Origin of the sequence: Oxalobacter formigenes (assembly GCF_002127965.1) — a bacterium.
In the GTDB taxonomy this organism is placed as follows: domain Bacteria; phylum Pseudomonadota; class Gammaproteobacteria; order Burkholderiales; family Burkholderiaceae_D; genus Oxalobacter; species Oxalobacter formigenes.
Genome location: NZ_CP018787.1, coordinates 979368 through 1037038 on the forward strand (window position 1 = coordinate 979368; position 57671 = coordinate 1037038).

Sequence of the window (57671 nt, forward strand, 5' to 3'; positions counted from 1 at the left end):
CTGGAGAAGATTGAATTCTTTTTCAACCAGTTCAACCTTGCCGCTTTCGATTCTGGCCATATCGAGGATGTCGTTGATCAAGGCCAGCAAAAACTGGGAAGACATGTCGAGTTTGTTCAGGCTGTCCTCGAGTTTTTCACGGTTTTCCAGCGACATTCTGGCAATTTTCGTCATGCCGATGATGCCGTTCATCGGAGTGCGGATTTCATGAGACATTTTTGAGAGAAATTCACTTTTTTCCTTGCTGGCGTTTTCGGCATATTGCAAATCCTGGCTCAGTTTTTTTTGCCTTGAAGACAGAAGGTAAACCAGCAGTACAAGAATGGCAAAAGCAATATTCAGTCCGATGAGCCAGCCCCATGTCCTGTATACGATTTTTTCCGAGTATTCTTCTGAAGCGGTTACGGCCTGATTGGCTACGTCAAAGAGCTTTTCACTCAGATCGTAAAGTTTTTGTGTGTCGCCGCCTTTGCGGACATGGTAGATTTCTGACTTGATGGTTTTCCAGTGGTTTTGCAACTCTTGCAAGTGGCTTTGATAAACAGGGTCGTCCAGAAAAACAAGATTGTTTTTTCCTGTTCCACCCGTCAGTTCGTTAATGATGCAGTCAAGCCGGTCAATGAGAGGATCGTCAGGAATATGCCGGAGTTCCTGTTTGACAAGTTGCTGGGTGGCGCCACGGACGATGCCGGTGTAATTGATGACCCGGGCGTGTCCCTGCAGCTTGTTGATGTAATAAAGAGATACACCGCTCAAAAAGGTAAACGCGACAATCAATAGCGCAGGCACTATTTTCCGGTACGTTTTGCGTGACAATGAAGTCATGAAATATTCTTCCTGTCCAATTGCGGTTTTACACTAAATTACAGGAGATTAAATATTTGTCAGTTTTTATGAGACTGAAGCCGGTATTGGAAATGTGATCCTGCCATCACAAAACACGATCCAATGATTCAAGTATGCCATAGAATCAATTCTTTATTATTTCTTTATGGAAATATCTGATTTTAACCTTGATCACACTATATCAATGTGTTGTTTTAATGACATGTCTTCAGTTGAATATCGTAAAATGAAATTGCAGGGATGAAAAAAGCCCGGAAACCGGGCTTTTTTACAGATATAAAGTGAAATCAATCACTTTTTTTCCCGACTGAATCGAGAAGCATGTTGTTCATCAGCTTGACGAAGGCAGCCGGATCGGCAAGTGCACCACCTTCGGCCAGAACGGCCTGATCGAACAGGAGATTTGTCCAGTCGTCGAAATGTTTGTCTTCGTATTTGAGACTTTGAACGATTGGATGATTCGGATTGATTTCCAGAATCGGTTTCATGTTCGGTACCTTCTGGCCTGCGGCTTTCAGCATTCTCTGGAGATTGCCGGAAAGGTCTTTTTCATCCGCGATCAGGCACGTTGGCGAATCGGTCAGTCTGACAGTAACCCTGACGTCTTTGACTTTTTTCCCAAGAACCGTTTTCATTTTTTCAATCGTATCCTTGAAATCGGTCTGGTTTTCCTCGTTCTGTTTCTTTTCTTCCTCATCGGCCAGTTTCAGAAGATCAAGGTCGCCCTGCGCGACGGACGCCAGATTTTTTTCATTGTATTCCGTCAGGAAAGAAAGCATCCATTCATCCACACGGTCGGTCAGGATGAGCACTTCGATGCCTTTCTTGCGGAAGATTTCCATATGAGGACTGTTTTTCGCGGCTGTGTAATTTTCTGCGGTGATGTAGAAAATACGGACCTGGCTGTCTTTCATCCTCGAAATGTAATCGTCCAGCGAAACGTTTTGTACGTCCGAATCATTGTGCGTGGAAGCGAAGCGCAGCAGTTTTGCGATGCGTTCCTTGTTGCCCGGGTCTTCCCCGACGCCTTCTTTCAGGACCTGTCCGAACTGGTTCCAGAAAGTGGTGTAGAGTTCTTTCTTTGCCGGATCGTCAGATTGGGCCAGTTCTTCCAGCATGGTCAAAACGCGACGGGTCGAACCCTCGCGGATCATTTTGACGTCCCGGGATTCCTGCAGGATTTCACGGGAAACGTTCAGGGGCAGGTCGTTTGAATCGATCACGCCACGGACGAAACGCAGGTAAACCGGCATCAGCTGTTCCGCGTCATCCATGATGAAAACACGTTTGACGTAGAGCTTGATGCCGCCCCGCTTGTTACGGTCCCACAAGTCGAAAGGCGCTTCTTTCGGGATATAGAGCAGTTGATTGTATTCCGTGCGGCCTTCGACCTTGTTGTGCGTCCAGCTCAAAGGATCGTTAAGGTCGTGAGTGATGTGTTTGTAAAATTCGCGGTACTGTTCGTCGGTAATGTCGGCCTTGTTTCTTGCCCAGAGTGCATTGGCCTGATTGACGGTTTCCAGTTCCGTTCCGGTTTTCATCGTTTTCGATTCATTGTCCCATTCTTCCTTCAGCATCTGGATGGGAAGGGAAACATGGTCGGAATATTTGCGGATGATGGCTTTCAGGCGCCAGTTGGTCAGGAAATCGTCTTCGCCTTCACGCAAGTGAAGTGTGATGTCCGTTCCGCGTTGGGCCCTGTCGATTTTTTCTACCGTAAAGTCGCCTTCACCAGTCGATTCCCATCGGATGCCTTCGCTGGCTGGCAGCCCTGCGCGCCGGGATTCAACGGTAATTTTATCTGCAACGATAAAGCCTGAATAAAAACCGACGCCGAATTGTCCGATCAGAGCGTCGTTTTTCTTCTGGTCGCTCGACAGGCGCGCCAGAAATTCTTTCGTCCCGGATTTGGCGATCGTACCCAAATGGGCAATTGCCTCATCCCGGCTCATCCCGATACCGTTATCGGATATGGTGATGGTTCTGTTTTCCGGAGAAAATGAGATCCGGATTTTCAGATCAGGATCGTGTTCCTGCAGTTCAGGCTTGTCCAATGCTTCGTAACGGAGCCGGTCGATGGCGTCCGATGCGTTGGAAATGAGTTCGCGCAGGAAAATTTCCTTGTTGGAATAAAGAGAGTGGATCATCAATTGCAGAAGCTGTTTCACTTCTGCCTGAAAGCCCATGGTTTGTTTTTCCGATTCAGCCATTTTTACCTCGTATTTACCTCGTGGAAAGCGATATTAAATGAATGAAACCCATATAGGGGTTTATACCGTATATTTCAAGGGGTATCCAGTGCACAGGGCTATATTGCGCATTTTCAATGTCCAACATTTGTCAGGATGTTTTGTATTTGCCATAAGAAAATGCCGCAATCGGCAGGCGAATGTTATTTCCTGAACCCTTTTTTCAGTATCGCTCCGGTATGAGTGGCGCTATAATCGGATAAAACAATTACGATACTATTTACATGAAGTACTCTGACCGAATCCTCAATACCCCTTCCTCGTTTATCCGCGATATCCTGAAAGTGACCGATGCACCGGACGTCATTTCTTTTGCGGGAGGCCTGCCCAATCCGGTTTCTTTTCCGATCGGCGATTTGCAGGAATCGATTGAAGGGGCCATCAAAAAAAACGGAAGCAAACTGTTCCAGTATTCCACGACGGAAGGTTATCTGCCCTTGCGGGAAATGATCGCAGCCAAATATCGCCGGAAGTTCAATCTGGACGTTAATCCTGAGGATGTACTGATCACGAACGGTTCGCAGCAGGCGCTGGAACTGCTCGGCAAGGTCATTCTGAACAAGGGTGATCAGGTATTGATGGAAGAACCGGGTTATCTGGGCGCCATTCAGGCTTTTTCCCTGTGCGAACCTCAATTTTTGTCCGTGACTCTGGAAGAAGACGGCCTCGATCTGGTGAAACTGGAAGAAATGCTGAAAACGAATCCGGTCAAGCTGATTTACTGCGTACCGAATTTCCAGAATCCGACCGGTTTGACGTATTCGCTGGAAAAAAGAAAAGCCATGCGTGACATTGTTTCGAAATATGATGTTGCGTTCATTGAAGACGATCCATACGGCGAATTGCGTTTCCGGGGGGAATCACTGCCCTATATCGGCGCAGGCCATATGGAAAACAGCATTTTGCTGGGAACGTTTTCCAAAACGGTCACGCCGGGTATGCGTCTGGGTTTTCTGATCACGAAAAATACCGAGTTGATGCGCCATCTGGTGACCGCCAAACAGGGCAGTGACCTGCATACGAACATTTTCACGCAGTATGTCATTCATGAATATCTCATGAATAATCCCTATGCAGAGCATGTCAAAAAGATTATCGCCCTGTATGAGGAGCAGGCCACCGCCATGCTGGATGCGATGGAAGCGTATTTCCCGAAAACGGTTTCATGGACGAAGCCTGAAGGGGGGATGTTCATTTGGGTAACGTTGCCGGAGGGATTGTCGGCACTGGATGTTTTCCAGAAAGCGATGGAAAAGAAAGTGGCTTTCGTGCCGGGCGATCCGTTTTATACCCACAAGCGGGGCGTCAATACATTCCGCCTGAATTATACGAATGCAACACCGGACGTGATCCGGGAAGGTATCAAACGGCTGGGCAGTATTTTGTAAAAGAAGTCATTGAAATAAAAAAGCGCAAATGAAAATTTGCGCTTTTTTTTTAACTGACAATCGAATCAGACCGGACTCAGCCAATGGGCATATTTCGGCGCTTTTCCGGCAACGACGTCGAAAAAGAGGGACTGGATTTTTTCGGTGATCGGGCCACGGGAACCGCTCCCGATTCTCCGGTTATCGAGTTCACGTATCGGGGTGATTTCTGCTGCGGTGCCAGAAAAGAAGGCTTCGTCGGCACAATAGACTTCGTCGCGCGTAATGCGTTTCTGAATGACTTCAAAGCCGAGATCGTTGGCCAGAGTGATAACCGTATCGCGAGTGATACCGTCGAGGCAGCTTGCCAGATCCGGAGTATAGAGTTTCCCGTTTTTGACGATGAACACATTTTCACCGGAACCTTCGGAAACAAAGCCTTCCGTGTCGAGTAACAGGGCTTCGTCGTAACCGTCGGCAGTGGCTTCCTGATTGGCGAGGATCGAGTTGATGTAATAACCGGATGCCTTGGCGCGAACCAGCGACACGTTGACGTGGTGACGGTTGTATGAAGAGACCTTGACACGGATGCCCTTGTTGATGCCGTCGTCTCCGAGATAGGCGCCCCAGGGCCATGCGGCGATGGCGGTATGGATGGTGTTCTTTTTCGCGGATACGCCGAGCATTTCGGAGCCGACCCAGATGATCGGGCGGATGTAGCCTGATTCCAGATGGTTGGCTCGAATGACTTCTTTTTGCGCTTCCATCAGTGTGTCCATATCGTAAGGGACGTTCATCTGGAAGATTTTCGCCGAATTCAACAGGCGTTTTGTGTGTTCCGGCAGGCGGAAGATGGCGGTTCCGTTTTGTGTCTTGTATGCGCGCACGCCTTCGAACACCGACATGCCGTAATGTAAAGAGTGAGTCAATACGTGGATGGTGGCGCTTCGCCAGTCAACGAGTTGTCCATCCTGCCAGATTTTTCCATCACGGTCATGCATTGGTGACATGAGAATTTCTCCTGAATTTCAAGTCAAAAATTCAATTCTAATCGAAGAGATGTCTTGTTCAAAAGAATTATGTTTACAAGCTCATATTGTGTGACTTTTTTGCTTATGAGATATGACAATCAGTGGCCCTTAAAATGGCTATACAGGGTTGGTGTACGGTAAAATAAAGAATTCTTTCACTTTCCATGGTCATTACCTATGCAAACTGAACCTTCTTTCAAACGTCTTTCCGATCTGGTGGATAAAGGCGAGCTGCAGGGAAAACGTGTTTTTATCCGTTCAGACCTGAATGTTCCGCGCGACGCTGACGGCAATATTACTGAAGATACCCGTATCCGCGCTTCAATGCCTGCCATCGAAGAGGCATTGAAAGGCGGTGCTGCGGTTATGGTGACGTCGCATCTGGGTCGTCCTAAGGAAGGCGTTTTTTCCGAATCGGAGTCGCTCGCGCCTGTTGCCAAACGCATGTCGGAATTGCTGGGCAAGCCGGTTGAATTGAAACGTGACTGGATCGATGGGGTGGACGTGAAACCGGGGCAGGTCGTTCTGTTGGAAAATGCCCGTTTCAACAAGGGTGAAAAGAAAAACGACGATGATCTCGCCAAAAAGATGGCAGCCTTGTGTGACGTATACGTCAATGACGCTTTCGGAACAGCCCATCGCGCCGAAGCGACGACTTACGGTATTGCCAGATATGCGCCTGTTGCCGTTGCTGGCCCTTTGCTTGCCGCTGAACTGGATGCGCTGGAAAAGGCTCTGAAAAGTCCACTGCGCCCCATGATGGCGATCGTCGGGGGTTCCAAGGTTTCCGGGAAACTCGAAGTGCTGAAAACGCTGGCTGACAAGGTCGACAGTCTGATTGTCGGAGGTGGTATTGCCAATACATTTTTGCTGGCTGCCGGTTATCCGGTCGGGCGTTCGCTGATCGAGGAAGATCTCATCGATGAAGCCAAATCGATCATGGCGAAAATGAAATACCGCAAGGCAACGGTACCATTGCCGGTTGATGTGGTGACGGCCAAGGAATTTGCCGCCAGCGCACCAGCTGTCGTCAAAAAGGTCGCTGATGTCGAGCCGGATGACATGATTCTGGATATCGGCCCTGAAACGGCGAAACTCTATGCCGACCGCATTGCCAAATCCGGAACGATTGTCTGGAATGGTCCGGTTGGTGTTTTTGAATTCGATCAGTTTGCAGGCGGTACGAAGACCGTTGCCGAGGCGATTGCCAATTCACGGGCTTTTTCGATTGCAGGTGGCGGGGACACGCTGGCTGCTATCGCCAAATACAATATTGCCGACAAAATGGGGTATATCTCGACTGGCGGTGGCGCTTTTCTGGAATTCCTGGAAGGGAAAACCTTGCCTGCTGTCGAAATCCTGATGCAGCGCGCACAATAAATATAATCAAGGAGAAAAACGGATGCCTATCGTATCAATGCGTCAATTACTGGATCATGCCGCTGAAAACGGCTATGGTCTGCCTGCGTTCAACGTCAATAACCTTGAACAGGTTCAGGCGATTATGGAAGCGGCTGCCGAAGTCGATTCACCTGTCATCATGCAGGCTTCCGCAGGTGCCCGACGCTATGCCGGTGAAGCTTTTCTGCGCCATCTGATTGAAGCGGCTGTCGAGGCTTATCCTGATATTCCGATTGTGATGCATCAGGATCATGGCCAGTCGCCTGCCGTTTGCATGTCGGCCATCCGTTCGGGTTTCAGTTCGGTCATGATGGACGGTTCCCTGTTGCCGGACGGCAAAACGGCGGCGGATTATGATTACAATGTTGAAGTGACGAAAGAAGTCGTCAAGTTTTCCCATGCCGTCGGTGTGACCGTTGAGGCGGAACTGGGGGTTCTGGGTTCGCTGGAAACCATGAAGGCTGACAAGGAAGACGGTATCGGCGCTGAAGGCACGATGACACGGGAACAGCTGTTGACCAATCCGGATCAGGCCGTCGATTTCGTTGCCCAGACCCAGTGCGATGCACTGGCGATTGCGATTGGTACGTCACATGGCGCATACAAATTCACCCGCAAGCCGACAGGCGACATTCTGGCGATCGATCGCCTGAAAGAGATTCATGCCCGTTTGCCGAATACGCATCTGGTCATGCACGGTTCGTCTTCCGTACCTCAGGAATTGCTGGCATTGATTCGTGAATACGGTGGCGACATTCGTGAAACCTATGGCGTTCCGGTTGAAGAGTTGCAGGAAAGTATCAAATTCGGGGTCCGCAAAATCAATATCGATACCGATATCCGTCTGGCCATGACAGCCGCGATCCGCCGTTATCTGATGCAGAATCCATCGCATTTCGACCCGCGTGAATATCTGAAGGCCGCAAAGGAAGAAGCGAAGAAAATGTGTATTTCACGCTACGTCGCTTTCGGTTCGGCTGGACAGGCATCGAAGATCAAGCCGATTCCTCTGGAAAAGATGGCGGAAAAATATAAAAAAGGCGAACTCGCCCAAATCGTGAAATAATATCGTTTTTCCAGAAAAAGTAGCACAATACGCAGGTGCGTTCGATGTCGGACGCACCTGCCTTGTTTTCAGCGCAAGTTTTTGATTGATTGAGTATAAAAATGGTAGATACAAATAAAGAAGACGAAAAATTGGTCGGTATCGTCATGGGTTCCACTTCCGATTGGGACATCATGAAAGAAGCGGCAAAAATGTGTAAGGACTTTGGCGTTTCTTTCGAAGCACGTGCCTTGTCGGCTCACCGCACTCCGGAAGAACTGGCCGAATGGATGACCAGCATGGAAAAACGCGGTTGCCGTGCATTTATTGCCGGTGCAGGCGGTGCAGCCCATCTGGCCGGTGTTGTCGCTTCCCATACCATTCTGCCGATTTTCGGCGTACCTATCCCGTCCAAATACATGAAGGGACTCGATTCCCTGCTGGCAACGGTCCAGATGCCAAAGGGCATTCCCGTTTCCACTCTGGCGATCGGGGAAGGTGGCGCTGCCAATGCCGCGCTGGCTGTTATTTCCGTTCTGGCCTTAAATGACGACAGCCTGAAAGACAAACTGAAGGCTTTCCGTGTCAAACAGTCGGAAAAAGTCCGTCAGGCCACTCTGCCTGAACTCGACTGAGAAAGAGGTGCAATATGCCAGGATTAATGAAAACGCAAATCAAATCCCTGCCTTTTCTGCATCGCGGAAAAGTCAGGGATATTTACGCTGTCGGTGACGATAAACTCCTTGTTGTCCAGACCGATCGTCTGTCCGCTTTCGACGTCATTATGGAAGATCCGATTCCGAACAAGGGCCGTATTCTGACAGCGATGTCGAATTTCTGGTTCAAAAAATTCGGTCATCTGATGCCCAATCACATGACGGATATCGATCCTGAATCGCTTGTCGCTCCTCATGAGCGCGATCAGGTCAGAGGACGCGCAATTGTCGTCAAAAAATACAAGGCTATTCCGATAGAAGCGATCGTTCGCGGCTATATCATCGGTACTGGCTGGAAAGATTACCAGCAGACCGGAGCCATTTGCGGCATTAAATTGCCGGCTGGACTGAAAGAAGCCCAGAAATTGCCGGAAGTGATCTTCACTCCTTCGACCAAAGCTGATGTCGGTGAACATGACCAGAATATCTCATTTGAAAAAATGAAGGAAATCGTCGGTGCCGAAGTCGCTGAAAAAGTCCGGGAAATGGCCATTACCCTGTACAGGGAAGCGGCTGAATTTGCGGCGACGAAAGGCATTCTGATCGCCGATACCAAATTCGAGTTCGGTATGGACGATGACGGAAAAATTTATCTGATCGATGAAATCCTGACGCCCGATTCTTCCCGTTTCTGGCCTCTCTCCAGTTATGAAGTCGGCATGTCACCCCCGTCGTTCGACAAACAGTACGTTCGTGACTGGCTGTCCGCCCAACCGTGGGATAAAACAGCGCCTGCTCCACGTCTGCCGCTTGAAGTCGCAGAAAAAACGACTGAAAAATACAATGAGGCATTGCGTCTTTTGACGGCTTGATATGGCTAATGATGTTTCTGACGATGTAAGGGCAGCTGCCCGGATGCTTGAATCCGGGCAGCTGGTCGCTTTTCCTACCGAAACGGTGTACGGTCTGGGAGCCGATGCCGAAAATGCTGTGGCGACAGCCGCGATTTTCGCGCTTAAAAACAGACCGGCCAATCATCCACTGATCGTTCATGTCGCCCCTGACGCCGATATCGGATACTGGTCTTCTTATATACCGGATGAGGCGAAAAAGCTGATAGATGCTTTCTGGCCCGGTCCGTTGACCCTGATCCTGAAAAAGGCTGCACATATCCCTGCTGCTGTCGCAGGCGGTCAGGATTCCATCGGTTTGCGTTGTCCTTCCCATCCGGTTGCACAGGCTCTTTTGAGAGCTTTCAAGGGTGGAAAGGGCGGGATTGCCGGCCCTTCGGCCAACCGTTTCGGGCACGTCAGTCCAACCAGGGCAGAGCATGTCAGGGAAGAATTCGGTGACGACCCCCGTTTGGCAGCCATTCTGGAAGGTGGCCAAAGTGAGGTTGGAATCGAATCGACGATTCTGGATTTATCACGCATTGAAACTGCTGGCCCTGTACTGCTTCGTCCCGGAAAAATCCATTCCCTGCAGATCGCTGAAGTCATCGGGAGAATGCCGGAAATGCCTGATGCCGCCGCGCCGCGGGCTTCCGGTACGCTGGCTTCCCATTATGCACCCTTGACACCGGTGGTTATCGTACCCGAAAAGGACCTTACTTCCGTTCTGAAGCAGCTTGAAAAGAAAAACATTCGGGTCGCATTGCTGCATTATTCGTCACTGTCTTCCGACAGAAAACAGCCGCTGGTCAAACAGACAGGCCTGTTTTGTTCGCCCGACGTGTATTCCCATCAGTTGTATGCTTCTTTACGCGAACTGGATCGCCATCGGGCCGATGTCATTCTGGTCGAGGCAACTCCGGATACGGAGGCATGGAAGGGGGTTAACGACAGACTGCGCCGTGCGGCATATAACGGACAGGGCATTCTTGAAAAATGGCTTCTTCCCTGAGCCATTCGCAATGCAAGGGACTAAAAAAACTTCACCGGTAATATAACCGGTGAAGTTTTTTTTATCAGATTCTTGGACTGATATAGGTTTTCGCTTTTTTAGGCACCTGTTCTTTTTTGACCTTGTAAACCAGAACCGGAATCTGGCTTGCTGCAAGGACCTTGGAAGCTACGCCGCCCATGAAAAAGTTTTCCCAACCGGTATAACCTCTTGAAGCCATGTAAATCAGATCGCATCCATTCTTCTCGGCTGCGTAAACGATATAACCGGCAGTCGTGTTGGAAATAAAGGTTTCAGACGTAAACTTGACGTTACCGGCTTCGGCTGATTCACGAAGTGGCTGCATGAATTGTTCGGCAGCATGGTTTACGGCTTCTTCATATTCTTTTGCGGTCGGCCAGGATTGAGGCTTGCCGTCGGAAAATTCAAATTCCGAGTTCTGGTTTTCTTTCGCCACATAAACACAAACCACTTCGGCGCCGATTTTCTTCGCCAGTTCAATCCCTTCCATTGCTGCCTGGGTGGCAAGAGGTGATCCGTCAGTTGGGACTAGTATTTTTTTGAACATAATTATTTCCCTTTGAAAAAACTGCGTTAATGGAACAGGATTGTAATAACAGCATTTCAATATCAAAAAATGAACGGTTTAATCATTTTTTGCCTTATTAAAATCCACCGACTACATTTTTATTCTTATGCATTTTTATAAGGCCGTCAATATTCCTTTTGTCTATTTTGAATATGGATCATTATGAAATTTGTCTATATCAAAACGTATTGTTGAAAACGGTTTACTATTCCTGAAAAGATTCATTCTTTAAAACACATATTTATTTGGGGAAATGTATGGCACTCGAAAAAGCGACGTTGGGAGGTGGGTGCTTCTGGTGTCTGGAAGCGATATTCCAGCAGATGAAGGGCGTGACCGATGTAGCTTCCGGATATGCCGGAGGTGAAGTGGATAATCCGACTTATAATCAGGTTTGCAAGGGCTTGACCGGTCATGCCGAAGTGGTTCAGGTCACCTTTGATTCCGATATCATCAGTTACCGGGATTTGCTCACGATTTTCTTTACCATTCACGATCCGACGACGTTGAACCAGCAGGGAAACGATGTCGGGCCACAATACCGGTCTGTTGTTTTTTATCACAACCCGGAACAGAAAAAGATTGCAGAAGAAGTGATCGTGAAGATGGGAGGCATCTGGTCGTCACCTATCGTGACCGAGCTGCTTCCGTTTTCAGGGTTCTTCCCTGCCGAGGACTACCACAAGGATTTCTACAAACAGAATCCGGAACAGGGTTATTGCATTTACGTCATTGAGCCTAAAGTGGCCATGTTCAGGAAATACTTTGCCAATCGCCTGAAAGACCAGTAGGCCAGCCGATATGAAATTGCCCGGTTTGAAACCGGGCAATTCGTAATGACAAGACAGGTCAAACCTGATCAGTCTTTCTTTTCGTACATATAGTTCCGTGACATCGGCAAAAGCGGGGATGTACGTCCGGACTTGATACAGACGACCTGGAAAATGGCGATACGGTCGAGCGCGAATGCATAAGCGCATCCGGCCAGATAGACACGCCAGATCCGGTAGCGTTTTTCATCGGTCAGCTGTTTGATGGCCGGTGTCTTTTCCTCGAAGTTTTCAGCCCAGATGGCACAGGTCTTCGCGTAATGATGGCGAAGGTTTTCGATATCCATCGGTTCCAGTCCGGCTTCCTGCATGTCTTTCAACACGAGGCCGATGTGAGGCAATTCGCCGTGCGGGAAGACATATTTCTCAATGAATTCGCCGCCGCCGAAAGGTGTTTCGCCACTCTCGGGATCGCAACTCGTGATACCGTGGTTCATGCAGATGCCATCGTCGTCGAGCAGATTGTGAATGATTTTGAAGTAATCGACCAGATGTTTCAGACCGACATGTTCGAACATGCCGACACTGGTGATACGGTCGAATTTGCCCGTGACGTCGCGATAATCCTGAATGCGGATATCGATCTTGTCTTCCAGTCCTTTTTCTTTCACGCGCTGGCGTGCCATTTCATACTGATTTTTGGAAAGCGTGATGCCGACGACGTTGGCGCCGAATTTTTCCGCTGCGCGGATGGCAAGCGCTCCCCAGCCACAACCTATGTCCAGCAGCCTGTCACCGGGACGCACGTTAATCTTGGTCAGGATGTGGTCGATTTTCTTGATTTGTGCGGTGGCAAGGTCTTCGTCACCGTTTTCGAAGTATCCGCAGGAATAAACCATGTTCGGATCAAGCCATTCCTGATAGAACTCGTTGGAAACATCATAGTGATAACCGATCGATTCGGCGTCGATCTGTCGAGTGTGGCGTCCACCGAAATAATGGCGGAACCTGGCCGCTGTCGTCGAGGATGGAGAGTCGAAGATATTGGCGAGCGAATTGCCAATGGCGATCATGTCGTTCAATTCGCCCTGGACTTCGAGTTTGCCTTCGACATATGCCGTACCCAGATTGTCCAGCGTCGGTTTCAACAGATAACTTAATGAGGCAAGTTCAGGTATGCGCAAAACAACCTTCGGTTCTTCATTCGGATTCAGGTCATACTTTTGACCGGTCCATAATTCAAGCCTTAAAGGCAAAGCGCTTGTTTTACGGATATCGTTTACCCAGTTTTCCAGTTTTTTTTCCCAGAACACAGCTATCCCTCCCAATGATTTTTTGATCTGAACGTCTTGTAGAGCCCAGTCGTCAGTATTGTTATTTATATCTGTATTTTTCTGTCACCATTGAAATTCTAAATCAGATTTTTTTTCTCCGTAAGGAGGCTGATCCATAATGTTGGAATTTGGGATGGATTCATCTTTTATATGAAATCGGTTTCATATGATGTTCATTCATCATTCCAATCAGAACTTAATGGGCCATTTATTTTATTTATTAAATAAACTCTTGAAAAATAATGCCTTAGCAGATAAAAAAATGGATTATCGGATTTTATTTTTATAATAAGGCTGTTAAAAAGACATTCCAATAAACGATGTTATAAAATAACTGACTTGTGCCGGGTTCTCTGGAAAATAATAGTACAGTCTGCTCGCGCCATTTTTGACATAAAGCGATATGGTCCGAAAAACCCATCCGTTTGTCGCAATTTGACAAAGTGATGGGTGAATTTGATTTTCAGTTTCAGGATGAATGATTTTACGAAATCCGTGCGGTTTGCCGGAACACAGCGTTTATTCGGGGAAGACGGCCTGGCAAGGCTTGGCAACGCCCGTGTTGCCATTATCGGTATCGGTGGTGTCGGTTCATGGGCAGTTGAAACGCTGGCGCGAACCGGTATCGGTAATCTGACTCTGATTGATGGTGACGTGGTTGTCGAATCCAATATCAACCGGCAGATTCAGGCGACCGACAGTACTTTGGGGAAACCGAAAGTCCTTGCTCTTGCTGAACGTATCGCGCTGATCAATCCCGATTGTTTCGTTGAGCCGTTACAGGATTTTGTGAGGCCTGAAAATCTCGACGCGCTTGTCGGCAACAGAAATTTCGATTTTGTCATCGACGCAATTGACAGTGTCAGGGATAAAACGGCTTTGATCGCGTACTGTAAGGAAAAGGCCATTCCACTGGTCACGGTTGGAAGCGCGGGCGGCCAGATGGACCCCACGCGAATCGATATTTGCGACTTGTCCCGGACCCAGCAGGAGCCTTTGCTGGCGAAAGTACGCAAACGCCTGCGTTCACAGTACGGTTTTACCCGCAATCCGAAAAACAAATTCGGTATCGATGCCGTCTATTCGCTTGAGCCGGTCAAATATCCCGGGAATGCCGAACCCGGGCCGAAAGAGAATGTACCGGGTCTGAATCCGGCGGGATTTGGAACGACAATGGCGGTAACGGCCGGTTTCGGACTGGCGGCGGCATCCTATGTGTTACGGCGGATTGCATTAGCTGAATGATCGATTCCATTTGAATTGAATCCTTTTCGTTCATGCAGGATCCGATATTCCGGGTGATTGCCTTTTTCACTGCTTGAAATGGATTGCATCAACACAAGCCGGCTGACTTGCCAGCTTATCGGTGTTTCCATCTTTATCTCCGCTTTTGAAGAACGACGAGCCAGTGTTATATGAGGCCGGAAATTCTCATTTTTATCTTTCAGATAAGCCGGTATCAGAAACTGTCGGGTATCTTCAAACATTCTGGCAAGTTGTGCGGGTGTTTGTTCCGGTCCAATCCAGCTAAGGCCGATTTTCGGAAAGTATCCGATTTTGTCCAGTTTCATTTCAAATGGTTCAAATGAAATCCGGTCAAGGAATCGGTTCAGGGCAGGCAGATTCCTTTTCGGTTGATTGCCCAGAAAAAACAGGGTCATGTGCAGATTTTCCGGAGGCGTTTTTTTACCGGATACATGAATCTGGCATTCCTGAAGTCTTGCGTTCGTCACGTCGTCCGGAATCAGGGCATAAAAAAGACGCAAGAAATCCGGTTGCTTATGCAGAGATTGAGACGATATCTTGTTTGTTTTTGGATTTTGCATGGCATTGTCCAGTGCCAGAGTTTATGCAGGTCGACTTTCCTGCCGGGTTGAATTGCCAGACATGTGAAATCTTATTTTACTGCTGTGTCCTGTTTTTGCAGGCTCGCCTGAAATTGTACTTCAGCTTTCTTTTCCGTTTTTCTCATGATGATGATCATTCCGACAGAAAGAATGACAAGGCTGACGCAATTGCTGAACCAGAAACCGGAAGAACCGGTGATTCTGGGGGGAATATAGTCCGGGAAGAAGTTGAAGGCAAACATGTATCCGCAACCGAGGCCGATACACCAGAGTGTCATGACGTATAACAGGGTCGGGGCGAGCACGACCTTGTACGCACGAAGGACATAAGATGCCGTTACCTGTATGGCATCGAAAAAAAGCAGGCTGCACAGGAACAGAAAAAGAGGAGCCGCATTGGCGGCAACGGTTTCGTTTGATGTGTAAAGGCTGATGATCCAGTCTTTTCCCAGCCAGACGGCACAGGCGACGATAATGGCAAGTATGGCAGACAGCCTGATGCCTGCAAACGATATTTTTCGGGCTATCTCCAGTCGTCGCCCTCCGATGGACTGGGCGACCAGCGTGCTGGTGGCGCTGGCAAGGGACAACGGCAACATGTAAAGGACACCGGAGAAATTGGCGACGATCTGGTGGCCTGCAACGGCATTGACGCCGATCCTGGCAATGAACAGCGCCATGAAAGTAAACGAAGTCACTTCAATGAAATAATTCAGCCCCACAGGGATACCCAGACTTAGTAATTCTTTCAGTGATTTCCAGTTCGGCCAGGCAAAGCCGGTGCCGAACAGATGGAGTATCCGGTAAAACGGGTTGTATCGGAGAATGAGCCAGCCGATCAATAATTCCAGCCAGACAATGATGAATGTGGCGATCGCACATCCCGGCCCCCCGAATGCGGGAATTCCCCATCCTCCGAAGATGAAGAGTGTATTTAAGGGGATTTTCAACAAAAGGCCGGTTACCTGAATGGCCATGACCATTTTTGGTCGCGCCATCGCATTATTCAAGGTGTTGTAAACCAGAAAATTAAGCGAGGCCGGTAATGAAAACGCCAGTATGCGAAGGTACAGCGTCGCTTTTTCGGTCATTTCCGGAGAAGCTTTGGCGATGGAAAAGAGCGGTTGCGGAAAACTGAGCAACAGGGAACCGATGATGGAAAGGAATATGGCGAGCCATACTCCCTGTTTGGCTTCTTTTCCCATTTCGGGAAATTTTCCGGCGCCAAACAGTTGCCCGAATGTCGGCGCGAGCGATTGCATGACGCCGTTCAAGGCAACGTATACACTGATATATACGGATGCTGCGACGGCAAGCGCGCCCAGATCGGTTACCGAATATCTCGAAACCATTGCCGTATCGACGACAGGATTGGCGATGGCAGCCAGCTGGCCGATCCAGATGGGGACGGCCAGCCCGATGATGCTTGAGGTGGGTCTGGATGAAGCGGGTCCTGTTTTCACGGAACGGACTGATAAAGACGGAATCGTTCGCCACGGTCGCTCGGACGGTGGCCTTCCCAGATCAGCTTCATGCCATTATGGGTTTTCGGAGAGGCCGGCCGATTGTATTTGGGAACCCGATCACCGAGGAGCAGGTAATCGCATTTTTCAGCTTCAAAGCCTTCAAAACGGACATTTCCGAAGTAGGCGAAAACGGCGCGTTGGGAGCCGGAGACATTTGTCCTGATACAGCTGTTCCTGTCAGTGACTTTTGCCGCCATTTCGGTAGCGATTCCGGCATAACTTTTATTGTAGTTGATCCATGGCATCCATAATGTTGCGAGCAGTACCCAGCACAGGATGACGCCGCCGGTAGACAGCACGACGGCACGCCACAAAACGGAAGGCTGGCGGGAAAGCCGCCAGTAAACCAGTGCGAACCAGCCAATCGTCACACACAGGGCAACCAGTGTCGCGACCATATTGACTTCAGGTGTGAATCCGGGTGCCAGCTTGGCTGCGTTTTTGGCAATTCCTGCCGGCCAGCCTGTGTTTGCGGCTGTCCATGCTACCCAGATGAACAGGGCACAGATGGTCAGTGTCATGACCGAGAACCAGTCGATGGCGTTGATGGCGCCCCGTTTCATGGTCGGCAAACCCATCGCAGCCAGTATGGCCAGCGGAGGCAGCATGGAAAGCAGGACGGTTTCTTCTTTGCCCGGATTGAAGATGGCGAGAACGAAAAAGGTAATCGTGAACAAAAGAGGCAAGAGGACGTGAGCCGAACGCCATTCGCGACGCCATGCGTAAATGGCCCAGAGGGCATATGGCCATGCGGGCCAGAAAAACCAGATTCCGTTTTTGAAGAAGTATTTGATGGAATCGAAGCTGGGGATGCCGAACTGGCTGGCGTTCCAGACGAGCCATGCGTTAAATGGGGAACTGTTATATGGCCGGGCTGTTTGTTCGGCCAGCCACCAGATGATGACGATTGCAATCGAAACGGTGAAAGCGATCACCAGATTGATGATGTGTTTTTGTCTTGGTGGCTTGCAAAAGAAGATGCCGACGAAAAAGCAGAAAAAGAGTCCGAAAGGGGTAACCAGCCCATTGGTCAGTGCCAGTGCACCCAGTGCCAGTCCCAAAAGACAGGCGTTTTTTATGGAAGGGACATCAAGGTATCTTGCGCAGCGATACAGGTTGTATGCAATCAGGGCGACGAACAATGCCTCGACACTGGTTTCGTGGCTGTGCATCAAAAGGCCAAGACATCCCAGATAAATCAGCAGTGCGCCGTCTGCCAGCATTCGGCCGTATGCGTTCGCTTCAGGTTGTCCGCCAAATGCCAGTCTCATCGGCTGGGCCGAATTGCGCCTGCCCAGTATAAAGGTGGTATGCCAGACGGAATAGGCACCGATCAAAAAGAAACAGAACGGGGCGAGACGGGCGGCCAGAGGCGCTCCCAGAATGCCGCCGAACAGTTTGATGCAGATGGCGCCGAGCCAGAAGGTCAGCGGGCCTGAACCGGCTACAGGCAATCCGGAGATATTGGGCCATAGCCAGTCCTGCCATCCGTGTTGTGCCATGGTCCACATGACACCGAAGTCGGCTGCGTCAGCGTTCTTCCATGGGTCACGCCCGATCAGTCCGGGCAGGATATACAGCAGGCACAGCAACAGGATGCCCCAGCGCGGCAAAGCCAGTGTCGCCGACGCTGACAGGCGTACCGGTTTGGGTGAGGGGATCAGGCTGGGCTGCGTATCGGACATGTGTTTTGTTCTGGTTCTGATTCAGCCAACGGGCTTCTTGGAAAAAAAAAGCAGCCGAAGCTGCTTTTTTCGCTCGGAAAAAATTAGCGGGCAACTTTGGAACCGACGTTGCCGAATTTCTGGCGGAATTTTTCAACGCGACCAGCGGTATCGACGATTTTGTATTTACCGGTGTAGAACGGATGAGATTCAGCTGAAACTTCAACTTTTACGAGTGGGTATTCTTTACCTTCGAACATGATGGTTTCACGCGTTGCAATGGTGGAACGGGTGATGAATTTGAAGTCGCAGGAAACGTCCTGGAACACGACTTCACGGTAATCCGGGTGAATGCCTTCTTTCATTTATTGCCTCTAATATATTGGTAGCCAATCGGCACTTCATTGGTCATGCCTGCTTCGTGACCTGATTGCCAACCACTTGCCTGGTTAAGTCAAATTGGTTTAAAAAAGTCTGCTGAGCCAGCTGAAACTTTTAAACACGCTATTTTGACATAAAATGATTTTATGCGCCAGTTTTGCCGGACTTTTCAATGGCATATGTGCCGATAATGACGTTGCATATAAACGTCAGAAAGAACTATTGATGATAAATGGCTTGCCCGGCCTCATCAATCTGCTGTCTCAGTCGGTTTCGTTCATCCGGAGTCATTCTTTTGCCTTTGTGAAAGCGAGGGGCATCATCGTCCATGCCATGTGTTTTATTCATGTCATGTCCGTAGGCTTCCCGTGTATGCTGGCGTCGGAGGGAACGTTGCAGGTTTCTGTCCGTATGATTTCGGGTTTGTGCCTTTTTATGCTCGATTCTGCAGGCATTCGAGGTGTTTGACCGGTCGCAAACAGGAGCGGCAAATGCCTGATTCAAGCCGAAAAGGAGCAAAATTCCCAAAAGAAATGATGAAATGGTTTTCATGTCTTTTACCGTCATATAATTGTGCAATTCAAAGTTACCGATCGCAATTTTTGACAAGTGTATTCTGTATGGATCGATTCAGTAACGAAAAAACAGTAAAGTTTGTAACTTAATGTAAGGCCATTTAGCTTGTTTTTCTTTTTGGTCTAGTCTGAACATACCGAGAATTTTCTAGTGGACGTATCGAATATGAGTACAGAAGATAAATTGGAAAAACAGGAACGTCAGACAAAAATCCTGGTGGTGGATGACGATGTGCGTCTGAGAGATTTGCTCCGCCGTTATCTGGCTGAAAACGGTTTTGCCGTGACGACGGCTGAAAATGCACAGACCATGAACCGTTTCTGGGTGCGTGAACGTTTTGACCTTTTGGTGCTGGATTTGATGCTTCCCGGCGAAGATGGCCTCTCGATTTGCAGGCGTTTGCGCGGAGGCGGTGACCAGACGCCGATTATCATGCTGACGGCAAAGGGCGAGGATACGGACCGCATTGTCGGGCTTGAAATGGGGGCTGACGATTATCTTCCTAAGCCGTTCAATCCCCGTGAACTGCTCGCTCGCATCAGCGCTGTCTTGCGAAGGAAACGTCCGGATGAAGTCCCCGGATCACCTTCTGAAATGCAGCAGATTTTCAATTTTGGCGAGTTCGAACTGGATCTCGGGAATCGCACGCTCAGGAAAAACGGGGAAAGCGTATCGTTGACGACAGGTGAATTCGCTGTGTTGAAGGCTTTTGCGCGCCATGCGCGCCAGCCTTTGTCCCGTGACAAGTTGATGGGACTTGCAAAAGGCCGTGAATACGAGGTATTCGACCGCAGTCTGGATGTGCAGATTTCACGATTGCGCAAGCTCATTGAACCGGACCCTTCACATCCACTGTATATCCAGACGGTATGGGGGCTTGGTTACGTTTTCATCCCGGACGGTGCTTCTCAATAATCTTCTATGCCATGACCGATTTTTCACAGACGCAAGCCTCTTCTGTTTTGCCGGTGTCGCCGACACCCTGGTGGAAAAGCGGTCTTTTCTGGCGTACTTTCTTTCTGGTCGGTATCCTGCTGATGGTCAGCATGGGAGCTTGGATTGCCAGTTTTCGCATCGAGCAGCGGGGTCCAAGGGCGAGACAGGTTGCAGACCAGATCGTTTCTCTTGTGACGATTACCCGGGCGGCACTGGCGCATTCAGCGCCTGAACTGAGGCGGGAACTCCTGTTCGATTTGGCCAGCAATGAAGGCATCCGGATTTATCCGCTGGAACCGACTGACAAAATCGATCCGGTTACTGATGGAGACGATTTGATGCAGAGCATGCTTCCCGTCGTTCAGCAAAAGATGGGGGAAGATACGATCATTTCGCCGAAGGTCAACGATATGCCCGGTTTCTGGATCAGTTTCCAGCTGGAAGAGGACGATGTTTACTGGCTTCGGCTGGATAACGGCCGGTTGAAGGGGATATCCGGCTTGAGGTGGCTAGGGTGGGGTGGTGTTGTCCTGCTTTTGTCCCTGATAGGGGCAGGCCTGATTTCGCGTCTTTTGAATGAACCGCTTGCGCGACTGGCTTACGCGGCCAGATTGATGGCTAATGGAAAATCCCCCGAACCCCTACCTGAAAAAGGGGTTTCCGAGATCAGGGAAGCCAATCACAGTTTCAACCAGATGGTCAAGGATCTTGAACGGGTCGACTCGGACAGGACGGAAATCCTGGCCGGAATTTCGCACGATTTGAGGACTCCTCTTTCCCGTATGCGGCTCGAGCTTGAACTCTCTTCCCTGTCTGAAGAAAGCAAGGATGGCATGCAGTCTGACATTACGCAAATGGATGCGATAGTAGGACAATTTCTGGATTATGCACGCCTGAACAATCCGGTCAGTACGGAAATCCTCGACCTCGGTTCGCTGATGCATGTGCTGGTGGAAGACGCACAGCGTCATCCTGACATGGACATAGACGCGAATATTGAAGAAGGGCTCCAGATCGCTGCCAGCGAGATCGACATTCGCCGCCTGTTCAATAACATTCTGACCAATATCGATCGTTATGGCCGTTCGGAAGACGGCACTGCCAGAGTGGATGTGGTATGCAGGCGACAGGGTGATGGCGTGTTGATTGAAATCGCCGATCACGGTCAGGGTGTGCCTGAAGACAGTTTCGAGAGGATGTTGCGTCCCTTTACCCGAATGGATGATGCAAGAGGTCAGGCAAACGGTTCCGGTCTGGGGCTCGCTATCGTTTTGCGGATCGCCAAACGTTATCGTGGCCGTGTTTCACTCGACAACAGAAAAGAGGGGGGACTGATCGTTTCCGTTCTGTTTCCTTCCGCCCCTTCCAAAAAATAAAATTCCGGCATAAAGACACGCGGCAAAGCCTTTTTAATGGCCGCACTGTTGCTGTTTTGATGGCAAGGGTATAATAATCAATTCCCGGTTTTTGCCCGAATTTTTCCATTTTTGACTAGACCTTATGCTTATTCTCGCTGGCTCCAATGCCTTGTCCGCCTTTCGCGCCCAAAGACTTTTGTCCGCCCTGCAGGCGATTGATCCTGCCATTACGGGTGTAACGGCGCGCTACCTGCATTTTGTCGATGGCCCCGATACCATTTCGAAAGAAGAGCTTGACCGCCTGAATGCCTTGCTGACTTATGGCGATCCATTTACGGGCAGTGAAAAAGGTGACGAATATGTGGTTGTCCCGCGCATCGGAACGATTTCTCCCTGGGCTTCCAAGGCGACGGATATTGTCCACAATTGTGGAATGAACGATATCAAACGGGTGGAACGCGGCACTTCATATCGTATCCAGCGCCCCAAAAAGGGAGCACCCCTTTCGGAAGACGTTCGTCTGCAGTTGATGGACAAACTGCATGACCGCATGACAGAAATGGTTCTCGAAAAACGCAAGGATGCCAAGGCCCTGTTTCAGGAACTCGAAGCGAAACCACTTGAATATGTCGATGTCGTTTCCGGTGGAAAAGACGCACTGGTCAAGGCCAATGGCGAGTTGGGTCTTGCCTTGTCTGACGATGAAATCGATTACCTTTTCGACGCTTTTTCCAGGGCAGGCCGCAATCCGACAGACGTTGAACTGATGATGTTCGCACAGGCAAACAGCGAACACTGCCGTCACAAGATTTTCAATGCCGACTGGACGATCGATGGCAAGGACCAGTCCAGTTCGCTTTTTGCGATGATCCGCAATACGCATGAAAAACACCCTGAAGGCACGATTGTCGCCTACAGTGATAATTCCTCGATTATCGAGGGCAAAAAGGTCATGCGCTTTTATCCACAGAGCGGACAAAACGATTATATCTATCGTCCGAATGAAGAATTGGCTCATATTCTGATGAAGGTGGAAACGCATAATCATCCGACGGCGATTTCTCCATTCCCGGGCGCGGCTACCGGTTCCGGCGGTGAAATCCGTGATGAAGGCGCCACGGGTCGCGGTGCGAAACCGAAAGCCGGTTTGACCGGTTTTACCGTTTCCAATCTTCAATTGCCTGAAGCACAGCGTAGCTGGGAAAACACGGCTGACGCCACCAAAGATGAAAAAACGGATGATCAGGCCGTTTATGGCAAGCCTGACCGGATCGCCTCTCCATTGCAGATCATGATCGATGGCCCTATCGGCGGTGCGGCGTTCAATAATGAATTCGGCCGGCCGAATCTGACGGGGTATTTCCGGACTTACGAACAAAATGTGGACAATCAGGTGTTCGGTTATCACAAGCCGATCATGCTGGCAGGTGGTATCGGTTCCATTTCGGACTTGCATACCAGAAAGAATGAATTGCCGGTTGGCACCTTGCTGATCCAGCTGGGTGGCCCCGGTATGCGTATCGGCATGGGAGGAGGTGCCGCTTCGTCAATGGCGACAGGTGCCAATACGGCCGATCTGGATTTCGATTCGGTACAACGCGGCAATCCTGAAATGCAGCGTCGTGCGCAGGAAGTGATCAACGCCTGTTGGGCGATGAAAGACAAGAATCCGATCCTGTCGATTCATGATGTGGGCGCAGGTGGCTTGTCGAATGCCTTCCCGGAAATCACGAATGACGCCAATCGCGGTGCGGTATTCGATTTGCGCAATGTCCCGCTGGAAGAGAGCGGTTTGTCGCCACGTGAAATCTGGAGCAATGAGTCGCAGGAACGCTATGTTCTGGCGGTCGGACAGGAAAGCATTCAACTCTTCGACGATTTGTGCGGCCGTGAACGCTGTCCGTACTCCATCGTCGGGGTGGCAACGGAAGAAAGACAGCTGAAAGTCGTCGATCCCGAATATAAGAACGAACCGGTCGATATGCCGATGGATGTGTTGCTCGGCAAACCGCCGAAAATGCATCGTGACGTAACTCACGTTGCCCACGATTATCCAGCCATCAAGCTCGACCATCTCGATATCGACAAGGTCGCCAAAGACGTGATGCTCCTGCCAACGGTGGGCGACAAATCGTTTCTGATCACGATCGGCGACCGTTCGGTTGGTGGCATGACGAGCCGTGACCAGATGGTCGGACCCTGGCAGGTGCCGGTTGCAGACTGTGCTGTGACGCTGATGAGTTTTGAAGGCTACGCAGGCGAAGCGATGGCGATGGGCGAAAGGACACCTCTGGCCGTTATCGACGCTCCGGCTTCGGGTCGTATGGCAATCGGTGAGGCGCTGACCAATATCGCGTCCGCTCCAATCAGGGACATATCGGATATCAAGCTGTCGGCCAACTGGATGGCAGCGTGTGGACAACCCGGTCAGGATGCAGCCCTGTTCGATACCGTCAAGGCAGTCGGCATGGATTTGTGCCCGGAACTGGGAATCAGCATTCCTGTCGGCAAGGATTCGCTCTCGATGAGAACGACATGGAAAGACGGGGAACAGGATAAAGATGTGATGTCGCCTGTTTCACTGATCGTGTCCGCCTTTGCGCCGGTGCCGGACGTGCGTGGCGCATTGACGCCTCTGCTGAATACGGATGTCGGTGAAACAGTCCTGCTCCTGATCGATCTCGGACGCGGCAAGAACCGTATGGGCGCTTCCGCTCTGGCTCAGGTCACGCAACAGATCGGGTCAATCGTGCCGGATGTCGACAGTGCCGACGATTTGAAGGCGTTCTTTGCCGTTATCCAGAAACAGAACAGGGAAGACAGGATTCTGGCTTACCACGACCGTTCGGATGGCGGTCTTTTTGCCACATTATGCGAAATGGCATTCGCCAGTCGCTGTGGACTGTCGATCGATCTGGATTCGGTTGTCGATGCTGCTGTCGATAAAGGCACTGACAAGGAAAATGTTCTGTCGGCACTGTTCAATGAGGAATTGGGTGCGGTCATCCAGATCCGTGTTGCCGATCTCAGAAAAATAAAGATGGCGCTGAAAAGGGCGGGACTCGACAAGGCAACGCACGTTCTGGGTACCGTCACTGAAGGTGAAACACTGCAATTCAATTTGCGCGGTATGCCGGTTTGTACGCATTCCCGCGTCAACCTGCACCGTTTGTGGAGTGAAACAAGCTGGCGAATCGCCCGTTTGCGCGACAATCCGGAATGTGCCGATATGGAATACGACCGTATTCTGGACGTAAGCGATACGGGAATGGCTCCTCTGGTGACTTTCGATATGGAAGAGGATATCGCCGCCCCGTTTATCGGCAAGGGCGCACGTCCACAGGTTGCGATCCTGCGTGAACAGGGCTCCAACTCGCATGTTGAAACCGCGTATGTCATGCACAAGGCCGGTTTCGAAGCGATTGATGTCCATATGAGTGATTTGATCAGTGGACGTATGTCGCTGGACGATTGCAAGGGGCTGATTGCTGTCGGCGGTTTTTCCTACGGTGATGTACTGGGCGCAGGCGAAGGCTGGGCGAAAACGATCCTGTTCAATGATATGCTGAAAGAACAGTTCGAGACTTTCTTCATCCGTCAGGATACGTTTGCATTGGGTATCTGTAACGGGTGCCAGATGATGAGCAGTCTCGCCTCGATTATTCCGGGAGCGGAAGACTGGCCGAAATTTGTCCGTAATCGTTCGGAACAGTTTGAAGCGCGCTTCACGATGGTTGAAATTCAAAAATCACCGTCCATTTTCTTCAACGGTATGGAAGGCACAAGAGCGCCGATCGTTGTCTCGCACGGTGAAGGACGCGCCGATTTCTCGCAGCAAGGGAATATGGACAAGGCACTGGTTGCCATGCGTTACGTCGACCATAAGGGCATGCCAACGGAAATGTATCCGATGAATCCGAATGGTTCGCCAGAGGGTATGACGTCGGTGACGACAGCCGATGGCCGCTTTACGGTATTGATGCCTCATGCCGAACGGGTCTTCAGGACAGTACAGCAATCCTGGGCGCCTGATTTCTGGGCGGAAAGTTCTCCCTGGATGCGTATGTTCCGCAATGCCCGCAAATGGATGGGCTGATGACGTGACTGGTTGGAACCTGAAAAACAGCCTGTTCGAACAGGCTGTTTTGCAATTCAAATGAACTGTTTTATTTAAACCACAATGACAAAAATATCGATGTAATTCGTGAACAGAACGAAATGCCTGTGAAGCCTTTCATTTTTGTTTCCACAAGGGCTTTCAAGCGGATTCAACCGTTCATTCTGGCTATAAAACTGTCGGGTGTGTCGGGTTTTTTTCTTTTATAATCGTTGTTTCAGCATTCTTGCCTACTTTCAATACAAAAATGAAATCTGCCGAAATTCGTCAAAAGTTTCTGAGCTTTTTTGAAGCCAAGGGCCATACTATCGTCCGTTCGAGCTCGCTGGTTCCTGCCAACGATCCCACCCTGATGCTGACCAATGCAGGAATGGTGCAGTTCAAGGACGTTTTCCTGGGACTCGACAAACGTCCCTATACGCGTGCCACGTCCGTGCAACGCTGCGTGCGTGCGGGCGGCAAGCATAACGACCTTGAAAATGTCGGGTATACGGCACGTCACCATACTTTTTTCGAAATGCTGGGCAACTTCAGCTTCGGCGATTATTTCAAGCGGGATGCGATCCACTATGCGTGGGAACTGTTGACGACGGTTTACAAACTCCCTGCCGACAAGCTCTGGGCAACCGTTTATTACGAAGACGACGAAGCCTATGACATCTGGGCCAATGAAATCGGTCTGCCGAAAGAAAGAATTGTCCGCATCGGCGACAACAAGGGTGCCCGTTACGCGTCGGATAACTTCTGGCAAATGGCCGATACCGGCCCATGTGGTCCTTGCAGTGAAATCTTTTACGATCACGGTCCTGACGTTGCCGGTGGCCCTCCGGGAAGCCCTGACGAAGACGGTGACCGTTATATTGAAATCTGGAATCTGGTGTTCATGCAGTTCAACCGGGATGAACAGGGCAATATGACGCCATTGCCAAGCCCTTGTGTCGATACCGGTATGGGACTGGAACGACTGGCTGCCGTACTCCAGCACGTTCACAGCAATTATGAAATCGACCTGTTCCAGAACCTGATCAAGGCCGCTGCTCGCGAAACGGGTACGACCGATTTGACGAACAATTCCCTGAAAGTCATTGCCGACCATATCCGCGCGACGTCTTTCATGATCGTTGACGGGCTGATTCCGGGCAGCGACGGTCACGGCTACGTATTGCGCCGCATTATCCGCCGCGCCTTGCGCCACGGTTACAAGCTCGGTCAGACCAAACCTTTCTTTTACAAGCTGGTTGAAGATCTTGTGAAGGAAATGGGCGCAGCCTATCCGGAACTGGTGGAAGCGGCCGGTTATGTCCAGCGCGTTTTGCGCCATGAAGAAGAACGTTTCGGCGAAACGCTCGATAACGGCATGAAGATCCTTGAATCGGCACTGACGGACAGTTCGACGGTATTGAACGGTGAAACGGCTTTCACCCTTTACGATACCTACGGTTTCCCGCTGGATCTGACGGCGGATATCTGCCGCGAAAGAAACATGACGGTCGATGAAGCGGGTTTTGACGTTGCCATGGAAAAACAGAGAGCGACGGCCCGTGCTTCCGGCAAGTTCAAGATGGCGGCCGCTCTGGAATATCACGGTGAAAAGACGCAGTTCGTCGGTTACGAACGGCTGGAAGAGGTCGGTACGGTTGTGGCCATTTATCGTGACGGTACTCCCGTTGACAAAATAGAGACCGGCCAGAATGGCGTGATTGTTCTGGATACGACACCGTTTTATGCCGAGTCCGGCGGTCAGGTGGGTGACGTCGGTACACTGGTCGGTAACGGAGTGCGTTTCGATGTTGAAGATACCCAGAAAATTCAGGCCGACGTGGCCGGCCATCACGGCAAGCTCGTCAATGGAACGATAACGATCGGTGACAAGCTCGACGGTCGCGTGAATATGGAAATGCGTGCCCAGACGATGCGGAACCACTCGGTAACCCATCTGATGCACAAGGCATTGCGTCAGGTTCTCGGTTCGCATGTCGCGCAACGCGGTTCGCTGGTCGATCCGGAAAAAACCCGTTTCGACTTCAGTCATAATGCACCGATTACTGACGATGAAATCCGTCAGGTTGAAGAAATCGTCAATCGTGAAATCGTGGCGAACAATCCGACCGAAACCCATCAGATGAGTTTTGACGAAGCGATTGCGCATGGTGCGACGGCACTTTTCGGCGAAAAATACGGCGATGTCGTCCGGGTGCTGGATATCGGTTTTTCCTGTGAATTATGTGGGGGTACACACGTTTCCCGTACAGGCGATATCGGTTTCTTCAAGGTTGTTTCCGAAGGGGGCGTGGCAGCGGGTATCCGTCGTATCGAGGCGGTTACCGGTCTGGTGGCCATGCAATGGGTTCAGGATATGGCCCGCAAGGTTGGTGAAGCCGCTTCTGCGCTGAAAACCCAGCCGGATGAACTGGTGAACCGTATCGTACAGGTACAGGACCACATCAAAGGTCTCGACCGTGAACTCTCTACCCTGAAAGCGAAATTCGCTTCCAGTCAGGGTGATGATCTGGCCGACAAGGCAACAGACATCAAGGGTGTCAAGGTGCTGGCTGCCATGATTGAAGGTGCCGATGTTTCGGGCTTGCGAAGCACGATGGACAAATTGAAAGACAAGCTGAAAACGGCAGCTATCGTTCTGGCAGCCGTTAATGACGGTAAGGTCAGCCTGATTGCGGGCGTTACATCCGATATGACGTCGAAACTGAAAGCGAGCGAACTGGTGAATCACGTTGCCAAACAGGTCGGTGGCAAGGGCGGTGGACGCCCGGATATGGCTGCCGCCGGCGGTACCGATCCAAGCGGTCTGGATGGCGCATTGAATAGTGTGGGAGGCTGGGTCCAGGAACGTCTGGGCTGATGGCAGGGTAATGGAAAACGACGCGGAAAAAAAAGTTGATCAGAGAGTCGATGCTTGCGGATTGAAATGTCCGATGCCGATTTTGCGGGCCAAAAAGGCATTGGCAAATATGGAATCGGGCCAGTTGCTGGAAGTGCTGGCGACCGATCCGGCCGCTGTGCGCGATTTTCACTTTTTCGGAAACCAGACGGGGAATATTGTGATCGGGGAATCTGAAGACAAGGGTGTGTTTTCCATTATCGTGAAGCGCAAGTAGGTTGGAAAAAAGAATTATTTCGGGGTAAATGCATGAAAATACTGGTGCCTGTCAAACGGGTTGTCGACTATAACGCCAAAATCCGGGTCAAGCCCGATGGCAGCGGCATTGAAATGGATAACGTCAAGATGTCGATGAATCCATTCGATGAGATCGCTGTAGAAGAAGCCGTCCGTCAAAAAGAATCGGGTGTGGCTTCTGAAGTGGTCGCCGTTTCATGTGGCATTGAAAAATCGCAGGATACCTTGCGAAACGCGATGGCTATCGGTGCCGATCGCGGCATTCTGGTCAAGACCGATGCTAAGCTGCAACCGCTGGCTGTTGCCAAACTGCTGGTGAAGCTGGTGGAAAAAGAACAGCCTGACCTGGTTATTCTGGGAAAACAGGCAACGGATGACGATGCCAACCAGACCGGGCAGATGCTGGCGGCGCTTCTGGACTGGCCTCAGGCGACTTCGGTCTTCAAGGTGGCGATTGAAAATGGAAAAGCCATTGTCACACGTGAAATCGACGACGGCGAAGAAACGCTGGCATTGGAATTGCCTGCTGTCATCACCGCTGATTTGCGCCTGAACGAGCCGCGTTACGTGACCTTGCCGAATATGATGAAGGCAAAGAAAAAAACGATAGACATGACAACGCCGGATGAGCTGGGTGTATCGGTTGAGTCTCATCTGAAAACCGTGAAGGTTTCCGAACCGGCAATGCGTTCCGAAGTCCGGATGGTGCCGGATATCGCGACGCTGGTTGACCGGCTGAAAAATGAAGCCAAGGTGATTTGAACCGATCAAGCTGTTTGTCAGGCCGTTTATCAAGTTTCAATACAGGATCAGAAATGCCCATACTTGTTGTTGCCGAACATGACAATCAATCTTTGAAAAATGGCACATACCATGCCGTTTCTGCCGCTGCCTTGTGTGGTCAGGACATCCATGTTCTGGTTGCCGGTTCCGCTTGTCAGGGCGTCGCTGAAAAAGCGGCGAAAATGGCAGGCGTCGCCAAAGTGCTGGTGGCGGACGCTCCTCATCTGGAACACGGCTTGCCTGAAGACGTTGCCGCGCAGGTTTTGTCGATCACCGGGGAATATTCCCATATTCTTGTCGGTGCCACGTCATTCGGTAAGGCCATGATGCCCCGTGTGGCGGCAAAACTGGATGTGAACCAGATTTCCGAGATCACGAAAGTGGTGTCAGTCGATACGTTCGAGCGGCCTGTCTATGCGGGCAACGCCATTGCAACGGTACAGTCATCCGACCCGGTCAAGGTCATTACTGTCAGGACGACGGCGTTTGCGCCTGCAGTGGAGGATGGCAGTGCGGCTCCGGTTGAACCGGTCGCAGCCGTTGCCGGAAACGGCAAATCGTCTTATCTCTCGCATCAGGTAGACAAGTCACACCGACCGGAATTGTCCAGTGCGAAAATTGTTGTGGCAGGCGGGCAAGGTGTCGGTTCAGCAGAAAATTTCAGACTGATCGAACAGCTGGCAGACAAACTGGGTGCGGCTGTCGGCGCATCCCGCTCTGCGGTAGATGCCGGTTTCATTTCGAATGATTTGCAGGTGGGACAGACAGGCAAGATCGTCGCTCCCGATCTGTATATTGCTGTCGGAATTTCCGGGGCGGTTCAGCATGTCGCCGGCATCAAGGATGCCAGGACTATCGTGGTGATCAATCAGGACCCTGATGCACCGATTTTCCTGACGGCCGATTACGGTATTGTGGGAGATTTGAACAAGCTGGTTCCGGAGCTGATAGCGGCTCTGGATTAAATCCGCCTTTGCTGAGCGAAGGCAAGTTGAACAATAAATTTGATTTTAATATTAGGCAGGAAAACGGATTGAATGCATTCCGTTAAAAAAAACGGGCGATTTTTTCAAAACAGGATTGTGAAAGAAAAAATATCGTCTCAAATATTTAATTCGGTACCTGTATGAGGGAGTCACTACTATGACAGTTTCGGAAAGTGCGACAGATTCGTTATATGCGCCGCAGGAAATTTCCACCGAGGTTTTACTGGAAAAATATGCCAAGGGCAATGAAACCAGTGTAGAAGAAGTAATGGAACGGGTTGCCCAGGCTTTGGCGGAAGTGGAAGCTCCCAAGAACAAAAAGAAATACGCTGAAGAATTTTTGTGGGCATTGCAAAACGGCTTCATTCCGGCAGGGCGCGTCAGCAGTGCAGCCGGAACCGGCTTGCAGACAACGCTGATCAACTGCTTTGTCCAGCCTGTAGGGGACTCCATCACCAATATGGTCGATGGCAAGCCCGGCATTTATACCGCTCTGGCTCAGGCAGCCGAAACGATGCGCAGAGGCGGGGGTGTCGGCTATAACTTCTCGTCCATCCGTCCGCGTGGTGCCAAAGTCCGCGGTACCGGCAGCAGTGCATCGGGTCCGATTTCGTACATGAAAGTGTTCGACCGTTCCTGCGAAACGGTTGAATCAGCCGGTGCACGTCGTGGTGCACAGATGGCGGTATTGAATATCGACCATCCGGACATCGTCGAATTCATTACGATCAAACAGGAACAGAACCAGCTCAGCAATTTCAACGTATCCGTCGGTGTGACCGACAAGTTCATGCAGGCTGTCGAAAGCGACGGTGATTTTGAACTGGCTCATGTAGCGGAACCGAATAACGAACTGAAGGAAAAAGGCTCATACAAACGCGCTGACGGCAAATGGGTTTACAGCAAGGTCAAGGCAAGGGATATCTGGGATCTCGTGATGAAAAGCACCTACAATGCGGCTGAACCCGGCGTGCTTTACATTGACCGTATCAACCGGGAAAACAATCTCGCTTACTGTGAAGTCATCGAAGCGACCAATCCCTGTGGTGAACAGCCTCTGCCTGATTATGGCTGTTGCTGTCTGGGCAGTCTGAACCTGACGTCGTTTGTCACGGCTCCGTTTTCGGCACATCCGCTTTTCGATTTCAATCTGTTTGCGAGAGTGACCAAAATTGCCGTTCGCATGCTGGACAATGTTCTGACAGCAACAAAATGGCCATTGGAAGAACAGGCGAAGGAAGCTGCTGCAAAGCGCCGTATCGGTCTCGGATTTACCGGTCTGGGCGATGCATTGATCATGCTCGGTATCCGTTACGATTCCGAAGAAGCGCGAATCCTGTCGTCTGAAATCTCCAAAGCCATGCGTGACGCCGCATATTCCGGTTCCATCGATCTGGCGAAAGAACGCGGTGCGTTCCCGATGCTGGATGTCGAAAATTATCTGAAGGGCGGTTTCGTATCGCGTCTGCCGGAAGAGATGAAAGCCCAGATCCGCAAACACGGCATTCGCAATTCGCATCTCACTTCCATTGCACCCACGGGTACGATTTCGCTGGCTTTTGCCGACAACGCTTCCAACGGTATCGAACCGGCATTCTCATGGTTCTATAACCGCGTCAAACGCATGCCGGACGGTTCGAAGAAAAACTACACCGTCGAGGATCACGCTTACCGTATTTATCGTTCGATGGGAAACGACGTTTCCAAACTGCCGGATTATTTCGTTTCGGCGCTGGAAATCTCCGCTATCGATCACATGCTGATGGTCGCTGCGGTTGCGCCTTATATCGATGCTGCCATTTCCAAAACAGTGAACGTGGCTGAAGAATATCCCTATGAAGATTTCAAGAACCTTTATATGGAAGCCTGGAAAAAAGGCCTGAAGGGCATCACGACCTATCGTCCGAATAACGTCAGAACCGCGATTCTGTCCGTTCCGACAGAAAAAGAGAAAGAAACCAAAAAAGAAGACAAGAACGGGCATTCGGTCACACTCTCCGAACAGGACAAACGTATTATCCTGAAAGAAGTGACGATAGCGCCGCCTCTGTCTTCCCTGCGCTGGCCGTCACGTCCTGCGCTGCCAGCCGGTGCTTCGGCATGGATCAGCGAACAGATCATGTCGCCTCAGGGGGAATTCGCCGTGGCCGTTTCCGACCATGACGGCATTCCTTTCGAAGTGTGGGTACTGGGTGGCCAGACACCACGCGGACTGGATGCCATTGCCAAGACGCTGTCGATCGACATGCGTGCCAACGACAGGGGCTGGCTGCACAAACGCTTTACGATGCTTTCCAACGTCGGTGGTGATTCATTTGAAATGCCGATGCCGCCAAACGGGGAATTCGTACAGGTTCCGAGCACGACAGCTGCACTGGCCCGTCTGGTCATGTGGCGTTACAACCAGCTCGGCGCGCTGGATCACAAGGAGGATGAACCTTCTCCGGTACTGGATGCCCTGTTCACGCCGCACGAACCGAGAACCGGTACGGACGGTACGCTGGCCTGGGTTGCCGACGTACAGAATCCGTCTACCGGCGACGATTTCGTCCTGATGTTGAAAGAACTGGAAATGCCGGACGGTACCCGTCGCCCATACAGTATAGGATTGACGGGTGGGCACCCGCGGGCACTCGATGGCCTGTGCAAGCTTCTCTCCGTCGATATGCGCGTGATCGATCCGGCATGGATCGGCATGAAACTGCGCAAGTTGATGAATTATGCAGAACCACGTGGCGATTTCCTCGCACGTGTACCCGGACAGGCACGTCAGGCCAGCTTCCCGTCGACTGTCGCCTACATCGCCCAACTGGTCATCCATCGATACGCCATGCTGGGTATCCTGACGCCGGATGGCCATCCGGTCAAACCGCTGGGTGTGGTTGCCGACGAACCGGTTCGCGACGTCCGTCCGACTGTTTTGAGAATGCCGGGCAAACTGTGTACCGAATGCGGCAATACGACGGTTATCCGCAAGGATGGCTGCGATTTCTGCACGGCTTGCGGGGCGATCGGTTCCTGCGGTTAAAAAACCGTCCTTAATTGACGAAAAATCCCTGTCGTCGTATCGTGAGAACGATACCGGCAGGGTTTTTTTATGGCGGAAGAGGTGCAAAATGGATTCGAGTGTCACGAAAAATGCAGGCCGTTTTACCGGTTTTGCCGATGTGTACGATCAGGCCAGACCGGCCATGCCGTTTTATCCCGTTAAAATCATCCGGACTTATCTGGGACGAAAACCGCAACAGGTTGTTGATCTGGGCTGTGGGACAGGTTTGTCTTCGCTGGTCTGGAAAGGGCAGTGCGAAAAGTTGACCGGAATCGAGCCGAGCGACGATATGCTTGCGGTTGCGAAATTGAAAGAAACGGAAGGTATCTCTTTCAAAAAAGGTTTTTCAGGGGCGACCGGGCTGGAAAACGCTTCAGTGGATGCCGTTGTCTGTTCCCAGTCTTTCCACTGGATGGAACCGGAATCGACACTGGCTGAAGTCAATCGTATTCTGAAGCCGGGCGGTGTTTTTGCGACTGTCGATTGTGACTGGCCTCCGGTTTGTCACTGGCAGGCAGAAAAAGCCTACACAGAACTTTTCAGAAAAGTGCTTGAGATCGAGGAAACGAACCTGGATGTCAAAAATTCATTTGTGCGCTGGAACAAGGAAGGGCATCTGGCCAATATCCGCCGAAGCGGGGTTTTCACTTATGCCCGGGAAATCGTCTTTTCCAATACGGAAAAATGTACTTCAGAACGCCTTGCAGAGCTTGCCAAAAGTCAGGGTGGCCTGCAGACGATTCTGAAAAAGGCGCCGGAAATGATTGAAAAAGATCTTGTGGTGTTTGAAAAAGCCGTTTCCGCCACGTTCGGTCAGGATGAATTCGACATCGATTTCGGCTATCGGATGAGGATCGGCGTCAAATAAAGGTTTTCAGGTGCGACGCTCATTGCCTGCCGACAGGTTTTTTCGGCAGGCAATTTTTATCCGTGTCCATTTCATGCCGAAAAATCAAAAGGGAAACTGGCCGGATGTTTCTCAAAATTCACCGGATTGAATTTGTTTTGCCTCAATCGGCATGAGCAGGATTGATATTAAGATTTTCAGACGGTGGATATTCGTTTTTCCGTTCTTTATAAATTGACATCGGTTTTTTGTCGATTTTGCTCCTCCGTTTTTCTCCTTTTTGCATCCAGAATATTTTGTGTGAGACAAGCATGTTATCGAATACGTATATCCGGATTGTCTGTGCCAATGAAAATAACCGGATCAGAAAATTGCTTGAACGCCTTTGTGGCGAAAAGGACAAAACGGCTGTTATGGATGAGGCGGCCACTTTGTATTCACTGGTCGAAAAAATCGAACAGGAACGCAGGACAAGGCGTTTTGACAAATTCATTTTGCCTTTTATAAAAGCGGATGATCCCGGAACAGGCATCCTGGAAAAGATGGAAGAACTCAGGAAAGACATTTCAGTTTGTGTTGTTTTGCTTCAATCTGTCCTGAAAGAAGCCATCGATAATGGAACCATCGACAGGCAGGTTTTTGCGCCGGAGATCCAGAGATATTGCGATCTGAACAACAAACTGCTGGATTATGAAGAAAGCAGATTGGGCGTGTCCGGCAGGGGTGGTGTTGCGGAAGACGACTGGTTTGCACTGGCCGAGAGTTTTATTAAAGAAGACAAAGAACTCTTCAATGATAAGTACTTGAATGAAAAAGAGGTATTGGATATTATTCCGGAAAGCCCTGTCTGGCGGTCAGCTGACGCAAAAACGGAATACAGGGTATAATACTAGATCTGCCATTCGGATTGTTTACCCAATAATTCGAACCTGTTCTCAGGATGGAGCAGAATAGTTGCGTGCGGGAATAGCTTCACGTGATTGTGGAATGGCCACACTGGTTTACCTTAATCGGGCAATAACCGGATCGGGTGGTTCCCATTATCTCAAAAAGATTTTACAGAAAGGTTCGTTATGAAAAAATCAATGTCCAGGGCACATGCCGATCATTTGAAAAGATGCTATATGAGCATGGGCCTCGATCATGAAATTATGCTTGGCGTGCAAAGTCAAAGAGCGCAAGCTTACGATTTGCTTGCCAATATCCATACACAGGTAACGGCACAGGATACTCCTGCAAATGACTGCTGCAAACTGTACCATTGCAGTTGCGCCAATTCCTGAACATTTCCTGATATTGTTGCCGGTTGACTGATTCGGTCACAGGCATATCTGACTACTGTCCCCGATGGATTGTTATGCCAGATTGGTTTTTATGCATCGAAGGCATAAAATCTGTCGTGGTTCCCAGTAGTATTTCCCTTTCTCCGTTTTCCATCATCGTCGTTTACAGGCATTTTTGTCGGCCTGAATACGTCATAAATCCGATTTTAGAAAAAAATCTTTATTTTTTTTTACAAGAAAAAGCTAATTTTCCCCACGTCTTGATATCATGTCTTTTTTTATGAAACCGGATTCCTGGGTTTATGCTGAATTTTCTATTAAATTGTTTCCGTAAAAAGCGTCAGAAAGCCATCCCGCAGCCTGCTGTCCGGAAAGAGCCATCTGAATCGCAGCTTGCCAAAAAGGAGGCTTTGCAGCAGGCGGAACAATTGTCAGGCGACGATTTGCTGATTGCGGATTTTGTCCTGCAATGCAAGTTTGCCGATGCACGCTTCATTGCGGCACGTAAAATTCAGTCCAGAGATGCGCTGGAAAAAGTCAGGGCCGCTGTCGTCAAGACAGATCGCCGTGTTTACCGCCTCGTGCAAACCCGTTTGAATGAACTGGCTTTTTCCGACAAATTTTTTGCCGATGTCGGGACTTGTATTGAAAAAGCGGCCCATCTGGTACAGGAGCCGGGACTGACCCCCAATCTTGTCGCAGAACTGGATCGCGAGTGGAAAATGATCACGTCGGTTGACAACGGTCTTTTGTCTTCCGAATTGCTGGCCCAGTTCAATTCCCTTCATTCACAGCTGACTTCCAGACTGGCTCTTCAGGTGGATTTGCAACTGGAATTGAAGGCGGCAGATGGCCGGCTTTCGGAAATCGGAACCGACAGCAATCTGACGCCCGACGAGCGGTCAACGGTACTGGAAGAAATCGGCGCCAGAATAAACGGCTGGAAACAGTCGCCAGAATGGCTTTCCCTGCCACGTCAGGCTTTTGCCGCCCTTGAAACGAAGCTGGATACCTTAAAACAGCAGTCCGACCTTTATGCACAGGAATTTCAGTCTGTGGCGGAACGTATTGATTGGCTGGAAAAATGGGAGCAGCTCGATTCGGCGGAATTGAAAAAAGCTGAACTTGAAAAAATCTGGCAGGAGTTGCCGAAATTGGGCAATGCCGAAAAGCGTTCCGAACTGGACGAGCGTTATCAGAATGTTCTGTGCCGGGCTATTGTCGAGGTTGCCGATATCGCCCCATTACAGCCCAAACTGGAATTGCCGGACAATGAAGCCCTGAAATATTTCGATGAGCACTTCAAGGCCATGCAACAGGCCGTTGAAGCCGGTCTGGCACAGGAAGCGTTTACTCATGAAGAAGCATTGAGCCGCCTTGATCTCGACAAGCTGGATTTGTCCGCTGAACAGCGGGACCAATTGACCGAATCGAGAAGTGAGATCCGTCGCCTGAAAGGCTGGGCGAAATGGGGTGGTCAACAGTCCCGTGAAAAACTCATTCGCTTTGTCGAATCCTTGCCTGAACAGGATTTGTCGATTGACGAGCTGTCATCTGCCATCGTGAATGCGCGTGAACAGTGGAAGTCGCTGGCTGCCGTATCGGGCACTGCCGCCAGGGCACAGTGGATCGAGTTCGATACCTTGTGCAACCGTGCCTATGAACCTGTTCTGGAACATGCGAAAGAGCAGGCTCTTGAACGTCAGGAAAACGTTTTGAAGGCCGAAGCCATTATCGACAATGCCAGAGCGTTTATCAACAGCCTTGACCCGGTGTTTTTCGATGCGGATAACAAAGACAAGGACTGGAAAACGATCATCAATTTTTATCGCCAGATTTCCCAGGTGTGGCGACAGATCGGCATGGTTGGCAAGGCAGAAAAGAAAAGGCTGGACGACGCTTTTTCAACAGCACTGCAACCGGTAAGGGATGCGCTTTACCAACAGTCGCAACTCGAAATCGAAATGAGGGAGCAGCTGATCGAGGAAGTGCGTGGAATCGATCCTGATAGCAGGGATTCCGGAAAACTGTTGAAGGCCATTCAGCAAAAATGGCAGACAGCGGCCAAAAATTTCCCACTGGACAACCGGGAAGACAAAAAGCTCTGGTCCCGTTTTCGCGAAGTGTGTGAAAATCTGCACGACAGGCGCATGGAAAAGAACAAGGCAGCTGATAGTGAAAGACTGGAACATCTTCAGCAGAAAGAAGCTGTTTGCACAGAACTGGAATCTGTCGGGATGACAGATGCAGGCAGTATGGAACAACGGTTAAGCCAGCTTTTGAAACAATGGGCAGACATCGGCAATGTTCCAAGAGAGTCCGAAGCGGAACTTCAAAAAAGGCTGGATATGGCTGTTTCTGCCATCAGGGATAAAATTGTGCAGTTGAAAGCGGAAAAAATGCAATCTGCATTGAAATCGCTCCCTGAAAAGCTCAGGCTTTGCTCGGAAGTCGAAAGCCGGATGGCGGCAGTTTGCCAGAATCCAGACGATGTCTCTCTGGATATGTCCGACGACGAAAAATACGATATGGCATGGAAGACTTTGCCTCCATTGCCGGACAAGCTGGAAAACGTTATATCCCATCGATTTTATAATGGCTTGAAAGCGATGGCGGGCCTCAATATGGGCTATGGAAAGCGTCTGGCTGACAATGTATTGTCCCTGAAAGAGAATATCCTTCGTTGCGAGATCGTTTATGGGCTCGACAGTCCCGATGAACTGATGCAGGAACGGATGCAGATGCAGGTGAAAGTCTTGCAGGATTCGCTCGGAGGCGATCATCTTCAGAGTGAAGAGGTCATGAAACAGCTTCTGGAATTGCCGGCACTGATGGATGACACCGATATTCAGAGAATAAGCAATCTGATCATTGAATTGAAAAAACCCGGTTAAACCGGGTTTTTTATATGTCTTTCCGAATGGTTCAGTGAATCGTATTGCCTGTGCTGTCGTTCGGTTCAGGGGAGAAGATCCGGGCGCAATCGTCCTTGTTGAACGGGTACGACTGTCCGCAAAAATCGCAATCGATCGATAAATCCCCCTGTTCGGCGAGCGCGTCATTGACTTCCTTTTCGCCCAGCATTTTGAGCATATGGGCGACTTTGTCGCGGCTGCAGGTACACTGGAATACAGGGGTCAGCGGATCGAACATGTAAACGTCCTCATCCCAGAAAAGTCGGTGTCTCAATGTATCGACGTCAGTTTCCAGCATTTCCTTCGGTTTCAGGGTAGAAGCCAGTGCGGCAAGGTGTTGCCATGCGTTTTCTTCTTCTTCATTTTTCTCGCTGAGACCGTCCGCACCGGTTTGGGATGGCATCTTCTGCAAAAGCAGGCCCCGGATGACGTCCTTGTCGGCAGCCAGCTGGATACGGGTGTCCAGCTGTTCGGATTGCTTCATGTAATTTTCAATGACGTGTGAAATGGTATCGCCTTCCAGCGAGACAATGCCCTGATACGGCTGTTGGCCCGGAACCTTGTCATGCGGGTCGAGAGTGATGACGAAACGGCCTCTGCCATGTGCGTTGATCAGGTCAGTAAAGCTGGCCTCGTCGCTGATGACAGCTTCCGAATCCAGCTTTGCCGTTGCACGGATATGCAGGGCGGAATCGCACTCGACAACAAGAAGGCGGACGGGACCATCTCCCTGAATCTGAAGGATGAGGGCGCCGTTGAATTTGATGTTGCCGCACAACAGGGCGGCTGCACCAATCATTTCGCCCAAGAGCCTCGTGACGGATGACGGGTAATGGTGGTTTGACTGTATCTGTGACCAGGCTTTCCCGATTTCAACGAATTCACCCCTTACGGCGGCCTGCTGGAAAAGAAATTTCTGAAGTTGGTCTGTCATGCTGAAGGTTCCGTTTTGAAAGTGCGGATTTTACCGCGGGACTGATGGATAGGGTAAAAAGTCTTTACTTGTCTGAAGTTTCATCAAGGTTTTGCATGAGTGCCTCCTCATGTTCGACTTTTTCCAGCTTGTCGAGAAAGCGCTGTTTGTTCCAGACGTAATGATCGGCTGCCCGGGGCATTTTTGCGGCCACTTTTTCGTCCATTGTTCTGATGGCCCGTGCGGGAGCGCCCATCAATACCTTGTTCGGCTCGAACGTCTTGTTTTCCGTTACGAGCGATCCGGCACCGACCAGACAGTTTTCCGGTATGACCGAACCGTTCATGACCGTTGCACGAATGCCGATCATCGTACCGTCCATGACGGTACAGCCATGCAACATGGCCAGGTGTCCGACGGTAACGTTTTTTCCCAATGTGAGAGGTCGGCCAGGGTCTGCATGCAGGACAGCACCATCCTGAATGTTGGTGTTTTCACCGATGACAATCCGGTCGTTGTCGCCCCGGATAGTCACGTTATACCAGACGGAGGCATGAGCTTTAATGATGACGTTGCCGATAATGGTGGCGTTTTCTGCAATGAAAGCAGTCGGATGAATTTGCGGCGTATGCTCGCCCAGTCGATAAATGGCCATAGGAAAGTGTATTCGGAATCGTGAATCAGTTTGAAGCGCTTATTGTACCTTTCCTCGTGGCGGAGTCATCAGACTGAAATAAAAATTCAGTATGCTGGCTGGATAAAAAAATTATTTTTAAAAATTTCAATTTTTTTAATAGTAGCTATTTTCAATCATGATGGCTTGATTATAATGATTCGTTTTCACTCTCGATGAATTGAATCTGCCAATGAAAGCGTCGCGTACCGAATTTGTGAACCTGAACAATATGCGTTTATGCATGCGTCACTGGGGTGACGAAGATGCGCCGAAACTGTTTATGGTTCATGGCTGGATGGATATTTCCGCTTCTTTCCAGTTTATCGTGGATGCCATGAAGCGCGACTGGCATGTCATCGCTCCCGATTTGAGAGGGTTCGGACAATCAGAGTGGGCTGTCGGTGGGTATTGGTTCCCCGATTATCTGGCCGATCTGGAAGCGATGCTGAATCACTATTCACCGGACGAGCCAGTTCGTCTTTTGGGACACAGTCTGGGTGGCAATATCACCAGCGTTTATTCCGGCGTGCGGCCATCCCGGGTGGCGCAACTGATCAGTCTTGAAGGGTACGGGATCGTTGAAAACCGGCCAGAAATGGCGCCTGAACGGCTCGAAAGGTGGCTTGATGCCAGAAAATATCCGGAACGCCTTCGATCTTATCGCGACAGGGAAGCGGTTGCCGACCGCCTTCAGCAAAACAACTCACGTCTCACACGGGAACGTGCCAGATTTTTGGCCGATTACTGGTCAGAGGAGAACGACAAGGGGGAACGGGTGATCATGGCTGATCCAAAACATAAATCCCTGCCGGTACTCTCCCGTCTGGATGAAATCCTTGCGTGCTGGAGCCGGATCGAGGCGAGGGTGCTGTTTGTGGAAGGCAAACATTCCCTTCTGGGTATCCGTATGAAGGATCAGGAGAAGGCACAGGAAGAAATCAGGCGTCGTGCCGCCTATATCAAGGACGTGCGTATCGCTCTGGTGGACGATGCCGGTCACATGCTCCAGCACGACCAGCCGGAAGTCGTGGCCGGATTGATTGACGGGTTTCTGGTTTAAGCGGAGTGCCTCTCACGATGCAAGCTTTGACCAATCGTCGTAAAATATCTCTTTATAAATCCAGGTTATATTTATTATGCTGAATATCGATCTTCATTCTCACTCCCGGGTATCGGATGGGGTTTTGTCGCCAACCGAACTGGTCGGGCGTGCCCAGGCCAACGGGGTCAAGGTTCTGGCCCTGACTGACCATGATGAGGTGGGGGGGATTACAGAAGCGAAAAAGGCGGCAGCGAAACATGGAATCCGGCTGGTTTCCGGTGTTGAAATTTCGATAACCTGGGCTGGAACCTCGATTCATATCGTTGGCCTGAATGTCGATGAAAACGATCCTGTCCTTATCGAAAATCTGCGCAGAAACCGGTCAGGCCGTATCGAACGGGCACAGCGTATGGGAGAAAGGCTGGCAGAGCTGGGGGTTGCAGGAGCGTATGAAGGCGCCCTCAAATACGTGACGAATCCGAGCCTGATTTCAAGAAAGCATTTTGCCCGTTTTCTGGTGGAAAGCGGTGTCTGTTCCAATATCCCCAATGCGTTCGACCGTTTTCTTGGAGACGGAGCCCCTGCCTATATCCGGCACCAGTGGGCGACGCTGACTGAATCGATGGAATGGATTCTGAATTCAGGTGGTACGGCGATTGTGGCGCATCCCGGCCGTTATCCCCTGAAAGATGTGGCGCTTTACGCATTTCTGGATGAGTTCAAACAGCTGGGGGGGACAGGTATTGAGGCGGTGACCGGAAGCCACAGCCCTGACCAGTACCTTGAATTTGCGCGTTTGGCCAAACGTTACGGACTGCTGGTTTCCGCCGGATCGGATTTTCATGCGCCGGGTGAATCGCCCGTGGATGTCGGTTGTTTGCCCGATTTCCCGTGTCCGGTTGAACCTGTCTGGAAAGACTGGAAATAGGTTTTCCGGATTCAGTTACGGTTTGAAACGATAAAAAGGCTGCACGAACCCGTTTTTGCCGTTATATTTCACCATCTTGTGAAAAATATTAATTGAAGAGCCCTTTTTCGGTGTCAAGATTCACTGAAATGTCTTGAATTTTCCGTAAGCGGACTTATGTACTGTTTTCCTGTAAAAATCATTCAATAGCGGAATCAACTCATGAAAAGAATATTTCTCTTTCTGGCAACCAATCTGGCCGTCATTCTGGTCATGTCGATTGTGCTGTCGCTTTTGGGCGTCAACCGTTATCTGTACGGCACCGGACTGAATCTGGGCAATTTGCTCGTTTTTTCGCTGGTGGTCGGTTTTACCGGATCGATCATTTCACTTTTGATCAGCAAGCCGATGGCGAAATGGTCAACTGGTGCACGCGTCATTACGACACCTGCGAATTCGACGGAAAACTGGCTTCTCTCAACGGTAGGCAAATTGTCCCGTGAAGCCGGAATCAACATGCCTGAGGTTGCCGTTTACGATGGTGAACCGAATGCATTTGCGACCGGCGCTTTCAAGAATTCGGCTCTGGTGGCTGTATCGACCGGTTTGCTGCAAGGCATGAACCATGAAGAGATCGAAGCTGTCCTCGGACATGAAATCGCCCACGTCGCCAATGGCGATATGGTGACGCTGACCCTGATTCAGGGCGTGTTGAATACGTTCGTGGTTTTCCTGGCGCGTGTTGTCGGTTTTTTTGTCGACAATCTGCTCTCACGCAATTCGGATTCAAGAGGCGGCTACGGACTCGGTTATTTTGCGACGGTCATCATTTGCGAAATTCTGTTTGGGGTTCTGGCGTCGATTATCGTTGCCTGGTTCTCACGCTATCGTGAATATCGTGCCGATGCCGGTTCAGCCAGATTGCTTCACAACAAGCAGCCAATGATTCATGCCCTGATGCGTCTTGGACAAATGGAATCGGGCGATTTGCCCAAAAACGTCGCAATGGCCGGTATTAATGGCCGTAGCGGTCTGGCAGCGCTGTTTGCGTCCCATCCGCCGATTGAAAAACGGATTGAAGCCCTGCAAAGTGCCAGTGTCCGATAACCGGACACCATAACGGAAAGTTAAAATGACCAGTCAATATTTGGAAATTCATCCAGTCGATCCACAAGACCGGCTGGTAAAAAAAGCGGCCGATATCATTCGTGCCGGAGGTGTCATTGTTTTGCCAACAGATTCGAGCTATGCACTGGTCTGCCGTCTTGACGACAAGGCGGCAGTTGACCGCATCAGGCAGATTCGCCAGATCGACGAACGTCATTTGTTGACCCTGTTATGCCGGGATCTGAAAGAAGTCGGATCTTACGCACAGGTGGATAATGGTTCATACCGTCTGCTGAAGTCAGCGACGCCGGGAGCGTTTACATTTATTTTGAGGGCGTCGAAAGAAGTGCCTCGCCGTCTGTCCCATCCATCCCGCAAGACGATCGGCTTGCGTATTCCTGACAATCGTATCGTTCAGGCGCTGCTGGATGAACTGGGCGAACCCCTGATCGGAACAACCGTTATTCTTCCCGGTGAGGAAGACCCGTATACTGAAGGGGATGTGATTCAGGAAAGACTGGAAAAACTGGTCGATGCCGTTGTGGATGGCGGTGCCTGCGGTTTGCTGCCGACGACGGTGGTCGATCTGACAGGAAGGGAAGCCGAACTGGTTCGTAGCGGCAAGGGTGATCCGGCCCTGATCGGTCTGTAATATTTTAAAATGTTGATGTACGTCCGGTTTTTCCGGTCGTAGTGTTTTGGGGATGCTTGAAATGGATAATATTCTGGAAACTGCCATTGTCTGGGCGATTCCCCTGTTGTTTGCCATCACGCTGCATGAAGCGTCTCATGCCTTTGTCGCCAAATATCTGGGGGATTCGACCGCGTATGTGCAAGGGCGAATGACCTTGAATCCCATCAAACATATCGATCCCTTTGGGACAATCATTATTCCGGTTGCCCTGATCATGTTGGGCAGCCCGTTTATTTTCGGTTACGCCAAACCGGTTCCGGTCAATTTTGGCCAGCTAAGGCATCCACGTCGCGATTCCGCACTGGTCGCGCTGGCCGGTCCGGTATCCAACCTGATCATGGCAGTTTTGTGGGGCATCCTTAAAATTATCCTGCTTGCCACGCATGTACAGAGCGGAATTTTCCTGCAGATGGCAGAAATCGGGATAATCGTGAATCTGGTTCTTTTCGCATTCAATCTTTTCCCATTGCCTCCTTTGGACGGAGGCCGCATAATGACAAGTCTGTTGCCGGTGAATCTGGCCTACAAGTTCGCACAAGTTGAGCGTTATGGCTTTTTTATCGTCCTCGGGCTGGTTTATCTGGGGCTGACGACTTACTGGATGCGTCCGGTTATGGCTTTGGGCCGCTGGGTCGTCAATCTGTTTTTATATCCTTTGATTCATTTATTCATTTAGTCAATCATTATGTATCCTGATCGAGTTGTTTCCGGCATGCGCCCGACTGGTGCGCTGCATCTTGGCCATTACCACGGCGCCATCAAAAACTGGGTTCGCATTCAATCTGAAGTGGAAAGCCTTTTTTTCGTCGCAGACTGGCATGCCCTGACAACCCATTACGATGAAGTGGAATCGATCGAAAAGAATGCATGGGAAATGGTGATCGACTGGCTGGCAGCCGGTATCGATCCGGAAAAAGCCACGATTTTCATCCAGTCGAAAGTACTGGAACATGCGGAGCTGACCTTGCTGATGAGCATGTCCACGCCCCTGTCATGGCTCGAGCGCGTACCGACTTACAAGGACCAGATCCAGAAACTGGCACACAAGGATTTGACGACTTATGGTTTTCTCGGCTATCCATTGATGATGGCGGCTGACGTACTGGTGTACCGTGCCAACAAGGTGCCGGTTGGTGAAGACCAGTTGCCGCATATGGAAATCATGCGCGAACTGGCACGCCGTTTCAACTATATGTACGGTCGTGAAAAAGGCTTCGATGAAAAAGCGCAGGAAAGCGCCAAAAAACTGGGCAAACAGCCAGCCAAGGTATTTCTGGAACTGCGTACCGAATATCAGGAAAAAGGCAATACAGAAGCGCTGGAAAAGGCTCAGGCCATGCTGGATCAGGCTGGCAGTCTTTCTACTGCCGACAGGGAATTGCTCTACGGTTATCTGCTCGGCAGCCGCAAACAGATTCTGGCCGAACCCCAGGCACTGTTGACGGAAGCATCCCGTTTGCCTGGACTCGATGGCGCGAAAATGTCGAAAAGCTACGGCAATACGATTGCCCTGCGCGACGACAAGGAAACGATTGCGCAGAAAATCCGTACCATGCAAACCGATCCGGCACGAGTCAGACGGACCGATCCGGGCGATCCGGACAAATGTCCTGTCTGGTTGTTCCATGAAGTGTATTCCGACGATGAAACGAAAGAATGGGTACAGAAAGGATGCCGCTCGGCCGGAATCGGCTGTATCCAGTGCAAACAGCCGATTATCGATGCTGTCGTCCGTGAGCTGGAACCGATGCAGGAACGGGCACAGCAATATATCGCCAAACCGAAACGGGTGCGTGAGATCGTAGAACATGGTTGTGAAAGGGCGCGCAAGCTGGCCGGTGAAACGATGCGTGACGTTCGCGAAGCGATGGGTTTGGGTTATTCCGAAAAATAACGGGGCGGGTGTTTGCTGGCATATTTATTCTCGGATATAATTGGATAGCTAAACGAATTCAATCATTACCGTAGCGCCTGCGTCGTTTGACCCCAAACAAAATTTGAATCAAGCCCCCGAACGGGTAAAAACCCTGTTCGGTAGATTGATGCGGCCCAGTGAGGCAGTGCTGTTGCGGTAACACTAAAAGGAGTTACCTTGCAATTCCCTTTCGGTCAACAGGTTCCAGCCGTTTTGGCGCTTGCAGACGGCACTGTTTTTCACGGCTATTCCATTGGCGCCAGAAGTGAAACTGCCGGAGAAGTTGTTTTCAACACTTCCATGTCGGGTTATCAGGAAATTCTGACTGATCCGAGCTACAGCGGTCAGATCGTCACCCTTACTTATCCCCATATCGGCAATACAGGTGTCAATCCTGAAGATGTCGAGTCCAGAAAAATTCAGGCTGCCGGTTTCATCGTCAAGGATGTCCAGCCGGTCATTTCCAATTTCCGGGCAACCCAATCCCTGCCGGATTACCTGAAAGATGAAAATATCGTTGCCATTGCCGGTATCGATACACGAAAACTGACCCGTATCCTGCGGGAAAAAGGCTCTCAAAGCGGTGCTATCGTTGTCGGTGGTGACGAAAAGAGGGCGATCGAACTGGCAAAAGCCTGTTCAGGTCTTGCCGGTCAGGATCTTGCCAAAGAGGTCACGACGGACAAGGCCTACCAATGGACAGAAGCGGGTTGGGAATTGGGTACGGGTTATAAACAGCTGGGTGATTCAAAATATCATGTCGTCGCTTTCGATTTTGGCGTCAAACGCAATATTTTGCGCATGCTGACGGATCGTGGCTGTAAAGTGACCGTGCTGCCAGCCCAATCGACGGCAGCAGACGTCATGAAACTGTCTCCGGATGGGGTTTTCCTGTCGAATGGCCCTGGCGATCCACAGCCTTGTACCTATGCGATCGAGGCGGCGCGTGACCTGATTGAAAAGGGCGTTCCGACTTTCGGTATTTGTCTGGGTCACCAGATCATGGCGCTGGCTGCCGGTGCAAAAACTCAGAAAATGAAATTCGGCCATCATGGTGCGAACCATCCTGTGCAGGACATCGAAACAGGCAAGGTGCTGATCACTTCACAAAATCATGGCTTTGCAGTCGATGAATCGACATTGCCATCCAATTGCAAGGTGACGCACAAATCCCTTTTTGACGGCTCCCTGCAGGGTTTTGCCCGAACGGACAAACCGGCTTTCTGTTTTCAGGGCCATCCTGAAGCATCCCCGGGACCGGGTGACGTTGATTATCTCTTCGACCGGTTTGTCGGTCTGATGGAAACAGCGAAGAAAAGCAAATAATCTAAAGCCGGACTGGCAGGATGCCGATCCGGCAAAGTAGTAAAAAGAGCAGAGCAACTCCTCACCGTATCCGGTGGAGTGACAACAGATACAAATGCGGAAAATATGCCAAAACGTACAGACATCAAGAGCATTCTCATTATTGGCGCCGGCCCTATTATCATTGGACAGGCTTGTGAATTCGACTATTCCGGCGCCCAGGCTTGCAAGGCTTTAAGGGAAGAAGGTTACAAGGTCATTCTGGTCAACAGCAATCCGGCGACGATCATGACCGATCCTGAAACGGCGGACGTGACCTTTATCGAACCGATTACATGGAAAGTCGTTGAACGGATTATCGAGCAGGAACGTCCGGATGCCATTCTGCCGACGATGGGTGGCCAGACGGCGTTGAACTGCGCGCTTGACCTCTATCGCAACGGCGTTCTGGAAAAATACAATGTCGAACTGATCGGCGCGTCGCCTGAAGCGATTGACAAGGCGGAAGACCGTGCGAAGTTCAAGGAAGCGATGACGAAGATCGGCCTTTCTTCAGCCCGCTCCGGCATTGCCCATACTCTGGAAGAAGCATGGGATGTCCAGAAACAGCTCGGTTTCCCGGTCATCATCAGACCGTCGTTCACTCTGGGTGGCACCGGTGGCGGTATTGCCTACAACGAAGAGGAATTCGAAACGATCTGCCGTCGTGGTCTGGAGGCGTCTCCAACCAATGAACTTCTTATTGAAGAATCGCTGATCGGCTGGAAAGAATTTGAAATGGAAGTTGTCCGTGACCGCGTGGACAATTGCATTATCGTTTGCTCGATTGAAAACCTTGACCCGATGGGCGTTCATACCGGTGACTCGATCACCGTGGCACCGTCCCAGACACTGACGGACAAGGAATACCAGATTATGCGCAATGCCTCGATTGCCATCCTGCGTGAAATCGGGGTCGATACCGGTGGTTCCAATGTCCAGTTTGCGATCAATCCGAAAGATGGCCGCATGATCGTCATCGAAATGAATCCGCGTGTTTCGCGTTCTTCTGCACTGGCTTCCAAGGCAACCGGTTTCCCGATCGCCAAAGTGGCGGCCAAGCTGGCTGTCGGCTTTACGCTGGATGAGTTGCGCAATGACATTACCGGAGGTGCAACGCCTGCCTCGTTCGAACCGACCATCGATTACGTGGTTACGAAAGTGCCCCGTTTCACGTTCGAAAAATTCCCTTCAGCCGATTCGCATCTGACAACCCAGATGAAATCGGTTGGCGAAGTCATGGCGATTGGCCGTACTTTCCAGGAATCGTTCCAGAAAGCGCTGCGTGGTCTTGAAGTCGGCGTCGAAGGCATGAACGAAAAGACCCGTGACCATGAAGTCATCAAGGAAGAACTGGGTGAACCGGGACCGGAAAGAATCTGGTACGTCGGTGATGCATTCGCGCAGGGATTTACGCTGGAAGAAGTTCAGGCTTTAACGCATATCGATCCGTGGTTCCTTTCGCAGATCAAGGAAATCGTCGACATCGAATTGTGGCTCGACCAGCAAAAAGTCGAGGATCTGGACAAGGACACCCTCTTCAAGCTGAAACAGAAAGGTTTTTCAGACAAACGTCTGGGGTGGCTGTTGAAAACGACCGACAAGGTCATTCGTGACAAGCGTCACGAATTCGGCATCCGTCCGGTTTACAAACGGGTCGATACCTGTGCGGCGGAATTTGCCACGAATACGGCTTACATGTATTCCACCTATGATGAGGAATGCGAAGCCGAACCGACAAACAGGAAAAAAATCATGGTTTTGGGCGGTGGCCCGAACCGTATCGGTCAGGGTATCGAATTCGATTACTGCTGTGTTCACGCTGCCATGGCGATGCGTGAAGACGGTTACGAAACGATCATGGTCAACTGTAACCCTGAAACCGTATCGACCGACTACGATATTTCCGACCGTCTGTATTTCGAGCCGCTGACACTGGAAGACGTGCTTGAAATCGTCGACAAGGAAAAACCTTATGGTGTGATCGTCCAGTACGGCGGCCAGACTCCCCTGAAACTGGCGCTGGATCTTGAAGCCAACGGGGTGCCTATCGTCGGTACGTCTCCTGATATGATCGATGCTGCGGAAGACCGCGAACGTTTCCAGAAACTGCTGAAAGATCTGGATTTGCGGCAGCCGCCTAACAGAACGGCCCGTACCGAAGAAGAAGCGTTGAAACTGGCTGAAGAAATCGGTTATCCGATTGTTGTCCGCCCATCTTACGTTCTGGGTGGCCGTGCGATGGAAATCGTTCACGATCAGGCCAGCCTTGAACGCTATATGCGTGAAGCGGTCAAGGTATCGAATGATTCTCCTGTCCTGCTCGACCGTTTTCTGAATGACGCGATCGAAGTGGACGTTGATTGTCTCTCGGATGGCGAACGTACTTTCATCGGTGGCGTGATGGAACATATCGAACAGGCAGGTGTTCATTCCGGTGATTCGGCCTGTTCCCTGCCTCCTTATTCGCTGTCGAAAGCGACGATTGAAGAATTGAAACGCCAAACCACCCTGATGGCAAAAGGCCTGAATGTGGTCGGTCTGATGAACGTCCAGTTCGCTATCCAGCATCAGGAAGTGAATGGCAAACTTCAGGATGTCGTTTACGTGCTGGAAGTCAATCCCCGCGCTTCGAGAACCGTTCCGTTTGTCTCGAAAGCAACCGGCAAACAGCTGGCCAAGATTGCTGCACGTTGCATGGTAGGCCAGTCGCTGGAACAACAGGGTATTGAAAAAGAAGTCATTCCGCCTTATTTCAGTGTCAAGGAAGCGGTCTTCCCGTTCGTGAAATTCCCGGGTGTGGATACCATTTTGGGGCCTGAAATGAAATCGACCGGTGAAGTCATGGGGGTCGGCAAGTCTTTCGGCGAAGCCTTCGTCAAGTCGCAAATGGCGGCTGGGGTCAATTTGCCGCGTACCGGCAAGGTATTTTTGTCGGTCAAGGACAGCGACAAACCGAGAGCGGTCAAGGTTGCCAGGGCTCTGGTCCAGATGGGCTTTACCATCATGGCAACGAAAGGCACAGCCAAAGTCATGCGTGAAGCAGGCATTGATGCCGAAACCGTCAACAAGGTTGCCGAAGGACGCCCGCATATCGGTGACGTGATCAAAAATCACGAAATCGTCATGGTCATCAATACGGTTGAAGAAAAACGCAATGCCATTTTCGATTCGCGGACGATCCGTACATCGGCTCTGGCAGCCCGTATCAATACCATCACGACGATTGCCGGTGCTGAAGCCGCCGTTCAGGGCATTGCATGCATGGACCAGATCAATGTGTACAGCCTGCAAAGCCTGCATCAGTCTTTACAGTAATTTGAATTAACAATCGGATATTTTTTCGCGAGGCTTTTTGACACGAAAGTGTCTTGGAAGCCTCGCCCGTTTTTTGAGAGAAGGAAAATGAGTTCCATACCTGTTACTGTTCGTGGTGCACAGATGTTGCGCGATGAGTTACAACGGTTGAAAACCAAGGACCGTTACGAAGTGATTGCCGCGATTGCGGAAGCCCGGTCGCATGGCGACTTGTCCGAAAATGCGGAATACGATGCGGCCAAAGAGCGTCAGGCATTTATTGAAGGGCGTATTGCCGAACTGGAAGGAAAGCTTTCATCGGCACAGATTATCGATCCGACAACCCTGAATACGAACGGCAAGATCGTTTTCGCTGCAACCGTTTCTGTTGAAGATCTGGAAACGGGCGACAGGGTAACCTATCAGATCGTCGGCAACGATGAAGCCGATTTGAAAGAATTCAAGATTTCGATCACCTCGCCAATGGCAAGAGCATTGATCGGACGGGAAGAAGGCGATGTCGTCGAGGTCAATGCTCCGGCAGGCGTTCGTGAATACGAAATTCTGGAAGTGATGTTTATCTGATGGTATTTATTTGGCGAGCGCTTTCTTTTTGGCGCTTGCCGGACGTGCTTTGCTGCGTTTGACCAGACCACCGGCAGTTACCCGCTCGTTGCCCTTCAAAACCACTTTTTTGACCCGGTTTTTGATACTTCCCGAACCTGGTTTGAATGTGGTCGTTGTCCTGAGTCCCTTGCCTTTTTTGTCAGTTGAAAGCGGCTTTTGGCTTTCTTCTTTTTTGGGGCGGTAAATGACGAGCAGCTTGCCGATGTGCTGGATGGGTGCGGCTTCCATTTGTTCACAAATGGATTCCAGCATATCGAGACGGGCCTGACGGTCGTCGCCGAAAACGCGGATTTTGATAAGCTCGTGAGCATTCAGGCTCACGTCGATTTCTTTCAAAACGGCATCGGTCAGGCCGGCATCGCCGATCATGACAACCGGGTCGAGGCTGTGGGCCAGCGATCTTAACTGGCTTCGTTGTTCAGAATTGAGTTTCAACATAATGTTCCTTTGAAAAACTGTATTTTACGCGAATGTCAAAGAATAAATTCAATAAAAGCTGGATGAAAAACCATTTGGACGATCCTTTTGTCAAAATGGCTCAAAAAGAAGGCTATCGTGCACGGGCAGCGTACAAACTGATCGAGATCGATGAAGATGCTCATTTGATCAAGCCGGGGCAGGTTATTGTCGATTTGGGAAGTACCCCGGGAAGCTGGTCTCAGTACGTCGTTCGCAAGCTGGGAAGCTCGGGTGCAAACCAGCTGAACGGAACGGTTATCGGGCTGGATTTGCTGCCTATGGAACCGATTGAGGGTGTTCATTTCTTTCAGGGCGACTTTCGCGAGGAATCGGTTTTGCAGGAACTGGAAAATTTGTTGCAAGGCAGAAAAGCGGATCTTGTATTATCGGATATGGCCCCCAACTTGTCCGGTATAGCTTCCGCCGACGCAGCACGTGTGGAATATCTGATGGAACTGGCGCTCGATTTTGCACAGGCTCACCTGAAACCGTCAGGCGCCTTGCTGGTCAAATGTTTCAATGGAAGCAGCTATAACGATATTTTGAAGAATTTTCGTGAAACGTTTGTGACGGTCACACCGAAAAAACCGAAAGCCAGCCGGGATTATTCTTCAGAAATATTTTTGCTGGGACGTCAATTGCGGCATCCTACCGATTAGAATAATGCGTTTTTGAAACTCTTTGTAAAATTGGATGTAACAAAAGTTTTCCCGGGTTATTGTCATCAATTTGAGAAGGTATGATCCCGTCTCCAACAGAGTTGGGCCGGATTGATCTCTGTGGATGGCAGATGTCTGAAAATGAATGTAAAATTATCTATCTATCTGAAACTGACGCATGGGCGTCTGAGGAGTCTTTGTGAATAACATGTTTGTCAGGGTAGGCATCTGGGCTGCCATCATTATCGTACTTCTTACGACATTCAAACATTTTACAGACCGTAATGTTGGGGCCGGTGCCGTCGCTATCAACTATTCCCAGTTTCTTGACGAAGTCAAGGCCAGGAAAGTGAAGGATGTTGTCATCGAAGACCGGACAATTATCGCGACAACGGCGGATGGCAAGAAGGTCAAGACCGGGGTGACATACCTCGATCGCGGCCTGATCGGCGATCTGGTTGACAGCGGTGTCCAGTTCGACGTCAAGCCACCGGAAGAACCCTCATTCTGGTCCCAGATTTTCATTTCATGGTTCCCGATGCTCCTGTTGATCGGCGTGTGGATTTTCTTCATGCGCCAGATGCAGGGCGGCGGCAAGGGCGGTGCGTTTTCGTTCGGCAAGTCCAAGGCGCGCATGATCGATGAAAAGAGCAATACGGTTACGTTTACCGACGTTGCCGGTTGCGACGAAGCCAAGGAAGAAGTGATCGAAGTCGTCGACTTCCTGCGCGATCCGAACAAATTCCAGAAACTCGGTGGCCGTATTCCACGAGGCCTCTTGCTGGTCGGCCCTCCGGGTACCGGTAAAACCCTGCTGGCCCGTGCGATTGCCGGTGAAGCCAAGGTTCCGTTCTTCTCCATTTCCGGTTCGGATTTCGTTGAAATGTTCGTCGGTGTGGGTGCATCCCGCGTCCGTGACATGTTCGAAACGGCGAAAAAACATTCTCCATGCATTATTTTCATCGATGAAATCGATGCAGTCGGCCGTCATCGTGGGGCAGGCATGGGCGGCGGTAACGATGAGCGCGAACAGACTCTTAACCAGTTGCTCGTTGAAATGGACGGGTTCGAGCCGAATTCCGGTACGATCGTAGTCGCTGCGACGAACCGTTCAGACGTACTGGATAAAGCCTTGCTGCGTCCGGGCCGTTTCGACAGACAGGTTGTCGTCGGCTTGCCTGATATCCGTGGCCGTGAACAGATCCTGAACGTCCATATGCGCAAGGTACCGATTTCGCCTGACGTCAATGCCAGCGTTCTGGCTCGTGGTACTCCGGGCTTTTCCGGTGCCGATCTGGCCAATCTCGTGAATGAATCGGCCTTGTTTGCCGCCCGCCGCAACAAACGGCTGGTTGAAATGCAGGATTTCGAAGACGCCAAGGACAAGATCCTGATGGGACCTGAACGCAAATCCTTCGTCATGCGTGACGAGGAACGCGCCAACACGGCTTATCATGAATCCGGCCATGCCGTCGTCGCCAAGCTCTTGCCGAAAGCCGATCCGGTTCATAAAGTTACGATTATGCCGCGTGGTCATGCTCTTGGCCTGACATGGCAGTTGCCGGAACACGACCGCATCAATATGTACAAGGACAAGATGCTGGAAGAAATTTCCATTCTCTTTGGTGGTCGTATTGCTGAAGAAATCTTCATGCATCAGATGTCTACCGGTGCATCGAATGACTTCGAACGCGCAACGAAGCTTGCCCGTGCGATGGTGACCCGTTACGGTATGTCTGAGTCGCTGGGTACCATGGTGTACGAAGATACCGAACAGGATATGTTCTACGGTGGCCGTATGGCAGCTAAAACGGTTTCGGAAGCGACCCAGCAAAAAGTCGATAACGAAATCCGTGCCATTCTGGATCAGCAGTATGCGCTGGCTCGCAAATTGCTTGAAGAAAACCGCGACAAGGTTGAAAAAATGGCCCAGTTGCTGCTGGAATGGGAAACGCTCGATGCCGATCAGGTCAACGACATCATGGATGGTATCGATCCTCGTCCACCCAAATCGGCGCCACCTTCCCAGCCACCGAAGGATGAAGGCCCAGAGGTGACGGAAAGTGCGACGGCTCCGGTTTGATTGGCAGGTAAGCCTGATCAGAAAGGGTGAGCATAGTCTCGCCCTTTTTTTAATTCTGGAAAAATAATATGAAAGTTTTTCAATGCGGGTGTACCCGTTTTGCGCTGGAAGGTGATGGATATCGCCCCCTCGTGATGGGCATTCTGAATATCACGCCGGATTCCTTTTCGGATGGCGGCAAATATTTTTCCCTTTCTTCTGCTTTGAGACATGCAGAAGACATGATTGCCGATGGTGTCGATATTATCGATATCGGTGCAGAGTCGTCCCGGCCCGGTTCGGAACCCGTCCCGTTGCAGGAAGAGCTGGATCGGGTTATGCCGGTCATTGAGGCGCTGAAAGATTGTGGAAAGCCGCTTTCAATCGATACCTACAAACCGGAAGTCATGGCAGCAGCCATTGCCGCCGGTGCGGATATGATCAACGATATCTGCGGTTTCCAGTCTGAAGCGTCTTTAAAGGCGGTATTGGACAATTCGTGCGGCTTGTGCGTCATGCATATGCAAGGCAAACCGAAGACCATGCAGGACGATCCCCATTACGGGAATGTTACTGTGGAAGTAACGCAATTTCTGAGTGAACAGGTTAAACGCATGGAAAAGACCGGTATTGCAAAAGAACGTATTTGCATCGATCCGGGTTTTGGCTTTGGAAAAAGTCTTGAAGATAATATCATTCTGTTAAAGCACATCGATTTCATGCAGGAAAAACTGGATTTGCCTGTACTGGCTGGTTTGTCACGCAAATCCGTGGTGGCAAAACTGACCGGCAGGCCGGTTGAAAAAAGACTGGCAGGCAATCTGGCCATTGCCTTGTCTGCGGTAGAGCATGGTGCTGCCATTGTTCGGGTTCATGAAGTCGCTGAAACGGTCGATGCGCTTAAAGTCTGGATGGCGACTCGGTAAACAATACGTCAAACACTGAAAAGAAAAAATGAAACGTCAATATTTCGGAACGGATGGAGTGCGGGGGCAAGTCGGTCAAGCGCCGATTACGCCTGATTTTGTCATGCGCCTGGGGTATGCAGCAGGCAAGGTTTTGACACGGACGAGTCAATCTTCGGCCACGCCTGCCGTTCTTATCGGCAAGGACACCCGTATTTCCGGCTATATGCTCGAAGCTTCCCTGCAGGCCGGGCTATCCGCTGCCGGGGTTGACGTCATGTTGTCCGGCCCGATGCCGACACCTGCCGTTGCCTATCTGACGCGTGCCCTGCGGCTTTCCGCCGGTATCGTGATATCCGCTTCGCATAATCCCTATCAGGACAACGGGATCAAATTCTTTTCAGCGACAGGCAACAAACTGCCGGACGACATGGAGTATGAAATCGAATCCATGATCGACAAGCCAATGGAATGCGCCAGCCCGGAGTTTCTGGGCAAGGCGCGCAGGCTGGACGATGCGCAGGGCCGTTACATCGAATTCTGCAAAAGCACGTTTCCGTCCGATTACGATCTCCGAGGCATGAAAATCGTTGTCGATTGCGCTAATGGCGCTGCCTACAATACCGCTCCCTGCGTGTTTCATGAATTGGGAGCCGATGTCGTTTCCATCGGTGTTCAACCGAATGGTTTGAATATCAACGACCATTGTGGTGCGACATCGATCAACGCACTCGTTTCTGCTGTACTGGAAAACAAAGCCGATCTGGGTATCGCTCTGGATGGTGATGCCGACAGGCTGATTATGGTTGACGCGGAAGGGCAGGTCTATAACGGCGACCAGCTTTTATACCTGATCGCTAAAGACCGGATGGCTTACAGCGATTTAAAAGGTGTCGTCGGGACACTCATGACCAATATGGCAGTTGAAATCGCCTTGAAAGAAAGGGAAATCGACTTCGTTCGCGCCAATGTCGGTGACCGATACGTTCTGGAAGCCTTGCAGGAAAAAGGATGGCTGTTGGGAGGAGAAGGCTCAGGCCATCTGATCTGTCTGGACAAGCATACCACCGGAGACGGCATCGTTTCTTCCCTTCAGGTATTGGCGGCTCTGAGACGCCATAAAACGACGCTTCCGGCGTTTTTGAATGAACTGGCACTCTTTCCCCAGACGCTTGTCAACGTACGCGTCAAACCCGGTTTTAACTGGAAAGAGAACGATGCCATGCAGCAGGAAAAACAAAAGGTCGAAAAGGAACTGGGCGAGAAGGGCCGTGTATTGATCCGCCCATCCGGAACCGAACCTTTAATCCGGGTCATGGTCGAAACCGAAAACGAAAAAGATGCGCGTGACATGGCGGAAAGAATCGCCAGCAAATGTCTTGCAGGCGTTGCCTGAATGAAAATCGTCGTTTGTCGCCAACGAAATGAAAAAAGACGTAAAAGACGATTGACCTCCAGGGGGGAGATGGGTATTATTACGTTCTTCGGGGCGTAGCGCAGCCTGGTAGCGCAACTGGTTTGGGACCAGTGGGTCGGATGTTCGAATCATCTCGCCCCGACCAATTAAAGAAAAACAGGCTGTCTTTGGCAGCCTGTTTTTTTATTCAGGCCAAAGATTGTTTATAATGAAAGACGTATCGCGTTATAAACAAAATCTGTCGATCAAGTCTGCCCATAGCTCAGTTGGATAGAGCAACGGCCTTCTAAGCCGTAGGTCGCACGTTCGAATCGTGCTGGGCAGGCCAATTAAATCAGGCACTTATCTGAAATTATTCTCCCACCTTTTTCTAAAGTGAGAACAATTTGTTCTCACTTGACGGCAATACAGCTTCCTCTTTGTCCCTTCGATAGATAGCTGTTGTCTTGCTGTCTTTGTGGCCCGGAAACTTCTGGGCGTCACTGTGTGTTTCCGGATCAGAAGCTGCTTTTGTTCTCCTGTAACTTTCGCAAACCTTGATGGTTAGTGGAAGAGTTCGAATACTACTCAATAGGAAAAACTCAGCAAACTTTCCACATGGAAATAAACTATAATAAAGTTTGTTTCCTTTCTACGCGAACTTACAGGGACTTTTGAGCCTGTCATTGAAACAGTCCGTTCCATACGAGTAACAGCTTTTTCAAAATTGGCCAATCTTCATCAGATTCAAAAAGGTGCAGCATTGCTGAAAGAAAAGATAACAAGGCAGCTTGCATTGGCGATTGTGTTGCTGGCGACTGTGTTGATCAGCGTCAGTGCCTACTTCATTTACAGTACCAAAGACGATATCAAGCAGCAAAACAAGCAATACCTGAGTGAAATTGCCGTGCAAAATGCAGAGGTTATCAAAAATACCGTACGCATGGAGCTGGACAAGATTGAAGCTATCGCCAATATCATCGGCAGTCGTGAAAAATTCGATGTCGACTATGCTCTTGCTGTTCTGAAAGCTGAGAGTAAACGGCATTCGTTCAAGCGTCTGGCTTATGTTCC

Annotated in this window: 47 protein-coding genes and 2 tRNA genes (2 of these 49 cut by a window edge); 36 read left to right on the top strand and 13 right to left on the bottom strand. The window is 50.4% G+C overall.

Going from position 1 to position 57671, the window contains the following annotated elements:
- Positions 1 to 825, bottom strand: the beginning of a protein-coding gene (locus BRW83_RS04665; RefSeq protein WP_005881145.1) for an ATP-binding protein. It extends 918 nt beyond the left edge of the window; only the first 825 of its 1743 coding nucleotides appear in the window; it begins with the start codon at positions 823 to 825; the stop codon falls past the left edge of the window.
- Between the two features lie 308 nt (positions 826 to 1133).
- Positions 1134 to 3056 carry a molecular chaperone HtpG gene (gene htpG / locus BRW83_RS04670; RefSeq protein WP_005881144.1) on the bottom strand — a complete coding sequence of 641 codons (1923 nt, stop codon included), beginning with the start codon at positions 3054 to 3056 and terminating at the stop codon, positions 1134 to 1136.
- Between the two features lie 263 nt (positions 3057 to 3319).
- On the opposite strand from htpG, the gene BRW83_RS04675 reads away from it, so the two are divergent.
- On the top strand, positions 3320 to 4483 hold the full coding sequence (locus tag BRW83_RS04675) for an aminotransferase-like domain-containing protein (RefSeq protein WP_005881143.1): 1164 nt from the start codon (positions 3320 to 3322) through the stop codon (positions 4481 to 4483).
- A gap of 65 nt (positions 4484 to 4548) precedes the next feature.
- Here BRW83_RS04675 and BRW83_RS04680 read toward each other — a convergent pair whose 3' ends face one another.
- The gene (locus tag BRW83_RS04680; RefSeq protein WP_186447520.1) at positions 4549 to 5463 is read right to left on the bottom strand and encodes a branched-chain amino acid transaminase; all 915 of its coding nucleotides are present in this window, start codon (positions 5461 to 5463) and stop codon (positions 4549 to 4551) included.
- Between the two features lie 207 nt (positions 5464 to 5670).
- Here BRW83_RS04680 and BRW83_RS04685 point away from each other — a divergent pair, with 207 nt between their 5' ends.
- From BRW83_RS04685 to BRW83_RS04705, 5 genes are all read left to right on the top strand, one after another.
- The gene (locus BRW83_RS04685; protein WP_005881141.1) at positions 5671 to 6873 is read left to right on the top strand and encodes a phosphoglycerate kinase; all 1203 of its coding nucleotides are present in this window, start codon (positions 5671 to 5673) and stop codon (positions 6871 to 6873) included.
- Positions 6874 to 6895: 22 nt separating this feature from the next.
- Positions 6896 to 7960, top strand: coding sequence for a class II fructose-bisphosphate aldolase (fba, locus tag BRW83_RS04690; RefSeq protein WP_005881140.1), 1065 nt, complete (start codon positions 6896 to 6898; stop codon positions 7958 to 7960).
- A 101-nt stretch (positions 7961 to 8061) separates the two neighbouring features.
- Complete coding sequence (gene purE, locus BRW83_RS04695; RefSeq protein WP_005881139.1) at positions 8062 to 8574, top strand: 5-(carboxyamino)imidazole ribonucleotide mutase; 513 nt, start codon at positions 8062 to 8064, stop codon at positions 8572 to 8574.
- A gap of 14 nt (positions 8575 to 8588) precedes the next feature.
- Positions 8589 to 9467 carry a phosphoribosylaminoimidazolesuccinocarboxamide synthase gene (locus tag BRW83_RS04700; RefSeq protein ID WP_005881137.1) on the top strand — a complete coding sequence of 293 codons (879 nt, stop codon included), beginning with the start codon at positions 8589 to 8591 and terminating at the stop codon, positions 9465 to 9467.
- Between the two features lies 1 nt (position 9468).
- Positions 9469 to 10497 (top strand): L-threonylcarbamoyladenylate synthase, encoded by a 1029-nt coding sequence (locus BRW83_RS04705; RefSeq protein ID WP_005881135.1) that lies wholly within the window; start codon positions 9469 to 9471, stop codon positions 10495 to 10497.
- 64 nt (positions 10498 to 10561) lie between these two features.
- On the opposite strand, the gene BRW83_RS04710 is transcribed toward BRW83_RS04705, so the two are convergent.
- The gene (locus tag BRW83_RS04710; RefSeq protein ID WP_081442200.1) at positions 10562 to 11065 is read right to left on the bottom strand and encodes a universal stress protein; all 504 of its coding nucleotides are present in this window, start codon (positions 11063 to 11065) and stop codon (positions 10562 to 10564) included.
- Between the two features lie 278 nt (positions 11066 to 11343).
- Here BRW83_RS04710 and msrA point away from each other — a divergent pair, with 278 nt between their 5' ends.
- Positions 11344 to 11877 (top strand): peptide-methionine (S)-S-oxide reductase MsrA, encoded by a 534-nt coding sequence (msrA, locus tag BRW83_RS04715; protein WP_005881131.1) that lies wholly within the window; start codon positions 11344 to 11346, stop codon positions 11875 to 11877.
- A gap of 68 nt (positions 11878 to 11945) precedes the next feature.
- Here the strand turns inward: msrA and BRW83_RS04720 are convergent, their stop codons facing one another.
- Positions 11946 to 13169 (bottom strand): SAM-dependent methyltransferase, encoded by a 1224-nt coding sequence (locus tag BRW83_RS04720; RefSeq protein ID WP_005881130.1) that lies wholly within the window; start codon positions 13167 to 13169, stop codon positions 11946 to 11948.
- A gap of 495 nt (positions 13170 to 13664) precedes the next feature.
- On the opposite strand from BRW83_RS04720, the gene BRW83_RS04725 reads away from it, so the two are divergent.
- On the top strand, positions 13665 to 14435 hold the full coding sequence (locus BRW83_RS04725; protein ID WP_036603892.1) for a tRNA threonylcarbamoyladenosine dehydratase: 771 nt from the start codon (positions 13665 to 13667) through the stop codon (positions 14433 to 14435).
- Here BRW83_RS04725 and thpR read toward each other — a convergent pair.
- From thpR to BRW83_RS04750, 5 genes are all read right to left on the bottom strand, one after another.
- A complete protein-coding gene (gene thpR / locus BRW83_RS04730) occupies positions 14402 to 15016 on the bottom strand; it encodes an RNA 2',3'-cyclic phosphodiesterase (RefSeq protein WP_005881126.1) in 615 nt (204 codons plus the stop codon). The two genes, BRW83_RS04725 and thpR, sit on opposite strands and share 34 nt — an antisense overlap.
- Positions 15017 to 15087: 71 nt before the next feature.
- A complete protein-coding gene (locus BRW83_RS04735) occupies positions 15088 to 16500 on the bottom strand; it encodes an MATE family efflux transporter (RefSeq protein WP_005881124.1) in 1413 nt (470 codons plus the stop codon).
- Positions 16497 to 18248, bottom strand: coding sequence for an ArnT family glycosyltransferase (locus BRW83_RS04740; RefSeq protein ID WP_005881122.1), 1752 nt, complete (start codon positions 18246 to 18248; stop codon positions 16497 to 16499). The genes BRW83_RS04735 and BRW83_RS04740 overlap by 4 nt, the downstream gene beginning before the upstream one ends.
- 83 nt (positions 18249 to 18331) lie before the next feature.
- A complete protein-coding gene (locus tag BRW83_RS04745; RefSeq protein ID WP_005881121.1) occupies positions 18332 to 18592 on the bottom strand; it encodes a type B 50S ribosomal protein L31 in 261 nt (86 codons plus the stop codon).
- Positions 18593 to 18827: 235 nt separating this feature from the next.
- Positions 18828 to 19160: a hypothetical protein gene (locus tag BRW83_RS04750; RefSeq protein ID WP_145814991.1), complete on the bottom strand. Its 333-nt coding sequence runs from the start codon at positions 19158 to 19160 to the stop codon at positions 18828 to 18830.
- A gap of 189 nt (positions 19161 to 19349) precedes the next feature.
- On the opposite strand from BRW83_RS04750, the gene ompR reads away from it, so the two are divergent.
- From ompR to BRW83_RS04810, 12 genes are all read left to right on the top strand, one after another.
- Positions 19350 to 20099: an osmolarity response regulator transcription factor OmpR gene (ompR, locus tag BRW83_RS04755; protein ID WP_005881119.1), complete on the top strand. Its 750-nt coding sequence runs from the start codon at positions 19350 to 19352 to the stop codon at positions 20097 to 20099.
- Between the two features lie 11 nt (positions 20100 to 20110).
- Positions 20111 to 21496: an ATP-binding protein gene (locus BRW83_RS04760; protein ID WP_005881117.1), complete on the top strand. Its 1386-nt coding sequence runs from the start codon at positions 20111 to 20113 to the stop codon at positions 21494 to 21496.
- A 124-nt stretch (positions 21497 to 21620) separates the two neighbouring features.
- Positions 21621 to 25574, top strand: a complete 3954-nt coding sequence (purL, locus tag BRW83_RS04765; RefSeq protein WP_005881115.1) for a phosphoribosylformylglycinamidine synthase — start codon at positions 21621 to 21623, stop codon at positions 25572 to 25574.
- 268 nt (positions 25575 to 25842) lie between these two features.
- The gene (alaS, locus tag BRW83_RS04770; RefSeq protein ID WP_036603021.1) at positions 25843 to 28455 is read left to right on the top strand and encodes an alanine--tRNA ligase; all 2613 of its coding nucleotides are present in this window, start codon (positions 25843 to 25845) and stop codon (positions 28453 to 28455) included.
- A gap of 10 nt (positions 28456 to 28465) precedes the next feature.
- On the top strand, positions 28466 to 28711 hold the full coding sequence (locus tag BRW83_RS04775) for a sulfurtransferase TusA family protein (protein ID WP_005881111.1): 246 nt from the start codon (positions 28466 to 28468) through the stop codon (positions 28709 to 28711).
- A gap of 32 nt (positions 28712 to 28743) precedes the next feature.
- Complete coding sequence (locus tag BRW83_RS04780) at positions 28744 to 29493, top strand: electron transfer flavoprotein subunit beta/FixA family protein (RefSeq protein WP_005881109.1); 750 nt, start codon at positions 28744 to 28746, stop codon at positions 29491 to 29493.
- Positions 29494 to 29546: 53 nt separating this feature from the next.
- The gene (locus BRW83_RS04785) at positions 29547 to 30479 is read left to right on the top strand and encodes an electron transfer flavoprotein subunit alpha/FixB family protein (RefSeq protein ID WP_005881107.1); all 933 of its coding nucleotides are present in this window, start codon (positions 29547 to 29549) and stop codon (positions 30477 to 30479) included.
- A gap of 178 nt (positions 30480 to 30657) precedes the next feature.
- Positions 30658 to 33528 carry an adenosylcobalamin-dependent ribonucleoside-diphosphate reductase gene (locus BRW83_RS04790; RefSeq protein ID WP_036603017.1) on the top strand — a complete coding sequence of 957 codons (2871 nt, stop codon included), beginning with the start codon at positions 30658 to 30660 and terminating at the stop codon, positions 33526 to 33528.
- An 88-nt stretch (positions 33529 to 33616) separates the two neighbouring features.
- Positions 33617 to 34417, top strand: a complete 801-nt coding sequence (locus tag BRW83_RS04795) for a class I SAM-dependent methyltransferase (RefSeq protein ID WP_005881103.1) — start codon at positions 33617 to 33619, stop codon at positions 34415 to 34417.
- A gap of 290 nt (positions 34418 to 34707) precedes the next feature.
- Positions 34708 to 35283: a hypothetical protein gene (locus BRW83_RS04800; RefSeq protein ID WP_005881101.1), complete on the top strand. Its 576-nt coding sequence runs from the start codon at positions 34708 to 34710 to the stop codon at positions 35281 to 35283.
- A 186-nt stretch (positions 35284 to 35469) separates the two neighbouring features.
- The gene (locus BRW83_RS04805) at positions 35470 to 35679 is read left to right on the top strand and encodes a hypothetical protein (RefSeq protein WP_036603015.1); all 210 of its coding nucleotides are present in this window, start codon (positions 35470 to 35472) and stop codon (positions 35677 to 35679) included.
- Between the two features lie 302 nt (positions 35680 to 35981).
- A complete protein-coding gene (locus BRW83_RS04810; protein WP_005881100.1) occupies positions 35982 to 38573 on the top strand; it encodes a DUF349 domain-containing protein in 2592 nt (863 codons plus the stop codon).
- 31 nt (positions 38574 to 38604) lie between these two features.
- On the opposite strand, the gene hslO is transcribed toward BRW83_RS04810, so the two are convergent.
- Together hslO and BRW83_RS04820 are read right to left on the bottom strand one after the other, a co-directional pair.
- Entirely contained in the window at positions 38605 to 39528 is a 924-nt protein-coding gene (gene hslO, locus BRW83_RS04815) for an Hsp33 family molecular chaperone HslO (RefSeq protein ID WP_005881091.1), read from the bottom strand.
- 64 nt (positions 39529 to 39592) lie between these two features.
- Positions 39593 to 40162: a gamma carbonic anhydrase family protein gene (locus BRW83_RS04820; protein ID WP_005881089.1), complete on the bottom strand. Its 570-nt coding sequence runs from the start codon at positions 40160 to 40162 to the stop codon at positions 39593 to 39595.
- 211 nt (positions 40163 to 40373) lie between these two features.
- Between BRW83_RS04820 and BRW83_RS04825 the strand changes: the two genes are divergently transcribed.
- The 9 genes from BRW83_RS04825 (at position 40374) to greA (ending at position 51074) form a co-directional block, all read left to right on the top strand.
- On the top strand, positions 40374 to 41243 hold the full coding sequence (locus BRW83_RS04825) for an alpha/beta fold hydrolase (RefSeq protein ID WP_005881087.1): 870 nt from the start codon (positions 40374 to 40376) through the stop codon (positions 41241 to 41243).
- Positions 41244 to 41319: 76 nt separating this feature from the next.
- On the top strand, positions 41320 to 42153 hold the full coding sequence (locus tag BRW83_RS04830) for a PHP domain-containing protein (RefSeq protein ID WP_005881086.1): 834 nt from the start codon (positions 41320 to 41322) through the stop codon (positions 42151 to 42153).
- Positions 42154 to 42354: 201 nt separating this feature from the next.
- A complete protein-coding gene (htpX, locus tag BRW83_RS04835; protein ID WP_005881085.1) occupies positions 42355 to 43239 on the top strand; it encodes a protease HtpX in 885 nt (294 codons plus the stop codon).
- Positions 43240 to 43264: 25 nt separating this feature from the next.
- Positions 43265 to 43891 (top strand): L-threonylcarbamoyladenylate synthase, encoded by a 627-nt coding sequence (locus tag BRW83_RS04840; RefSeq protein ID WP_005881084.1) that lies wholly within the window; start codon positions 43265 to 43267, stop codon positions 43889 to 43891.
- Between the two features lie 61 nt (positions 43892 to 43952).
- A complete protein-coding gene (locus tag BRW83_RS04845) occupies positions 43953 to 44609 on the top strand; it encodes a site-2 protease family protein (RefSeq protein WP_036603885.1) in 657 nt (218 codons plus the stop codon).
- A 9-nt stretch (positions 44610 to 44618) separates the two neighbouring features.
- Entirely contained in the window at positions 44619 to 45827 is a 1209-nt protein-coding gene (locus tag BRW83_RS04850) for a tryptophan--tRNA ligase (protein ID WP_005881082.1), read from the top strand.
- A gap of 198 nt (positions 45828 to 46025) precedes the next feature.
- On the top strand, positions 46026 to 47174 hold the full coding sequence (gene carA / locus BRW83_RS04855; RefSeq protein WP_005881081.1) for a glutamine-hydrolyzing carbamoyl-phosphate synthase small subunit: 1149 nt from the start codon (positions 46026 to 46028) through the stop codon (positions 47172 to 47174).
- Between the two features lie 105 nt (positions 47175 to 47279).
- Positions 47280 to 50510, top strand: coding sequence for a carbamoyl-phosphate synthase large subunit (gene carB / locus BRW83_RS04860; RefSeq protein ID WP_005881080.1), 3231 nt, complete (start codon positions 47280 to 47282; stop codon positions 50508 to 50510).
- An 87-nt stretch (positions 50511 to 50597) separates the two neighbouring features.
- On the top strand, positions 50598 to 51074 hold the full coding sequence (gene greA, locus BRW83_RS04865) for a transcription elongation factor GreA (protein ID WP_005881079.1): 477 nt from the start codon (positions 50598 to 50600) through the stop codon (positions 51072 to 51074).
- Between the two features lie 6 nt (positions 51075 to 51080).
- Here greA and yhbY read toward each other — a convergent pair whose 3' ends face one another.
- Positions 51081 to 51554: a ribosome assembly RNA-binding protein YhbY gene (gene yhbY / locus BRW83_RS04870; protein ID WP_005881078.1), complete on the bottom strand. Its 474-nt coding sequence runs from the start codon at positions 51552 to 51554 to the stop codon at positions 51081 to 51083.
- 32 nt (positions 51555 to 51586) lie between these two features.
- On the opposite strand from yhbY, the gene BRW83_RS04875 reads away from it, so the two are divergent.
- From BRW83_RS04875 to BRW83_RS04905, 7 genes are all read left to right on the top strand, one after another.
- Positions 51587 to 52234, top strand: a complete 648-nt coding sequence (locus BRW83_RS04875; protein WP_005881077.1) for an RlmE family RNA methyltransferase — start codon at positions 51587 to 51589, stop codon at positions 52232 to 52234.
- A gap of 199 nt (positions 52235 to 52433) precedes the next feature.
- Positions 52434 to 54317, top strand: a complete 1884-nt coding sequence (ftsH, locus tag BRW83_RS04880; protein ID WP_005881075.1) for an ATP-dependent zinc metalloprotease FtsH — start codon at positions 52434 to 52436, stop codon at positions 54315 to 54317.
- Positions 54318 to 54385: 68 nt separating this feature from the next.
- Complete coding sequence (gene folP, locus BRW83_RS04885) at positions 54386 to 55222, top strand: dihydropteroate synthase (RefSeq protein WP_005881073.1); 837 nt, start codon at positions 54386 to 54388, stop codon at positions 55220 to 55222.
- 28 nt (positions 55223 to 55250) lie between these two features.
- Positions 55251 to 56597, top strand: a complete 1347-nt coding sequence (gene glmM, locus BRW83_RS04890) for a phosphoglucosamine mutase (RefSeq protein ID WP_086131744.1) — start codon at positions 55251 to 55253, stop codon at positions 56595 to 56597.
- Between the two features lie 89 nt (positions 56598 to 56686).
- Positions 56687 to 56763 (top strand) — tRNA-Pro (locus BRW83_RS04895).
- Positions 56764 to 56869: 106 nt separating this feature from the next.
- A tRNA-Arg gene (locus tag BRW83_RS04900) sits at positions 56870 to 56946 on the top strand.
- Between the two features lie 378 nt (positions 56947 to 57324).
- Positions 57325 to 57671, top strand: the beginning of a protein-coding gene (locus BRW83_RS04905) for a bifunctional diguanylate cyclase/phosphodiesterase (protein WP_036603012.1). The gene runs 1972 nt beyond the window's last position; only the first 347 of its 2319 coding nucleotides appear in the window; its start codon is at positions 57325 to 57327; its stop codon lies off the right edge, out of view.

Bases quoted from the DNA above. Each gene is read 5' to 3' on its own strand.
- BRW83_RS04760 (WP_005881117.1), top strand. From the start codon at position 20,111: ATGACCGATTTTTCACAGACGCAAGCCTCTTCTGTTTTGCCGGTGTCG.
- BRW83_RS04685 (WP_005881141.1), top strand. From the start codon at position 5,671: ATGCAAACTGAACCTTCTTTCAAACGTCTTTCCGATCTGGTGGATAAA.
- purE (WP_005881139.1), top strand. From the start codon at position 8,062: ATGGTAGATACAAATAAAGAAGACGAAAAATTGGTCGGTATCGTCATG.
- yhbY (WP_005881078.1), bottom strand. From the start codon at position 51,554: ATGTTGAAACTCAATTCTGAACAACGAAGCCAGTTAAGATCGCTGGCC.
- BRW83_RS04750 (WP_145814991.1), bottom strand. From the start codon at position 19,160: ATGAAAACCATTTCATCATTTCTTTTGGGAATTTTGCTCCTTTTCGGC.
- BRW83_RS04810 (WP_005881100.1), top strand. From the start codon at position 35,982: ATGCTGAATTTTCTATTAAATTGTTTCCGTAAAAAGCGTCAGAAAGCC.
- BRW83_RS04680 (WP_186447520.1), bottom strand. From the start codon at position 5,463: ATGCATGACCGTGATGGAAAAATCTGGCAGGATGGACAACTCGTTGAC.
- BRW83_RS04850 (WP_005881082.1), top strand. From the start codon at position 44,619: ATGTATCCTGATCGAGTTGTTTCCGGCATGCGCCCGACTGGTGCGCTG.
- thpR (WP_005881126.1), bottom strand. From the start codon at position 15,016: ATGCAAAATCCAAAAACAAACAAGATATCGTCTCAATCTCTGCATAAG.
- BRW83_RS04675 (WP_005881143.1), top strand. From the start codon at position 3,320: ATGAAGTACTCTGACCGAATCCTCAATACCCCTTCCTCGTTTATCCGC.
- hslO (WP_005881091.1), bottom strand. From the start codon at position 39,528: ATGACAGACCAACTTCAGAAATTTCTTTTCCAGCAGGCCGCCGTAAGG.
- BRW83_RS04805 (WP_036603015.1), top strand. From the start codon at position 35,470: ATGAAAAAATCAATGTCCAGGGCACATGCCGATCATTTGAAAAGATGC.
- BRW83_RS04745 (WP_005881121.1), bottom strand. From the start codon at position 18,592: ATGAAAGAAGGCATTCACCCGGATTACCGTGAAGTCGTGTTCCAGGAC.
- BRW83_RS04840 (WP_005881084.1), top strand. From the start codon at position 43,265: ATGACCAGTCAATATTTGGAAATTCATCCAGTCGATCCACAAGACCGG.
- glmM (WP_086131744.1), top strand. From the start codon at position 55,251: ATGAAACGTCAATATTTCGGAACGGATGGAGTGCGGGGGCAAGTCGGT.
- BRW83_RS04710 (WP_081442200.1), bottom strand. From the start codon at position 11,065: ATGTTCAAAAAAATACTAGTCCCAACTGACGGATCACCTCTTGCCACC.
- folP (WP_005881073.1), top strand. From the start codon at position 54,386: ATGAAAGTTTTTCAATGCGGGTGTACCCGTTTTGCGCTGGAAGGTGAT.
- BRW83_RS04790 (WP_036603017.1), top strand. From the start codon at position 30,658: ATGACAGTTTCGGAAAGTGCGACAGATTCGTTATATGCGCCGCAGGAA.
- msrA (WP_005881131.1), top strand. From the start codon at position 11,344: ATGGCACTCGAAAAAGCGACGTTGGGAGGTGGGTGCTTCTGGTGTCTG.
- BRW83_RS04795 (WP_005881103.1), top strand. From the start codon at position 33,617: ATGGATTCGAGTGTCACGAAAAATGCAGGCCGTTTTACCGGTTTTGCC.
- BRW83_RS04820 (WP_005881089.1), bottom strand. From the start codon at position 40,162: ATGGCCATTTATCGACTGGGCGAGCATACGCCGCAAATTCATCCGACT.
- fba (WP_005881140.1), top strand. From the start codon at position 6,896: ATGCCTATCGTATCAATGCGTCAATTACTGGATCATGCCGCTGAAAAC.
- BRW83_RS04830 (WP_005881086.1), top strand. From the start codon at position 41,320: ATGCTGAATATCGATCTTCATTCTCACTCCCGGGTATCGGATGGGGTT.
- BRW83_RS04700 (WP_005881137.1), top strand. From the start codon at position 8,589: ATGCCAGGATTAATGAAAACGCAAATCAAATCCCTGCCTTTTCTGCAT.
- purL (WP_005881115.1), top strand. From the start codon at position 21,621: ATGCTTATTCTCGCTGGCTCCAATGCCTTGTCCGCCTTTCGCGCCCAA.
- BRW83_RS04780 (WP_005881109.1), top strand. From the start codon at position 28,744: ATGAAAATACTGGTGCCTGTCAAACGGGTTGTCGACTATAACGCCAAA.
- greA (WP_005881079.1), top strand. From the start codon at position 50,598: ATGAGTTCCATACCTGTTACTGTTCGTGGTGCACAGATGTTGCGCGAT.
- BRW83_RS04800 (WP_005881101.1), top strand. From the start codon at position 34,708: ATGTTATCGAATACGTATATCCGGATTGTCTGTGCCAATGAAAATAAC.
- BRW83_RS04740 (WP_005881122.1), bottom strand. From the start codon at position 18,248: ATGTCCGATACGCAGCCCAGCCTGATCCCCTCACCCAAACCGGTACGC.
- alaS (WP_036603021.1), top strand. From the start codon at position 25,843: ATGAAATCTGCCGAAATTCGTCAAAAGTTTCTGAGCTTTTTTGAAGCC.
- BRW83_RS04725 (WP_036603892.1), top strand. From the start codon at position 13,665: ATGAATGATTTTACGAAATCCGTGCGGTTTGCCGGAACACAGCGTTTA.
- BRW83_RS04825 (WP_005881087.1), top strand. From the start codon at position 40,374: ATGAAAGCGTCGCGTACCGAATTTGTGAACCTGAACAATATGCGTTTA.
- BRW83_RS04845 (WP_036603885.1), top strand. From the start codon at position 43,953: ATGGATAATATTCTGGAAACTGCCATTGTCTGGGCGATTCCCCTGTTG.
- ompR (WP_005881119.1), top strand. From the start codon at position 19,350: ATGAGTACAGAAGATAAATTGGAAAAACAGGAACGTCAGACAAAAATC.
- htpX (WP_005881085.1), top strand. From the start codon at position 42,355: ATGAAAAGAATATTTCTCTTTCTGGCAACCAATCTGGCCGTCATTCTG.
- carB (WP_005881080.1), top strand. From the start codon at position 47,280: ATGCCAAAACGTACAGACATCAAGAGCATTCTCATTATTGGCGCCGGC.
- BRW83_RS04705 (WP_005881135.1), top strand. From the start codon at position 9,469: ATGGCTAATGATGTTTCTGACGATGTAAGGGCAGCTGCCCGGATGCTT.
- BRW83_RS04875 (WP_005881077.1), top strand. From the start codon at position 51,587: ATGTCAAAGAATAAATTCAATAAAAGCTGGATGAAAAACCATTTGGAC.
- BRW83_RS04775 (WP_005881111.1), top strand. From the start codon at position 28,466: ATGGAAAACGACGCGGAAAAAAAAGTTGATCAGAGAGTCGATGCTTGC.
- BRW83_RS04785 (WP_005881107.1), top strand. From the start codon at position 29,547: ATGCCCATACTTGTTGTTGCCGAACATGACAATCAATCTTTGAAAAAT.
- htpG (WP_005881144.1), bottom strand. From the start codon at position 3,056: ATGGCTGAATCGGAAAAACAAACCATGGGCTTTCAGGCAGAAGTGAAA.